This is a genomic window from Deltaproteobacteria bacterium (genome assembly GCA_022340465.1).
Classification (GTDB): domain Bacteria; phylum Desulfobacterota; class Desulfobacteria; order Desulfobacterales; family B30-G6; genus JAJDNW01.
The window spans coordinates 1-57,671 of record JAJDNW010000006.1 but is presented as its reverse complement, the minus strand read 5'-3'; the positions used below and the strand labels follow the sequence as shown (position 1 = coordinate 57,671).

General features: G+C 53.9%; 54 protein-coding genes, 1 pseudogene and 1 riboswitch. Of the genes and pseudogenes, 11 read left to right on the top strand and 44 right to left on the bottom strand.

Annotation, left to right across the window (positions count from 1 at the left end; all coding sequences use genetic code 11):
• Positions 1-26: 26 nt before the first annotated feature.
• From LJE94_01125 to LJE94_01070, 12 genes are all read right to left on the bottom strand, one after another.
• Positions 27-1,127 (bottom strand): hypothetical protein, encoded by a 1,101-nt coding sequence (locus LJE94_01125; protein MCG6908707.1) that lies wholly within the window; start codon positions 1,125-1,127, stop codon positions 27-29.
• Positions 1,096-1,485, bottom strand: a complete 390-nt coding sequence (locus LJE94_01120; GenBank protein ID MCG6908706.1) for a hypothetical protein — start codon at positions 1,483-1,485, stop codon at positions 1,096-1,098. The genes LJE94_01125 and LJE94_01120 overlap by 32 nt, the downstream gene beginning before the upstream one ends.
• On the bottom strand, positions 1,395-1,610 hold the full coding sequence (locus tag LJE94_01115; protein MCG6908705.1) for an FAD-binding protein: 216 nt from the start codon (positions 1,608-1,610) through the stop codon (positions 1,395-1,397). Before LJE94_01115 ends, LJE94_01120 begins: the two co-directional genes overlap by 91 nt.
• Before the next feature lie 13 nt (positions 1,611-1,623).
• Positions 1,624-3,084 carry a trimethylamine methyltransferase family protein gene (locus LJE94_01110; protein ID MCG6908704.1) on the bottom strand — a complete coding sequence of 487 codons (1,461 nt, stop codon included), beginning with the start codon at positions 3,082-3,084 and terminating at the stop codon, positions 1,624-1,626.
• A 17-nt stretch (positions 3,085-3,101) separates the two neighbouring features.
• Positions 3,102-4,382, bottom strand: coding sequence for an MFS transporter (locus LJE94_01105; protein MCG6908703.1), 1,281 nt, complete (start codon positions 4,380-4,382; stop codon positions 3,102-3,104).
• Positions 4,383-4,397: 15 nt separating this feature from the next.
• A complete protein-coding gene (locus LJE94_01100) occupies positions 4,398-5,993 on the bottom strand; it encodes an FGGY-family carbohydrate kinase (GenBank protein MCG6908702.1) in 1,596 nt (531 codons plus the stop codon).
• Positions 5,994-6,098: 105 nt separating this feature from the next.
• Positions 6,099-7,787 (bottom strand): FAD-binding oxidoreductase, encoded by a 1,689-nt coding sequence (locus LJE94_01095; protein ID MCG6908701.1) that lies wholly within the window; start codon positions 7,785-7,787, stop codon positions 6,099-6,101.
• A 69-nt stretch (positions 7,788-7,856) separates the two neighbouring features.
• The gene (locus LJE94_01090) at positions 7,857-9,077 is read right to left on the bottom strand and encodes a saccharopine dehydrogenase NADP-binding domain-containing protein (protein ID MCG6908700.1); all 1,221 of its coding nucleotides are present in this window, start codon (positions 9,075-9,077) and stop codon (positions 7,857-7,859) included.
• Positions 9,078-9,147: 70 nt separating this feature from the next.
• Positions 9,148-10,605 (bottom strand): trimethylamine methyltransferase family protein, encoded by a 1,458-nt coding sequence (locus LJE94_01085; protein ID MCG6908699.1) that lies wholly within the window; start codon positions 10,603-10,605, stop codon positions 9,148-9,150.
• Between the two features lie 85 nt (positions 10,606-10,690).
• Positions 10,691-11,272, bottom strand: a complete 582-nt coding sequence (locus LJE94_01080) for an XRE family transcriptional regulator (GenBank protein MCG6908698.1) — start codon at positions 11,270-11,272, stop codon at positions 10,691-10,693.
• Positions 11,273-11,771: 499 nt separating this feature from the next.
• Entirely contained in the window at positions 11,772-12,173 is a 402-nt protein-coding gene (locus LJE94_01075) for a putative toxin-antitoxin system toxin component, PIN family (protein ID MCG6908697.1), read from the bottom strand.
• Positions 12,170-12,433: an AbrB/MazE/SpoVT family DNA-binding domain-containing protein gene (locus tag LJE94_01070; protein MCG6908696.1), complete on the bottom strand. Its 264-nt coding sequence runs from the start codon at positions 12,431-12,433 to the stop codon at positions 12,170-12,172. The genes LJE94_01075 and LJE94_01070 overlap by 4 nt, the downstream gene beginning before the upstream one ends.
• 401 nt (positions 12,434-12,834) lie before the next feature.
• On the opposite strand from LJE94_01070, the gene LJE94_01065 reads away from it, so the two are divergent.
• Positions 12,835-13,488 (top strand): hemolysin III family protein, encoded by a 654-nt coding sequence (locus tag LJE94_01065; GenBank protein ID MCG6908695.1) that lies wholly within the window; start codon positions 12,835-12,837, stop codon positions 13,486-13,488.
• 346 nt (positions 13,489-13,834) lie between these two features.
• Here LJE94_01065 and LJE94_01060 read toward each other — a convergent pair whose 3' ends face one another.
• From LJE94_01060 to LJE94_01005, 12 genes are all read right to left on the bottom strand, one after another.
• Positions 13,835-15,007 (bottom strand): (Fe-S)-binding protein, encoded by a 1,173-nt coding sequence (locus tag LJE94_01060; GenBank protein MCG6908694.1) that lies wholly within the window; start codon positions 15,005-15,007, stop codon positions 13,835-13,837.
• Positions 15,004-16,386 carry an FAD-binding oxidoreductase gene (locus LJE94_01055; protein ID MCG6908693.1) on the bottom strand — a complete coding sequence of 461 codons (1,383 nt, stop codon included), beginning with the start codon at positions 16,384-16,386 and terminating at the stop codon, positions 15,004-15,006. Before LJE94_01055 ends, LJE94_01060 begins: the two co-directional genes overlap by 4 nt.
• Positions 16,387-16,412: 26 nt before the next feature.
• Complete coding sequence (locus LJE94_01050) at positions 16,413-17,435, bottom strand: (Fe-S)-binding protein (protein MCG6908692.1); 1,023 nt, start codon at positions 17,433-17,435, stop codon at positions 16,413-16,415.
• Between the two features lie 425 nt (positions 17,436-17,860).
• Positions 17,861-19,033 carry an FAD-dependent oxidoreductase gene (locus LJE94_01045; GenBank protein ID MCG6908691.1) on the bottom strand — a complete coding sequence of 391 codons (1,173 nt, stop codon included), beginning with the start codon at positions 19,031-19,033 and terminating at the stop codon, positions 17,861-17,863.
• Between the two features lie 315 nt (positions 19,034-19,348).
• The gene (locus tag LJE94_01040; protein ID MCG6908690.1) at positions 19,349-19,582 is read right to left on the bottom strand and encodes a DsrE family protein; all 234 of its coding nucleotides are present in this window, start codon (positions 19,580-19,582) and stop codon (positions 19,349-19,351) included.
• Positions 19,583-19,637: 55 nt separating this feature from the next.
• Positions 19,638-20,069 (bottom strand): iron-sulfur cluster assembly scaffold protein, encoded by a 432-nt coding sequence (locus LJE94_01035; GenBank protein MCG6908689.1) that lies wholly within the window; start codon positions 20,067-20,069, stop codon positions 19,638-19,640.
• Positions 20,070-20,482: 413 nt separating this feature from the next.
• Positions 20,483-20,842, bottom strand: coding sequence for a NifB/NifX family molybdenum-iron cluster-binding protein (locus LJE94_01030; GenBank protein ID MCG6908688.1), 360 nt, complete (start codon positions 20,840-20,842; stop codon positions 20,483-20,485).
• Positions 20,843-20,863: 21 nt separating this feature from the next.
• The gene (locus tag LJE94_01025) at positions 20,864-21,256 is read right to left on the bottom strand and encodes a NifB/NifX family molybdenum-iron cluster-binding protein (GenBank protein ID MCG6908687.1); all 393 of its coding nucleotides are present in this window, start codon (positions 21,254-21,256) and stop codon (positions 20,864-20,866) included.
• Between the two features lie 17 nt (positions 21,257-21,273).
• Complete coding sequence (locus LJE94_01020) at positions 21,274-22,143, bottom strand: ATP-binding protein (protein ID MCG6908686.1); 870 nt, start codon at positions 22,141-22,143, stop codon at positions 21,274-21,276.
• A 213-nt stretch (positions 22,144-22,356) separates the two neighbouring features.
• Positions 22,357-23,205, bottom strand: coding sequence for an ATP-binding protein (locus LJE94_01015; GenBank protein ID MCG6908685.1), 849 nt, complete (start codon positions 23,203-23,205; stop codon positions 22,357-22,359).
• Positions 23,202-23,582 (bottom strand): hypothetical protein, encoded by a 381-nt coding sequence (locus tag LJE94_01010; protein MCG6908684.1) that lies wholly within the window; start codon positions 23,580-23,582, stop codon positions 23,202-23,204. The genes LJE94_01015 and LJE94_01010 overlap by 4 nt, the downstream gene beginning before the upstream one ends.
• Positions 23,583-23,793: 211 nt before the next feature.
• Positions 23,794-24,393 carry a hypothetical protein gene (locus tag LJE94_01005; GenBank protein ID MCG6908683.1) on the bottom strand — a complete coding sequence of 200 codons (600 nt, stop codon included), beginning with the start codon at positions 24,391-24,393 and terminating at the stop codon, positions 23,794-23,796.
• Between the two features lie 297 nt (positions 24,394-24,690).
• Between LJE94_01005 and LJE94_01000 the strand changes: the two genes are divergently transcribed.
• From LJE94_01000 to LJE94_00980, 5 genes are all read left to right on the top strand, one after another.
• A complete protein-coding gene (locus LJE94_01000) occupies positions 24,691-26,037 on the top strand; it encodes a sigma 54-interacting transcriptional regulator (GenBank protein MCG6908682.1) in 1,347 nt (448 codons plus the stop codon).
• A gap of 18 nt (positions 26,038-26,055) precedes the next feature.
• On the top strand, positions 26,056-27,192 hold the full coding sequence (locus LJE94_00995; protein ID MCG6908681.1) for an NTP transferase domain-containing protein: 1,137 nt from the start codon (positions 26,056-26,058) through the stop codon (positions 27,190-27,192).
• 7 nt (positions 27,193-27,199) lie between these two features.
• Positions 27,200-27,826, top strand: a complete 627-nt coding sequence (locus tag LJE94_00990) for a histidine phosphatase family protein (GenBank protein ID MCG6908680.1) — start codon at positions 27,200-27,202, stop codon at positions 27,824-27,826.
• A 135-nt stretch (positions 27,827-27,961) separates the two neighbouring features.
• Positions 27,962-28,324 (top strand): PilZ domain-containing protein, encoded by a 363-nt coding sequence (locus LJE94_00985; GenBank protein MCG6908679.1) that lies wholly within the window; start codon positions 27,962-27,964, stop codon positions 28,322-28,324.
• Positions 28,325-28,490: 166 nt separating this feature from the next.
• Positions 28,491-29,876 (top strand): diguanylate cyclase, encoded by a 1,386-nt coding sequence (locus LJE94_00980; GenBank protein ID MCG6908678.1) that lies wholly within the window; start codon positions 28,491-28,493, stop codon positions 29,874-29,876.
• A 310-nt stretch (positions 29,877-30,186) separates the two neighbouring features.
• Here LJE94_00980 and LJE94_00975 read toward each other — a convergent pair whose 3' ends face one another.
• From LJE94_00975 to LJE94_00960, 4 genes are all read right to left on the bottom strand, one after another.
• Positions 30,187-31,182 (bottom strand): acetylserotonin O-methyltransferase, encoded by a 996-nt coding sequence (locus tag LJE94_00975; protein ID MCG6908677.1) that lies wholly within the window; start codon positions 31,180-31,182, stop codon positions 30,187-30,189.
• Between the two features lie 117 nt (positions 31,183-31,299).
• The gene (locus tag LJE94_00970; protein MCG6908676.1) at positions 31,300-31,719 is read right to left on the bottom strand and encodes a PaaI family thioesterase; all 420 of its coding nucleotides are present in this window, start codon (positions 31,717-31,719) and stop codon (positions 31,300-31,302) included.
• 69 nt (positions 31,720-31,788) lie between these two features.
• Positions 31,789-32,844 carry a response regulator gene (locus LJE94_00965; protein ID MCG6908675.1) on the bottom strand — a complete coding sequence of 352 codons (1,056 nt, stop codon included), beginning with the start codon at positions 32,842-32,844 and terminating at the stop codon, positions 31,789-31,791.
• Between the two features lie 86 nt (positions 32,845-32,930).
• Entirely contained in the window at positions 32,931-33,347 is a 417-nt protein-coding gene (locus tag LJE94_00960; protein MCG6908674.1) for a secondary thiamine-phosphate synthase enzyme YjbQ, read from the bottom strand.
• A 185-nt stretch (positions 33,348-33,532) separates the two neighbouring features.
• On the opposite strand from LJE94_00960, the gene hrpA reads away from it, so the two are divergent.
• From hrpA to LJE94_00945, 3 genes are all read left to right on the top strand, one after another.
• A complete protein-coding gene (gene hrpA, locus LJE94_00955) occupies positions 33,533-37,570 on the top strand; it encodes an ATP-dependent RNA helicase HrpA (protein MCG6908673.1) in 4,038 nt (1,345 codons plus the stop codon).
• A 415-nt stretch (positions 37,571-37,985) separates the two neighbouring features.
• Positions 37,986-39,449: an arylsulfatase gene (locus LJE94_00950; GenBank protein MCG6908672.1), complete on the top strand. Its 1,464-nt coding sequence runs from the start codon at positions 37,986-37,988 to the stop codon at positions 39,447-39,449.
• A 245-nt stretch (positions 39,450-39,694) separates the two neighbouring features.
• Positions 39,695-39,769, top strand: a riboswitch (cyclic di-GMP riboswitch).
• Between the two features lie 118 nt (positions 39,770-39,887).
• Positions 39,888-40,916, top strand: coding sequence for a carbon-nitrogen hydrolase family protein (locus tag LJE94_00945; protein ID MCG6908671.1), 1,029 nt, complete (start codon positions 39,888-39,890; stop codon positions 40,914-40,916).
• 246 nt (positions 40,917-41,162) lie between these two features.
• On the opposite strand, the gene LJE94_00940 is transcribed toward LJE94_00945, so the two are convergent.
• The 8 genes from LJE94_00940 to LJE94_00905 form a co-directional block, all read right to left on the bottom strand.
• Positions 41,163-43,070: a potassium transporter Kup gene (locus LJE94_00940; protein ID MCG6908670.1), complete on the bottom strand. Its 1,908-nt coding sequence runs from the start codon at positions 43,068-43,070 to the stop codon at positions 41,163-41,165.
• A 109-nt stretch (positions 43,071-43,179) separates the two neighbouring features.
• Entirely contained in the window at positions 43,180-45,108 is a 1,929-nt protein-coding gene (locus tag LJE94_00935) for a hypothetical protein (protein MCG6908669.1), read from the bottom strand.
• A 22-nt stretch (positions 45,109-45,130) separates the two neighbouring features.
• Positions 45,131-45,370 carry a hypothetical protein gene (locus tag LJE94_00930; GenBank protein MCG6908668.1) on the bottom strand — a complete coding sequence of 80 codons (240 nt, stop codon included), beginning with the start codon at positions 45,368-45,370 and terminating at the stop codon, positions 45,131-45,133.
• On the bottom strand, positions 45,367-46,206 hold the full coding sequence (locus LJE94_00925; GenBank protein ID MCG6908667.1) for a nitroreductase family protein: 840 nt from the start codon (positions 46,204-46,206) through the stop codon (positions 45,367-45,369). Before LJE94_00925 ends, LJE94_00930 begins: the two co-directional genes overlap by 4 nt.
• A gap of 255 nt (positions 46,207-46,461) precedes the next feature.
• Entirely contained in the window at positions 46,462-47,706 is a 1,245-nt protein-coding gene (locus LJE94_00920) for a D-alanyl-D-alanine carboxypeptidase (GenBank protein MCG6908666.1), read from the bottom strand.
• 29 nt (positions 47,707-47,735) lie between these two features.
• A complete protein-coding gene (dtd, locus tag LJE94_00915; protein ID MCG6908665.1) occupies positions 47,736-48,191 on the bottom strand; it encodes a D-tyrosyl-tRNA(Tyr) deacylase in 456 nt (151 codons plus the stop codon).
• A 9-nt stretch (positions 48,192-48,200) separates the two neighbouring features.
• Positions 48,201-48,719: a type 1 glutamine amidotransferase gene (locus LJE94_00910; protein MCG6908664.1), complete on the bottom strand. Its 519-nt coding sequence runs from the start codon at positions 48,717-48,719 to the stop codon at positions 48,201-48,203.
• Positions 48,720-48,893: 174 nt separating this feature from the next.
• Entirely contained in the window at positions 48,894-49,754 is an 861-nt protein-coding gene (locus LJE94_00905) for a hypothetical protein (protein MCG6908663.1), read from the bottom strand.
• A 212-nt stretch (positions 49,755-49,966) separates the two neighbouring features.
• Between LJE94_00905 and LJE94_00900 the strand changes: the two genes are divergently transcribed.
• Positions 49,967-50,773 (top strand): mechanosensitive ion channel, encoded by an 807-nt coding sequence (locus LJE94_00900; protein MCG6908662.1) that lies wholly within the window; start codon positions 49,967-49,969, stop codon positions 50,771-50,773.
• 356 nt (positions 50,774-51,129) lie between these two features.
• Complete coding sequence (locus tag LJE94_00895; protein MCG6908661.1) at positions 51,130-51,948, top strand: mechanosensitive ion channel; 819 nt, start codon at positions 51,130-51,132, stop codon at positions 51,946-51,948.
• A gap of 93 nt (positions 51,949-52,041) precedes the next feature.
• Here the strand turns inward: LJE94_00895 and LJE94_00890 are convergent, their stop codons facing one another.
• The 8 genes and pseudogenes from LJE94_00890 to LJE94_00855 form a co-directional block, all read right to left on the bottom strand.
• Positions 52,042-52,929 carry a crotonase/enoyl-CoA hydratase family protein gene (locus LJE94_00890; protein MCG6908660.1) on the bottom strand — a complete coding sequence of 296 codons (888 nt, stop codon included), beginning with the start codon at positions 52,927-52,929 and terminating at the stop codon, positions 52,042-52,044.
• Positions 52,930-53,119: 190 nt separating this feature from the next.
• Complete coding sequence (gene folE2, locus LJE94_00885; GenBank protein ID MCG6908659.1) at positions 53,120-53,890, bottom strand: GTP cyclohydrolase FolE2; 771 nt, start codon at positions 53,888-53,890, stop codon at positions 53,120-53,122.
• Between the two features lie 48 nt (positions 53,891-53,938).
• Complete coding sequence (locus tag LJE94_00880) at positions 53,939-54,688, bottom strand: tRNA 2-thiocytidine(32) synthetase TtcA (protein ID MCG6908658.1); 750 nt, start codon at positions 54,686-54,688, stop codon at positions 53,939-53,941.
• Positions 54,689-54,857: 169 nt separating this feature from the next.
• Positions 54,858-55,034 (bottom strand): annotated as a pseudogene (rpoZ, locus tag LJE94_00875) (DNA-directed RNA polymerase subunit omega).
• Between the two features lie 53 nt (positions 55,035-55,087).
• Positions 55,088-55,555, bottom strand: coding sequence for a transcription elongation factor GreA (greA, locus tag LJE94_00870; GenBank protein MCG6908657.1), 468 nt, complete (start codon positions 55,553-55,555; stop codon positions 55,088-55,090).
• Positions 55,556-55,723: 168 nt separating this feature from the next.
• A complete protein-coding gene (gene pssA / locus LJE94_00865) occupies positions 55,724-56,509 on the bottom strand; it encodes a CDP-diacylglycerol--serine O-phosphatidyltransferase (GenBank protein ID MCG6908656.1) in 786 nt (261 codons plus the stop codon).
• Positions 56,506-57,177: a phosphatidylserine decarboxylase family protein gene (locus tag LJE94_00860; GenBank protein MCG6908655.1), complete on the bottom strand. Its 672-nt coding sequence runs from the start codon at positions 57,175-57,177 to the stop codon at positions 56,506-56,508. Before LJE94_00860 ends, pssA begins: the two co-directional genes overlap by 4 nt.
• A 75-nt stretch (positions 57,178-57,252) precedes the next feature.
• Positions 57,253-57,671: hypothetical protein (locus LJE94_00855; protein ID MCG6908654.1), on the bottom strand; the 419-nt coding region annotated here is incomplete at its 5' end.

The following is a 57,671-nucleotide window of genomic DNA, read 5'->3' as shown; positions in this document are numbered from 1 at the left end:
AAAGACGCACATGTGTGAAATGCCCCTTACTCTTTTTCAGGAAACTGAGACATAATATGCTCTGATAGCGCAGTAATGGTCAGGCTTGGATTTACACCCAAATTGGCTGGTATCACCGAACCATCGACAACATAAAGATTTGGATAGTTAAACACTTCTCCATTATACCCAATTACGCCTTTGTCCGACGATTCTGCCATACAGCATCCGCCCAGGATATGCGCCGTAGTGGATGAATTGAATGCGGCTTCGGGCAAAAGGCTCAGTGGTATGCCATTCATCTTGCGAGACAAGCGTTCGGCAACCTCGTTGGCAACAGGTATATAGACGGGTGCTCGCTTTAAGCCATCCGGAACCTTACTATTCATGCTGTAGCCGCCAAGTCGCCACCACCGCGGTTTGTAGTCAAGCTTTAGGTAGTTTTTATCGGTCTGCATTACCAGGACAACCGTGGTTGTTGCCGCTTTCCCCAGTGGCCACAATAGCTTTACAAAACGTATGGGGTGCCTGAAAATATTTCCTAAAAACCGCATAGGACACGGGATTTTTCCGCCACCACCGGTCATAACGGTAAAAAGATCCAGCAGAACATCGGAACCCTTGTTATAACGAACCATTTCAATATGGGTCGTTTCATCCGCATAAATGCCCGAGGTAATGGCAATTTGATCATTCCAGTCTACATGCTTGTCTTTTGATTTCACACCCAGAAGGGCTTCGGAGTTGGTGCGTACATAATTGCCCAATTGATCCGATATTTTCGGCAGCAAACCTTTTTGTTTGCATTTCATTAAAAGTTTTACCGATCCCAAAACACCCCCGCTGAAGATCACCCCCCCGGCACGATAAGTTTTTTTAGGATGAAAGACACCCGTTGATCTGCGGGTCAAAACCTCGTATCCACCGTTGCGCGGTAAAACCCCAGTCACTTCAGTTTCCGGGATAATTCGAGCGCCTAATCCGTCAGCCAGATGCAGATGGTTTTTGTCCAGCGTATTTTTTGCACCGACTGGGCAGCCGACCATGCAAGACCCACAAAATGTGCAGCCGGTGCGATCTGGTCCCCTACCATCAAAATAGGGATCAGGAACCGTCTTATCCGGAGTTCCAAAAAAAAATTCCGACATCGTTTTTATGAAAAGTATCCTCACCGCGCATTTCTATGCCCACTTCGCGAAGGTATTTGTCGGCAATACCAATCTGTGGACTCGGATTGGCACCCAAAATCCTTTTGGCTTCATTATAATGCGGCATCAAGTTGGCTTTCCAATCACCCGGACCCCATTCCGGCTGATCAAAGACCTCATCCGGTGGAATCAACAGTTGATTGGCATAAACAAGACTACCACCGCCCACACCCCCGCCATGAAATATGAGAACGTGCTTCAATTGCGTCAGCATCTGGTAACCGTAGCAACCCAGTTGAGGCAACCACATGTATTTTTTCGTATTCCAATTGGTCTCGGGGAAATCTTTTTTTGCCATTGCTTCCCTTTTTCCAGGACCGCCACTTTGTACCCCTTTTCAGACAGGCGCAAAGCAGAAACACTTCCCCCAAAGCCTGAACCTATCACTATATAATCATAATCAAATTCATTTTTCGACGGCATTGAAACCCCCTGCTTAATTATCGGATAATTCCTTGTGGGCTGCATGGATGATGTTGTTAAGTTCCTTTTCTGTTCTCTCATCCAATTTTCCAGGTTGGTAATGTTTCAATATCTCCCGCGCCTTATCACCGGCCCTCTTGACGAGCGATGGAGAGCCCTGTTCAACCCACTGTTCCCTGGTTTTGGGTTTCAACAAGAATGAATTCAGACGATTGTCCCTGAGGTGTTTCAGCGTGTGTTCGTGGCCTAGATAATGTCCCCCGATGCCGACGTCCGCTATTGCATCGGCCCCAAGTGTATCCTCATTGATGATGATGCCATCAATGGACCTTTTCAAGACAGCAAAAAGTTCGTCAGCGATAACCAAATCTTCAAAACTGGCAATGATCCCCAGTTCCAAGGCCCCGGCCCCGCACAATAAGGCCGGCCTGCCTGCAAAAGATGTCACGAATGCAGCGATGCACTCCTGGAAAACAGATTCCGAGCCAGCGACGATGGCATTGGTTGCCGGACCATGAAAGTCACAGATCAGCCGATAGAACTCCTCCGCCATTTGTGCCGCCGCGGCTGAAATCAAGGCACCCTCCGTCAGCATGCCCGTAATGCCGGTGGACATATCCATTGCGGGGAACCTCGGTGCCCATATAAGGGGTGCACCAGGGTGGGCCAACTGTGAGATAACGATGGTGGCCAATTGTTCGACATTGGCCAGCAGCAGGGAGCCGGCCAGAGTTATGGGGCCGGTGGCCCCGATATTCGGTGTGGAGCATGCTTCCACCGGGATCCCGTATTCACCGCCTGTGTACAAGGCGTCTACGAAAATATCGGGAAAAGACAATGGGGATATGGGGGAGTCCAGTATACTGATAATCGGCCGCTTTCTTAATTTCTCACTACCACCGGCAACAGCTCCGGCCATCTCTACAATGAAAGGAAAGGTCCCCGGATTCAGTGCCCGCACGCTTATATGCTTGTCCGTGTGCTTGAACATGGCTTTCAGCGTATACAGCTCTAAAATTTCCAGCGGCATATCACTAGGGTATAGAGGGGCCACCACATTGATATGCTCTAACGCATCTGCAAGCCTTGTAAAATCTTCTGTATCGGAAAGCACCGCATCTCTTATCTCTCCGGATTCAATATCCACGATCTGGGTCATGCCCCCCGAATTCCTGGTATACATTTTTCCGCCGGGTTCCAGGACGATATCCCGCTCCTGACTTCTTGCAGCCATGGTTATTTCACGGGGTACTGTCTTGAGAGCCTGTTCAACAAGGCCAGCACTGATGGTGACGTTCTTGGTCTGAAAATTGACATTTGCACCGCAGTCCGCCAGGTTTTTTAGCGCAGATTCATGTGTAATCCCGACCCCTTTTTCCTGCAGCAGGCAAAGGGATTGTTCATGAATTTTCAAAAAGTCCGCATTCGTTAAAAACCGAACACTTTTGATGCCGCCATTGCGTGTCTTTAACATTCAGCTTCCCTTTCGGGTCAGGGTTTCGACCTGGCTTTTGCTCCCGTTTCCGTAAGCATCAGCGCCAGGAGGCCCGCCAGCACAAAACCAACACCACCGAACAATAGACCCGACCAGATGGGCTCGATGTTTAACATGGACATCCCGGCCAGGGGAAAGAGGAATCCGGTGATGTTGCTGCCCATGTTCATGAGCCCGACCGCCGTACCAGCCAGGCCGATACCGATGGCTTTCAATTCAACGGGTATCGCCAGAATGATGGGCATGGCACCGGCCATGAAACCCAAAACCGTCAGAGATACCCACAACATGGAATTGCCAGGTGTTTTAACAGCGAGAAACATCATCACGGTCGCCAATCCGCATAACATCATGGAAACTGAAAAAATCCATCGTCGCTTGCCGATCCAGTCCGACAGCGTGGGCAAAATCGCACAGCCGACAATCATGGCCACTGTCGCTACCGCCATGGAATTGTTGGCATCCGCCCGGGGCCACCCCAATTGCTCCATCATGCTGGGGAATAAGCCCGTGAGGCCTATCCAGCCACCCATCAACAGAGAAAAAATAGCGATCAGATACCATGAATCCCTGATTTTCAGAATATTGCCGACCATGCTCAAGGATCCGATACTGGCTTCGGCTGCTATGGCTTCCTGACTTTTCCCCATATCCGAAGCGGCATCCCGCTTTTCTTTGACCAGCACAAACCAGAGAATCGTACACAATCCCGTCAGGGCCGCCCAGAAGTGATAGGTGTTCTGCCAGCCGCCCACGGCTGTAGAAATCATCGTGCCGGATATGGACATGCCCACAGCGGCCCCGATGGAATAGGCAGCCATGACCAGTCCGTTGATCGCCGCCAGTTGGTTCGGCGGAAACCATTGACCGATGACTTTAGGGTAGTTGACCATGAATACATAAGATGATCCCCCCCATAGAAAAGTGGCGGCGGCAATACCGGCATAAGAGGAAAACGCCCCTCGCAGGGAGCCAAACACGGTACAGAGTATCAAAGATGTACCGATTACCCAGTAGACACCCAATTTGTCGGCCAACAGGCCGGCGGGCAGGCATATAAGAATACCGGCGAGCGGAATCAGTGCCCAGATGGTCTGAAATGCCGACAAGGCAATGCCGGTGGTTTCGGACATCTGCGTGAACAGTACCGGCATGACCATCCAGTTGGCTCCGAGGACGATCCCCATGATGGCAAACATGACCCCAAAAACTATCCATTTATAGCCTGATGATTTCGATTCATGCCCCCGGGTTTCGTCTTCAAGTTTCGTATTCATACGTCTCCCCTTTCCCTATTGACGGTTCAACCGTTTATACAATTTTTTATTGTTTTTATATATGGTCAGAAATGCGTCATACAATTCATCATAGATTTTTCGGTTATCGGAATTGGGGCTGTAGGTGGCGGTACACTTCACCAGTCGGGGAAGATCCGCAACCGTTTGATAACCCAGGGCGATGGCAGCTAAAAACGCAGCCCCCCGGCCATTGCACTGAATCGGATCCTCAATCTGCCTGATTTCTCTGTCTAGCACATCGGCGAAAATCTGGCACCAGACATCTGAATTACCGCCTCCCCCGACCAGCAACAAAGATTCCATTTTTCTTTTAATAAATTTCTCCACATAGTAAAGCATCCACCTGGTATTAAATGCCACGCCCTCGTACACGGCTCGGATCATGTGACTCATTGTGGCGGAAATGGACATGTTGTGAAAACCGCCGCGCAGGGAATTGATGTCCACCGGCGTTCTTTCCCCGTGCAGCCAGGGGGTGTAGATCAGTTTCCCGGCACCCGGCTCGACACCTTCGACAATCTTGTTGAAGGTGTCGTAGATGTTGTCTGGATAATCGGAGGGCCGTTGAATGTTCAATTCGTTCTGATAATAAATCAGGTTTGATTTCAAAAATGCCAGGTTTCCGCCGGCAATGTCCTGTGCATTGGCGGTGTAGTATTTACCTGGAACGGCGTGCGGAAAAGTGGCAATCTGATGGAAAACATCGGCTTTTTTGTAGGGCACCACGCAATGGATCCAGGACCCGGTACCGATATATATGTGTCCCTGGTAATCCTCCACCGTGCCCGCCCCGACACCGGCCGACTGCAGGTCCGGAGAACCGACCACGACCTTCACATCCCGCTTGATGCCAATTTCATCGGCTACCTCCGGCCGGACGTTCCCTAATATGTCGGTCGCCTGCTTCAGGGGGGGCAGTTTGCCAAGGTCGATATCAAGCTTGCGGATCAACCGGTCATCGTAATCCAGGTTGTCAATGTCCTTGATGTTCACCACCCAAAACAGGGTCATGGAGTCCGGGGAAGAGGCAAATTCACCTGACAATCTCAGGTTGAGGTAGTCCTTGCTGCCCAGAAACATGTGCGTGTTCGCATAGATTTCCGGGTGGGCATTTTTAATGTAGAGCACATGGGCGATGTCGTCTTTTCCAGACAGGGCCGGTGCACCGGCGGTCTTGGGAATCCAGGTTAGGAGATTTGTCAGGCTGTACCCTCCGATTTCAATGGCCCCACCCATGATCTTCCGAACATACTTCGCACCGCGGCTGTCCGCCCAGGTCAGCGCATTCATCAACGGCTTCCTGTTCCTGCCCACTGCGACGGTGCTGGAAAAAGTGCTGGACACACCGATGGCCACGATGTCCTCAGCCGGTACGCTCTTTTTTTCCACCAGCCGGCGGCACGTTTTGATGGTTGCCTGCCACCACTCTTCGGGATCCTGTTCAGCCCCGCCTTCCGGCAGTATGGTGATGGGCGTCGGCTCGAATTCGAAATCGATACTCTTTCCGGAAGTCGAGAAAAGGGACGTTTTCAAGCCCGTAGACCCGTGATCGACTGCGAGAATGTACTTTTCCTGAACCTTACTGTTCATGTACCCTCCTTTTCGCAAGAGTGATCAGCAGAAAGTTCATAGCTGATAGTAGACGATGAACTATACACTATCGGCTATGTGTTGTTCCCTCGAAACCTTGAATTTTCATAGCCCCAAGGTGCCCCCCGGATTCATGATGCCGTGAGGGTCGAAATGGTTTTTAACAGCCCTCAGAACATTCATCTGCTGATCCCCCAGGTGTTTTGTCATCCAGGGACCGATCATCTTGCCCACACCGTGATGGTGGCTCAGGGATCCGCCGTATGCCGCTATGCGTTCGATAATGCCGCTTTGGAACTGCCGGTAATCCTCTATGTCTTCCATGCGAGAAATGAAGATAAAATATAGGTTCGTCCCCTGGGGATAGAAATGGGAGGCATGGGTCATGCAAACCGTATGCTCCCTGGATTTAATATACTCCCTGACACCCTCATACAGGCGGTGGAGATTGTCCCAAGCGACACTCGACTCAAGTGTGTCGACCATAACGCCGTAGTCGTCCAGATCCTCGCGCATGTAAGGATCGGCATACCTGCCGTGTTCCCAGTTTTTCATGGGGTAACCGCCGATGTACATGGCCTTGTGGGCCCGGCACACCTTCTTGATGTTCTTTTTTACATTTTTCGCATAGGAAAGGGCCCCTTCGGCCTGACCCACCAGGATGCACCGTTTGCCCGGTTTGTATCCGCGTAGCACGATGCCCTTGTCTATGACCGTGCCCTCGATCCCGTACAAACGCAGGGCGATCTCCGTCTCTTCCGGGTCGGAAATCCTGAACACCGAGGGCATCCCAAATTCCCCCTGGCAGACTTCCCTTGTGCCGTCAACGGCCGCTTGCCAATCGGGAAACACAAAGGCGAAACGCTGCCGGTTTTCCGGCATGTACCTGAATATTTTCAGTGTCGCGCTCACCAGAACCCCGAAAGCCCCCTCGCTGCCCTTCATGATGTCGTTCACCTTGGGGCCGGTGGCTGTGGCCGGGAAATCCAGAGTTTTGAATTCACCCACCGGGGTGACATATTCCTGGCTGACGACAAGGTCATACATGTCGCCGTAATAAGTGGACTGCTGTCCGGAACCCAGGGCGGCAATCCAGCCCCCGACGGAGGAATACTCGAAGGACTGGGGGAAATGCCCGCAGGTATAGCGCCTTTTGGCCCTCATTTGGGCCGGCGCATGATTGAGCGCGTGTTCGTATTGGGGGCCAAGGATGCCCGATTCGACCGTGGCCGTGTGGTTGGTCTCGTTCAGTTCCAAAACCTTGTTCATGTACCTGCTCAAATCCAGGCAGATGCCGCCCCGGGTGCACTTGAACCCCATGGTGACCGAGGAGCCGCCCCCCCGGGCATACAGTGCTATTTTCTGAGCATGGCAATAAGAGATGATATCCCGGACATCCCTCTTGTTCCTGGGTTGCACCACCAGGTCGGCCAAATCGCCGACGATCTCCCGCCGCAGTTTCATGATCTCCTCGGCGGTTTTACCATGTGAGTATTTCACCCTGGAGTAGTCGTCCATGGCAACGTTGTCTTCGCCGACAATCTGTTTGAAGTGTTGAACCTGATCCGTGTTCAGGCTTATGGGGATGTCGCATTGCACCCGGCCATTTCCCTGGTTGCGCTTCTCTTGAAAGTCGGCATCCGTCAACCCGAGTTCGTCTTTTAAAAGACTGTAAAAACCTGCATTGGGGTGTTTGAAGCGATCAGGAGCACCCCATTTGAATATGGACCGGTAGGTGCCTTTTTCAGGGGCCCTGGTCGTCCAGTCCGGGTAAAAGTCATCTTGTTTGCCCACTTGGTACACTCCCTTACTCTCTACTGTGCCGGATTTCTGACCCCTGGCAATCTACTTTTATATCCCCCACTAAAAATCGAGTACTGTAACGTTGCCCGTCTCATCCACATGCTCGAAAATGATGCTGCTGTCGGCTACTTTGCCGTCGGCCTGCTCGGTCATGTCCATCAGTGGCTTGACCACCTCGATGAATTCCTTGGGATCGACACAGGCCTCCGGCGGTAGAACACCCTTGCCGGACAATTTCCCCTGACCCAGCAGGATGGCCCCCACGGCGGCCGGAATGCCGGTGCCCTCGCCCAGCGCCTTATCCGACGAAACTATATGCACTCTGTATTCCTGTGGTTTGTCACCTTTGCTTCCCTTGACGACCACGCTCATGGCGCCCCGCTGGGAACCGAACCCCGTCTCTTCGAGAATGCGCTTGCGTTCCCGAATGATATAGGCAACGGCAAAGTCGTAAGGTTTCACCGTATGCCCCTTGACCATCAGCGGTTCATCGTCCGCAAAACCCATGCGACATAATTCCGAGGTCAGCTCGTAATAAGGAATGGGCAGGACGGATCCTTTGTTGGTAACCTGTTTGAGCTTGATATACTCCGGCATGGTCAATTGCTCCGGGTGGGGATAGGGAAACACCGGTATATTTTTGCCGATCACCGGAAAGTCGAACAGCTGCCGCAGGGCCATGCCGTCCTTTTCGAAATACTTTACGTATTTCAGCTCCCCGTCCAGATACATGGGAATGTCGATGCTCATGCAGTGGAAACGGTGCCCGATGACGCCTTCCCCTTCGATGGACTCTCCGCCGTGGGTGTGAAAAATGTCGATAGAATTGGTTTCGTCCAGGAAATCTTCGGCGATCAGTTTGCCCAAAAGGTTGGTGATGCCGGGAGACGCCCCCATGCCGATCAAGGCCAGAATACCTGCGTCCTTGGCCTTCCTGTCTAGTTCCAGAATCTTGAGCGTCACATCGGGATCATCACACACATCCACATAATCGATGCCCGCTTCGATAACCGTCGCAAGAATATTTTCAACGGTGCTGTAAAATGGGCCGACACAATTCACAACCAAGTCACAACCATCGATAGCCGTTGCGATGCTGGCCCTGTCGGTGGCATCCATTTTGACGAAGGACAGTTTACCGCCTAACTGGGCGACCATTTCTGAGGCTTTTCCCTCGTTGAAATCTCCGATAACCACCTCCGCAAAGGTCTCCGTCTTCACCAGGGTTTTAACGGCATTGCTGCCGACGGCCCCGCAACCGCCAAGTACGATCGCTTTCATCTTGTTCTCTCCTTTATCTATTTTCGCCAATTCCTATCTGTGGAAAGAGTGCGTTTTACCTGTCTCTTGCTTAGCCGGTGAATTCATTTTGTGCCTTCTTGACAAGTGCTTTGAGGCTTGCCAGGGTGGCGTCGTCCAGGCGCGCCGGTTTGTGCTCCGCCAGGATGGCGCGTGCTTTTTCACGGGCCAGGTCAACCAGGCTTTTAGAGCCCTCTTCGAGCCACTTGGCCCTTGTTTTCGGTTTCAGCAGGTCGGAATTCAACCGTTCGCTGCGCAGGTGGTCGAGGGTGTGCTGTTCTCCCAGGTAATTGCCACCGATCCCCGCCTGAGCGATGGCATCCATGCCCAGCGTATCGTCATTGACAACAAATCCTTCCAGTACTCTGCGGAACACCGCATAAATCTCATTGGAGATGACCAGCTGCTCGAAGCTGGTGGCAATGCCCAGCTCCATCCCGCCTGCACCGCACAGAACGGCCGGGCGCCCAGCAAAGCCCGTCACGAACGCACCGATGCACTCTTCGAAGACGGACTCGCCTTCCGGGTTGACAGCATTGGTGGCCGGGCCGTGCAGGTCGCAGATTAGGTTGTAGTGTTCCGATGCCAACTGGGCGGCCGCCGCCGACACCAGGGCACCCTCCGTGAGCATGCCAGTGTTGCCGGTCTTCATGTCCAGGGCCGGGAAGCGCGATGCCCAGACTAGGGGCGCCCCCGGACAACCCGTCTGTGAAATGACAATGGTCGCCAGGTGTTCGACCGTCGATAGCAGCAGCGATCCCGCCAGGGTAATCGGTCCGGTTCCGCCCACGTTGGGCATAGAACAGATTTCGATTGGTATTCCGGCCTCCCCGCCTAAAAGGAGCGAATCAACAAAAACATCGGGGAATACCAGCGGGGAAATGGGTGCTTCGAGAATGCTGATGACCGGTCGCTTTTTCAAAGCTTCCTTACCGCCGGCCACGATCTCGCCCATCTTGATAAGATAGGGAAAGGTCCTTTTGTCTAGAGCCCGGATGTTGATATGCTTGTCCGTATTGCACATCATGGTTTCCAGCACCTGGAGCTCCAGGATTTCAAGGGGCACGTCGGCCGCATATAGAGGCGCAATGAAATCGATGTTGTCCAGTCCGTCCAAGAGCCTGGCAAAGTCGGCCGTGTCAGAAAGAACGGATTCTCTGATTTCCCCGGTTTCAAGGTCGTGTATCTGGGTCATCCCGCCGGTATTGCGGGTCCGAATGGTGCCGCCTGGTTCCAGGATCAGGTCTCGCTCCGGATTTCTGCCGGCCAGGGTGATTTTACGGGGTACGGATGCCAGGCACTTTTCCACCAGCGACGCTGAAAAGCGGGCTGTTTTCTTGTCGTAATCCACAACAGCGCCGGTATTTTCGAGCATCTCCATGCCTACCTGGTGCTCGATGCCGATGCCGGTATTCTCCAACAGGTATAGCGCCTGCTCATGAATCTTCTGCATGTCACTGTCCTTTAAAAACCGGACAGTGTCTATCCCACCGCTGCTTGATCTTATCATCTGCTTTTCTCCTTTGGTTGTTTATTGCCCTATCTTATTTTAAATTTTACATGAACTAACTAAAAAATATGATTTATGATGCCCTTTATGCCTTATTTTCTTTGGGCCCCATATGGTAGACTACCACAAGCACCCTGGCAGGCCCCGGCCCCATACTCCGTCCGGAATATGGAAGGTCGCAATCGATGTACACGGAATCACCCTCATCGAAAACAAACGTTTCCCCGTCATAGGTCATTTCAATACTGCCATCGAGCATGTAATAAAACTCCTGGCCTTCGAACTGATACAGATTAGTCGGCTCGACCGGCACTTCGATGATATATGGATGCATATGCCGGTCATATTTCTGACTTGCAAGCGGCCACCGTTTTCTAACGACGCTTTCCGGACTCTTGATGTTGATTTCCTTTCTTTCGTCACTGCGGACAATCACCATCTTCCGGTTCCGGCTGCTTGCCCCTTGCTGCATAAAAAAAAAGGTCACCTCCACTTCCAGGGCGGTGGCAATTCTGGCCATGGTGGTAATAGTGGGGACATTGATGCCGTTTTCGATTTTGGATAGATATCCTTTCGAGAGGCCGGACAGTGAGGCCAGCCTGTTGAGACTATAGCCCTTTTCCTTCCTGAGATTTTTAATCGCCTTGGCGACGCTGAACGGATCCATGGGTTGCTCCATTGCTCAGTCGCAGAGTTTCTTATAGTTTTATAGGGTTTCATATAGTTAACTTTATGAGAGCAAATGTGTCAAGAATAATTTTTTTGCCTATCCGGTCACCTTCAAACTGAACGTATCATTTTTCTCTTATTAATAGTCTGTTATGGTCATTATTCAGTATAGTTAGATAGGTAAAACAAAAATCCAAGCGATAGCGAGGTGCCAAAGTGCGAGGAATTTCGCTAAGAATCCAGAAGGAGTTTTTAGTCCGCCAAACAAACAGCGCATAAAGTTTTTGCCCAGGAGAAAAGAGCCTTCCACCCCGGGGCGAAAGAGCCGTGTTTATAACGTATACTATTGAAATATATAGGGAAAAAACTACATGTTGTGGTGGGGTAACTTTCGAATTTAGATGTTTTTCAGGAATGGATGCTCCTGCACCCTGAGATAGGATCATGTGGTTTTGCTGCTGTGCTATTGTGGCTATATCCTGATATTTTCTTGAGGATTATAGGTATTCGTCTAGAAACATTCGGGGTTTGATAATTTTGATACTCTGAAAATCATTTATATCTAATAAATGCCTGTCTCCACTGATAATCAATTCTGCATTACCTGCAACGGCACATGCAAGAAATTTATCATCATCAGGGTCCACACAAACCTGGTGAGGCAAACTAGGGGCTGAAATCAATATCGCATTTTTTGAAAAAGACTTGAGGATGGGTATTATTTTAATTTCAGGATATCGGTACTGGAGTTCTTCACCGACGCGCTGATATTCTTGTAAAATCTCAGATGATATTACTATCTGAATTCGTTCATCTATCCAGGCCTTTAGAATATCATAAGGAGGCCCACTGAAGAATACACCAGATATAAAAACATTGGTATCGAGAACGATTCTCAATTCTTTCCCCGAACCTTAGCAACAGCCTTTTTAATATCTGAGCGTTTCAGCCCCACTTTTCTTGCTTGCTGACGAGCATATTTCAATAAATACTCGAATTCGTCCACGGGTGGTGGTGAGATGGCCTTTAAAACCACCGTGTCTTTATCTCCAACAACGACAAATTGATCGCCAGTTTTGAGCTTCAATTGGTTCCTGATATCTTCTGGTATTACGACCTGCCCTTTTGAAGACATTTTGGTAGTTCCAATTCTTGGCATTATTCTACTCCAATATTATTACGTTTTTACTGGTAAGAATATAAGCCAGTATTTTAACTTTTGCAAGCGAATAAATATAAATTGATATTTAAAAGAAAAGACTACAAACGCTAATGATAATTGGATTATCGCTTTCATTTATGTAGATTACGCCAAATTAGGAGAATTCTAATGCGTTTGGACTTTATGATTTAGTGGCCTAACCCCCTTAAAATATTACATACACAACATATTGTATGCGGCTAAAAACCGATTTTCTCGTTATAATGGGAGCATTAAGTTTTTCACATTGTAAAACAATTGTAACCGAAACAATAATCTAACACTTTGATGCGATTCCAGGCTAAAAGTTACCTCTGTGATTATCTTTTTAACGGTAAATAGAATTAGCATCAAAGCATATGGAATCGACCACCAAGAGATATAGCATCAAAGAAGAGGTCGCTAACAGCATAACCCATGGCATAGGCATTGTTCTCGCGGTTGGTGCCTTAGGCATCCTCGCTACCTTTGCCGGCATCTATGGCAATCCCTGGCATGTTATCAGCGTCAGTGTGTACGGTTTTACATTGATTCTCCTTTACACGGCTTCAACCCTTTACCACAGCATTCAGGATCCCCGGACTAAAAATATTTTCCAGATCCTCGATCACTCTGCCATTTACATGCTTATTGCTGGCACATACACTCCCTTTACGCTCGTGAATCTTCGTGGTCCATGGGGATGGTCGCTTTTTGCTGTTGTATGGTGCCTTGCGTTTATCGGTACAGCTATTCAGATAGGCCGAATGGAGAGATGGCGGGTAGTGTCTCTGGTATTATATATTGGAATGGGCTGGACAGTCCTGGTGGCAATTAAACCGCTAATTTCATCTGTGGCTACAGGCGGACTCATTTTGCTCCTATTGGGCGGGCTCGCCTATACCTCCGGAATTATTTTCTATCGTTGGAAGAACCTCAAATTTAATCATGCGGTCTGGCACATATTTGTATTAGCTGGCAGCATCCTTCATTTCTTCGCCGTTCTGTATTACGTCATACCTATGCAAACTTGAACATATGCCCAATCCAATGCACCAGCCCTATCGGGCATCTGTCATTGACTTTGATCGGTTCCTGGTCAAAATGATAGCATTATTCTCGGCCTATGGTATGGGCTCTACCATTATACCCCAAATTAATGGATCACGTAACTGTCGGATAGTGCCGGTCGGAGGTGTTGATTACCATATCTTGTCAATGGTATCTTTCACTTAGGGGAGGCCAACATATTGACGATAAAACGAGTCGGTAGATATTTACATGCTGATCCAAATTTTGAACAAATTATGGGTTAGCACATACAAGATAATGTATGAGCTTATTATCGCCACCAGTCATTTTTTACATTGGTAGGGCCTCTCATGATACCTTGGAGTCAATCAATCTTTCGTGGGCGATTTCGGAAATCTCCCGCACCTGGAGCCGGTTTTCCAGGTTGGCCGCTTTGACGGCGTCCTCCAGCATGACGGCGCACGACGGACAGCTCACGGCCAGGATTTCTGCGCCGGTTTCGGCGGCCTCGGCCGCACGCCTGCGCGCCGGTGACTCCGGTCCGTTTCCGATGACATCGGTGAAAAGGTTGCCGCCGCCGCCACCGCAGCAAAAAGCATCCCTTCTTGCGCGGTCCATTTCGCAGAGTTTAACCCCGGGGAGAGTCGACAGAAATCTTCGGGGCGCCTCGTACTCCCGGTTGTGGCGGCCCAGATAGCAGGGGTCGTGGTATGTGACCTGGATCGGCGGCAGCCCCTCCTCGAACGTCAACCCATGGGCATGCTTCTCCAGGATCTGGGTGTAGTGATAAACCCGGTAAGTGCCTCCCAGCGCCGGGTACTCATTTTTCAAGGCATTGAACCCATGGGGGGAGAGGGCGATGATCTTTTTCACGCCGGCGGAATCGAAGCTGCGGATGTTATCTTCGGCCAGCATTTGGAACAAATCGTATTCACCCATTGCCCTGGCTTCATTCCCGTCGGAGACCTCTCCTTCTCCCAGGATGCCGAAAGACACGCCGGCCCGTTTCAGCAGCAAGGCCACCGAACGGGTGATCTCCTGCCCCCGGCTGTCAAAAGCTCCCACATCGCCGGGGAAAAACAGATACTCCTGGTTGGAAAACGACTCGACACCGCTGTCAGCAACCCAGCCGGTGCGTTTCTTTTTCGCCAACCCGTAAGGATTTCCATATTTTTGAAGTTTTGTCAGGCAGTCGCGAACGGGTGGAGGCACTTTGCCCTGACCGGCCAGTTCTTCCTTACCGGCAGTAAACGCGTCGAGAAGCTCATCTTTTATTTTTGTCATGGTGCACTGTTCCACACAGTTGCCACATGCCGTGCAGGAGAACAGTATTTCCTGAAACCGGTCCGAAGGCCCGATTTTATCTTCCAGCCAGGCCCGGAGAAGCCACATACGTCCGCCCGGGGAATAGGTCTCGAACCGGAACGCCGCATACGCCGGGCAGTTGAAGTCAATGTAGTTTCCCGGCAGCTTGCAGTAGCCGCACCGGAAACACCTGTGCAGAATTTCGGCATGTTTCATACGCCAGCCTCCCAGTTCCCGGGATTCATGATACCGTTGGGATCCAGTGTCTCCCGCACCCGGTTCATCATGGCGAACATGTTGGGATCCATCTTGCTGAGAATCTCCTTCTGGGCGGGTTCCTCGGCTTTCCAGGGAATACCGCCCATCGCCACGACCCGCTTGTTGGTTTCCCCCAGCGCTTCCTGGGCCCTGGCCACATCGGCGGCGTCCGCCCGGTTGAAGGCATAGGCATAGAAAAACATCATGCAGTGATTGACGCCGACCACACGGCAGCCCATGGAGTAGCTCACGCCCGTTTGGCGGGCGACTTCCAGGCCTAAGGCATAGGCATCGGGGAAAAATTCCACCGGCATGATGGCGCCCACATATTCGAACCCCCCGCCTTTGCGGACGTCCGCAAACCGGGAAAGCTGCGTGGCGGGAACCTCCAGGAATCTCTTCTTCATCATCGCCGGCAGCGGCAGAAAGCCCCCGGTCTTGTCATCGATATAGCCGGCCACCGCCGATCGAATCAAGTTGCGTTTCCAGACGAGCTCCTCCTTGGACCCGGCGCCGTAATTGACATTACAATGCAGGAAGCCCTCGGCCCAGTCCGGTTTGGGCGTCATCCAGGTGGTGATGTCCTCCGCGAGCTGCGCACCCGTCAATCGGTTCAAAATATCCGGCATAAGATCGGCATCCTCGCAGACGAACACGCCCACATCGTTGATGGGATGGTTGGGATACAGCTTTATGGACAGCTTGGTTATGATGCCCGTCGTTCCGGCCCATCCCAGAAAAAGCCCTGCCAGGTCCGGCAGCGGGGCCCTGGCAAACCAGTACGGGGAGGTGGCGCAGGAACCGATGTTGACAATTTCACCGGTGGGCAGCACCACTTCCAAACCGTTGAGCATCTCGGAATGAAATCCACCCACGTGCGAGAGGTGACCGGACCCGTGTATGCATATATTCCCTGCGATGGTCGCAGCCGGAGGGGCATCCGGCATCGAATGCTTGAGGCCCGGATAGTGCTTTTGCAGGTGGGCCTTGAGCATCCCCTGGGATGTTCCTGCTTCCACCAGTGCATAACGGCTCACGGCATTGACTTCCAGAATGCGGTTCATCCTTTTCATGTCCACGATGACGCCGCCTTTCAAGGCCCGGGACAATCCTGAAAGCACCAGTCCCGCTCCCAGCGGAATCAGAGGCACATGGAATTCATTGGCGGCCAGCACGATCTTCCGGACCTCGGCCGTACTCCCCGGCATGACCACCATGTCCGGTTCGCAGGCCGGCATGGTTCCGGGATCCATGGCATAGATATACTTTTCCTCCGGAGCATCGGACACGAATCCCGAGCCGACGATCTCCACGAGTCTAGCGTACATTTCGGTCATAGGCCTCCCCTCCTGTTGCGTCCCGGTCATGACGACGTCAGTGCGTGTTGGCAGAGGTCACTCAGGTGAATGGGAAACAACCCCTGTTCAGCGGCGGGTTCCGCGAGGGTCATCATGCAGGCGGGGCAGTTGAAGACGCAGTAAGCCGCCCCCGTCGCCTTCATATCGCCCAGGTTGCGGGCCTGCAGGTCGTCGGCCGTGTCATCCCTTTGATGGGCCCTCAGAACCTGACCGCAGCACAGCGCATTTTCCCGGTCGTACCTGCGCGCCACCCTTTCAGCCCCTATTTTTTCAAAAATGTCATCCACCCAGTGCTGCGTTTCCGGTATCAGCCGGTTCGAGCAGGGGCGCTGGTAGGCCACCTTTGCATTGAGCGGCGTAATCCTGTCTTTCAGCGTTTCCAGCCTGCCGGCTATATACTCGAACACATGCACAGGCCGAAAAGGCACATCGATATTAAATGCCGGCGCCAGGTGGCTGAAGGTTGCATAGCATTCGTCGTGAAAGCAGATCAGCTCCTCGACACCGCTGTCCCGCAAATAATACTGCCATATATTGTCTATGACCCTGGGAAGCCGCTCTCTGATAACGGAGTTGCGGGCAAAATGCAGCCACATGATGTTGCAGAAGATATCACTCCCCACGATGACGGATGGATTTTCATAAAGCGGTTCCTTTATGCCTGCGGTCAGCGGGGGGAAATAGCACATGTCGATCACCGGGGGGCTGACCTTCTCCGGAATAATGGTTCCCCTGGGCTTCATCATCAGAATCTGCTGGCGGGTGATGGGCGCAGGCGAAGGCAGGATGCCCAACGCTTCCTGGCGCTCGACGATCAGGTAAAAAGGATGGTTGTCGTTGGGGCAGTACTCTTCACAGGCATAGCAAGTGGCGCATTCGGTCAACACCCGCGATGGCCCGCCGTTGTTGATGTTGGCCTTCTCCTGCCTGGCCTCCGCAAGGTCAAAGTGCATGTACTGGCACTTCATCAGGCAGTCGCAGGTGTCGCACGATTCACAGATGGCGGGGTCGAAATTCAATGCATACACGCCGGCCTCCTTAATCGATTCCTATTATTTGAAACGCTCAGCCCAAGGGTGAATTACAATATACGCTTGCCAGACTGTTTATGCAACCATAAGGTTCACGTAGATACCCCCGCTCGCAGGGCTCGGCACAGGTTTCACCCTGTAAGCGTGTTGTTCATTGCGTTTGTTGTGTTCGTTGAGTTTTTTTGTGTCCGCGATTGTCTGCGGTTAAAAAAAACGAACGGTTGGGGTCGTTAAACCGCTAACCCAATGAGCCCAATAAACCCAAGAAACACGTTAACCCAAATATGAGATTTCGGATTTGGTGTTTGGAATTTTATTACCCCTATTACCGTCACAGCCAACTATCTCTACCCTGGCCCAAAGGACCAGGGTAGAGATACGTCATTAAATAAGCCAGGGGTCCGATCTGAGATATGGCGAGGTTACGGTCTCAGTCTTCCCAGGGCTTGTTCCGCCGCAATGGTAATCGGTTCGGCACTCGGTTCCGACGAGATGTCCGGATTGCAGGCGGACGTAAACGTGGTCAGGTCCGCAATGGTCTTCCTGCCCAGGATAAAGGCGGTAACGGCATCGATTTCCCTTGCCGGTCCCACATCGCGGCTGACGATCTGTCCACCGATCAGCTCCTGGTTGTGCTTGTTGAACACCAATTTGATCTTCCATGGTTGCGTGCCCGGTATCATGTTGTGCTTGCTGCGGGAATCGACCACGGAGCAAATGGTTTCGATGCCCTCCTGGGCGGCGCGTTCTTCGGTAAGGCCGGTGGCCGTAATGGTGAGATCGAACATTTTGCAGCCGCCCGCGTCCACGACGCCCGGAAAGGGAATGTCGAACCCGGCCAGCCGTTTGGCTGCCAGGCGTCCCTGGAGCACCGCCGGCCCGCGAAGCTGCCCCGGCGTTGGCTTCTGGGTAATGAAATTGATCTTTTCGACGCAGTCGCCTCCTGCCAGGATGTGGGGGTCCGACGTTTCCTGATAGGCGTTCACCTTGATGCCGAACTGGCCCATTTCAAGGCCCATGTCCATGGCGAGCTTACCGTTGGGCCGTACGCCCACGTTCATAAACACCAGGTCCGCAGCGAATTTTTCACCGGAAGCCAGTTCCACGGCAGCGATTTTCCCATTCTGCCCGGTCAGTTTTTCCACCTTCTTCCCGGTCAGGACACCGATCCCCTTTTTCTCAAGATAGGACTGGACCAGTTCCGCCATCTCTTTATCCAGCATCAGTGGAAGCGGCCGGTCCATGAGTTCGATCACCTTGATGTTGTAGTTATAGGGCATGTGTTGCGCTATCAGCGAGGCAATTTCCATGCTGATAAAGCCCGCACCGATGAAAATAATATTTCTGGGTTTTTCTTCGGCCATGTATGCTCTGATGTTTTCAGCATCGGATAGGCCGCGCAATGCCACGACCCCCTTCAGGTCCTTTCCCTCGATGGGCGGAATAAAGGGGCTGGCCCCCATGGCCAGGTACAATTTGTCATATGCAAACGTTTTACCACCGGTCGTCATCACGCGTCGACTCTTGGGATCCACCTGGTCCACCTCGTCTCTGACAACGTTGATTCCGGCGTTTTCAAGCATTTTGTCGGGCATAATCACCGATTCCCCGGCAGCCAGACCGGCCACCACATGCGGAAGCGCTCACCTGACGATGAAACACTTTTCCTTGCGGATGACCGTTATGTCGATATCGGGCATCAATTGGCGCGCGCGCATGGCAGCCGGCCCCCCTGAGCCACTGCACCCTACGATGACAAGCTTTTCTCCTTTTTTCATGATCTCTCCTTATCAGTCAAAGTTGAACACCCTTGCTTCCGCAGCAAGGTCGATGAGACGGGGGGCGCCATCCAGTGCCATGTTGCTGAAAAAATTGCTCTCGTCAACCTGACGAGCCTTGGCACAGGGGATTCAGACGCCGATGGGGATTTCATTCTCCACAATATACGGCAGGTAATCATTGGGGCAGTCCCCGGTGGTGGTCGCTGTGTTGAAATCCCTGGTGGAGTCGGCCCACATAACCCCGCCGTCTACGAAAAACAAATTTACGTCATGCCCCTTCTCGGCGGCAATTTTGGCGAACTGAAAACAACGCGTCGCCTTTTGGTTGTCATCCTTACTCAGCACAAACAAAAAATTCGCCATGCTCCCCTCCTTGATTGATTTACAGCCGTGGTCGACGCATCGCTCCCGATGCAGGTCACCGGTGAACGCTGTATGCCTTTTTCCAGGGATGGCGGCCGAGTTCCCTGCAGTTGGCAAGCGCGAGGTACAACGCCCCTACAGCCAGTTCGGCGCAGTGGGCATTCTCCGGCGGGAGTGTCCCCAGAAAATCGATCACTTTTTCCGGCGTAATGCCCCAGGCGCTGTCGATGCTCTTCCCTTCGGCCATCACGGCGACGGTGTTGCAGCAGGCATTCGTGTTGATGCACCCGTCCAACTGGTAGGAAACGCTCTCCACACGGCCTTGCCCGACCTTTAAGAATATTTCCACGGTGTCCCCGCAGACGCCGGTTCGTCGACCGTAGCCGTCAGGGTTGGCCATCGATTCCTGCCGATCCCTGGTGAGGGCCATCTCGAGATAGTTTCTCGAATGGTCCCGAAAGAAATCAAAATCCCTGTCGTTCATCATCCCTCCCTGCACCACATTTTTCCTGATGCATTTTGAACCACAAGGATGCAAAATAACAAATCAATTTTAATAACCTATAGTCCAAACGAAGGTTGATCGACAACCGGGGGGAAGATACCGTCCCGACCGAAAAACGACTCGAGGACTTCAACACCACCGGCAGCGAGGGAATCTGGCTTTGGTTTCCAGAGAGGGAAGATTTCTGCCGGTGGTGTCGAAAACGGTTCACCTCAAGGTTGAGGTTCATAACGTTTTATAATCAAAGTCAATCACCTTCCGCTAAAGCCGAAGGCATGGGGGCCCAGGGGCGAGGAGGAAAAAGCGCATAACGCATAGCTGATAGCGTGCCATGAACGATGACCTGGCAGCTATGAGCTCATCTACTCCCCCTATGGGACATTACTGCCCGTCTGTTACCAATGGCCATCCACATTGGCCCCGTCGGCGATGGTCAACCGGCCCTCCTCGAAAGCCGCCACCGCCTCCCTGACCGTTCCGGAAGCGTCATTGGCCACTTTGACCCCGGCCGCGGCCAGGGTCTTGAACGCGTTGGGACCGCAGTAACCTGTCAGCAACACGTCAGCCCCCCTGTCGCCCACGCTAGCTGCCGCCTGAATGCCCGCCCCCTTGAAGGCGTTCACATTTTCGGCGTTGTCCAGAACTTCCAGATTGCCATCGTCCATGTCGATAATCAGAATATACTTGGCGCGGCCGAACCTGGGGTCAACCTGTGCATCTAAATCCGTTCCCTGAGATGTAACGGCAATTTTCATTTCCTGCTCCCCTCTTCCATATTAAGACGCCATACGACCGCCACCGCCGCCGCACACCTGATCGCTGCGAATCTCCGGCAGATTGCCGGCGATCAGATCTTCCACCACCGGCCGTATCTCCGGTCTTACGGCATCGTGGTACACGTCGATGCCCACCTGTTTGAAACCCATCAGCGGCCGCATGCCGATGCCCCCCACAATCAGGGCATTGACCTTGTGGCCTGCCAGAAGATTCACCGGCACCATGCAACCGCCCTGAACATGCTCCTCGTTCTGAATAATGGAAACATTCTTTATCTCACCGTCCTCGACGTCGATGCAGGTAAAGACATCACAATGTCCGAAGTGTCCTGCCCGCATACCGTCCAAGCCGCCTGCCCCGTTCGAGGGGACTGCTATCCTTCCGTTTTGCATAGATCCAATTCTCCCTGTCAGTTAATGTTCATTTCTCCCTGGACACTCGCCCAAACTTGCTTGACAATAGCGCCCAATTCACCATCCGGTCGATGCTCCAGAACCGTTTTGCCCGCAACCATGGATTCGACAAACTGGGGATCGAAGGGGATGTTACCGACATACGGTATGCCCTTTTCGTCCGCCAGCTCCTTGATGGCCGCACTCTGCTCCGGATTCAAGTCGTATTTGTTCACACAAACCATGCTGGGAACCTTGAAATAAGCGGCGAGGTCCAGCAGGCGCTGCATGTCATGCACTCCCGATACCGTCGGCTCCGTGACCACCAGGAGGGCCGTGGCCCCTCCCACCGAAGCAATTACCGGGCAACCCACACCCGGGGGGCCGTCCGTAATAATCAACTCCCGCTTTGTGGATTCAGCCAGTTTGCCGGCCTCCTGCCGAACGAGGGTCACGAGCTTTCCGGAATTCTCCTCGGCAATGCCCAGCCTCGCATGCACCATGGGACCGAAGCGGGTCTCGGAAATATACCACTCGCCGCATTTGTTGATTGGAAAATCGATGGCCTGCTCGGGGCAGAAATCGACACAGACGCCGCAGCCTTCACAGTCGATTTCATCGACCACGAAATCGCTGGAAATGGCGTCGAAGCGGCAGAGATCGATGCACTGGCCGCACTGAGAGCATCTGCCGGGGTCGATGGCGGCCAGGTTGCCCCCCATAAATTCCATGCGTTCCCGCACGACCGGGTTCATCAGGAGGTGCAGGTCGGCGGCATCCACATCCGCATCGCAAAGCACGCTGTTTTCGGCAATCGAGGCAAAAGCTGCCGTCAGACTCGTCTTTCCGGTTCCACCCTTGCCGCTTAGAATGACCAACTCTTTCATGCGCTTAACTCCCTTCACAAGCCACCGGCTCAGCCGGTGAGGTTTCCATATAGCAACAAAGTTTCCATAACAGCCGCCGGTGGAAGATGAAGGGAGTTAAAGCAAGAATTTTTTCTTTCTTTGTATTCATCAATGCGGATATCCAATGGAAAGGTGTTTTGACAACGTTCAGCGTCAGTAAGTTAAGCCGGTTAACATTTTCAATGTGTGGTATCATGTCTTCTCAACAGAACTATAAAAAGTGATGCTCTCAAACAGCCCTTTAAACTTTTCCCGCCACTCCGGCAGAGCATCCACCATCAGGATGCCCCTGGAATAAGCCTCCGCGATCTTTCTATCAAAGGGTATCTCCATCAGAATCGGAAGATTTTCCGCCTGCGCATACGCCCTCACCATGTCATTGCCCATATCGGAGCGGTTAATCACCAGGCCGTGGGGTATCTTCAACAGTTTCACCGCTTCGACAGCCAGTTTTAAATCGTGGAGGCCGAAAGGGGTTGGCTCCGTGACCATGACCACAAAATCCGTATCCTTCATGGCCGCTATCACCGGACAGGAGGTCCCGGGAGGGGCATCGATGATATTGACCATGTCCGGTCTGGCCTGTGATCTGACTTCCCTGATCAGCGGGGGCGACATGGCCTCACCGACCCGCAGGCGACCGTGGGCGAAATACCCGGCCCGGAACGATCCCTGCTCCAGTTCCCCGAGTTCACGTCGGCCCTCGGCAACGGCCCCCTCGGGGCACACGGCCGTACAGCCGCCGCAGCTGTGGCAAAGCTCCGGGAACGTCAGGATGGTTTTGCCGGCAATGGCGATCACCTTGAAACGGCAGATCTCCACACACTTGCGGCACAGAGTGCATTTTTGCTCGTCGATTTCGGGCACCATGGTAAAAACGGTTCGCGATCGGTCCATGGACGGCGCAACGAACAAGTGGGCATTGGGCTCTTCGACGTCGCAATCCATAAGCTGCACGCCCTCGCCGATGGCAACCGCAAGATTGGTGGCCACGGTCGTTTTGCCGGTTCCGCCTTTACCGCTTGCTACGCTGATAATCATGGCCCCACCCCGAACGATCGAATCTTTTTCAGATGGTTGACCAGTGCCACGGCTTCCTCCGGTCCGGGGTCGGGGGGCAGCTGCATCAATATCCCCAACCCCTCGCTGGCCTCATGATAGTCTTCGGGCGAAAGCGAGCTCACCACGGCGCAGTTGAGCATGGGGCTCGATTTGACCACGGCTTCGATCAGTTCGAGCCCCGACATGTCCCCCAAATCTTCCGCCGCCACCAGCAGGTCGAACCCCCCTGCTGACAGCGCTGCAATCGCTTCCCCGGCAGTGTCCAGGCTCAGCACCCTGACGCTGTTTGCTTTAATTGTTTCTATGAAGGCCGACGCGGCAGCCAACGCCGTGCCGGCAACGATTGTTCGCATCATCTCTGCATCCCATTTCGATCCCCTCCGGCAGGCACGCCCCGAGGGTCGTGACCTGCACTTTGCTACGGCAAGCCGCAGGGGATGTTCCGCCTCACGGTGCGCTACACACCCCCGTCAGGCATTCGTCTGTTTTTCCTCGCGCACCATCCCGGCTCGCCGCGAGCCAATCTCTCCGGCCAGCCCGATGCGGGCGCTTTATTCCAACACGTGCTTACCGTCTTCCCTTCTCTCCTCCGGACTTGGGCCCTTGGCCCGTGTCAGCGCCCTGCCCGCGTCCCTGCCCTCTACCCTGGCCGCGGCCGCCTTTACCGCCCTTGCATCCGCCGCGACCTCTTCCGGACTGGGGTCCCTGGCTGCGCGGTCCTGTTCCATCGCCTTTCGGCATCGTCTTCACCTCCTCAACAGCATGGTAAAAACCGGTCTGAAACATGTTGCACACGTGATTCCTACCCTTGCAAAACTGCCACCGCCCCGTCATCTTGCCCTGCGCTCCCAAAATGATGCCGGGCTTCATGCGGTCGTCCAGGAAACAGGTTACGGCATCTTCGATCTCACCCGTCACCCAGGAAAAGACATGAACGCCATTGAAACTCAAATACTGCAAAGAAGAGCGGTCGATGCCGCCACAAATCAGCGTCTCGACACCGAGATTCAGCAATTGCTTTATCTTTTCGATTTCCGACCATCCCCTCGTCGACAGCTCCTCTCTGGAAACGACGTTGCCGCCCTCTGTCTCCAGAAGAACAAATCCCTGCGTCTCGTCGAACCTGGGGGAAATTTTTGTATGAAAAACCGGAATGGCCAGCTTCATGTTGCCCCTCATTGCAATCGATACCCAATTGCCGTCATGCAGCCATTAAGAACAGCATCTTCCGTGCCAGTAATGGGAACATCAACGATATTTTATTTTTTAATTTTATTTCAGTTAGATATAAAAATTGACGGCACAGAGGCGGGCGCAATTAATTGCATTATTGCAATTTTATTGTTGCAATTATTTGCAGTATTGCAATATATTGTGATTTACATTGAGCGTTTCAAATACAGCGAAATGACCTTTTCCTTGCATCTGCGGCAAACCCGCAAATCGCTCGAGTTAGGTATAAGAATGAAAACAGACACCAAAGCCCACTACGAAACGATTTTGGACTCCATTGCCGACGGCGTGTTCACCATCGATCTCGATTTCAACATCACCTATTTCAACCGCGCCGCGGAAATCATCACCGGCGTGTCCAAAAAACAGGCGCTGGGGAAAAAGTGTTTCGATGTATTCCGGGCCAATATATGCCAGACATCCTGCGCGCTGGGACAAACCATGGCATCGGGAAAACAGGGCATCAACATATCGGTCAATATTCTGAACAGCGAGGGGGAACGCATCGACGCCAGCGTGAGCACCTCGGTGCTCGTGGACGACAGGGAGCACACCATCGGCGGGGTTGAAATTTTCAGGGATCTGACCACCGTGGAAACCCTGCGAAAGAAGATAGACAACCAATATCGTTTCGAGGATATCGTCAGTAAAAACTATGAGATGCAGCAGATTTTCGACATCCTGCCGGACATCGCAGTCAGTGGAAGCACCATCCTCATCGAGGGGCCCAGCGGGTCCGGCAAGGAACTGTTTGCCAGGGCAATTCACAATGTCAGCGGCCAGGCTGGCGAGTTCGTGGCCGTCAACTGCGCGGCACTTCCGGACACGCTGCTCGAGTCGGAACTCTTCGGCTACCGCAAAGGTGCTTTCAGCGAAGCAAAAAAAGACAAGCCCGGCCGCTTTGCCCGGGCGGCCGGGGGCACCCTTTTTCTGGATGAAATCGGCGACATTTCCACCGCCCTGCAGGTAAAACTGCTGCGGGTGCTGCAGGAAAAGGAGTACGAACCGCTGGGGGCCACCGCCACCCAAAAGACCGATGCCCGCATTATCGCCTCGACCAACCGGACCCTCTCGACACTCATGGCGCGGGGAACCTTCCGGGAAGATCTGTTCTACCGTCTCAATGTCATCCGGCTCGAGCTCCCTCCCCTTGCAGACCGCCGGGAGGACATCCCCCTCCTGGTCCGCAACTTCATCCGAAAATTCAATGCGCTTAAAGCCAAAAACATAAGGGGGATATCGAACGAAGCCTTGAAAATCCTGATGCGCTACCCTTTTCCGGGAAACATCCGCGAACTGGAGAACATCATCGAATACGCCTTCGTGCTGTGCCGGGGCGACACGATCGAAGCAGACCATCTCGCCCCCGATATCAGGCAGATCGAATGGCAGAAAACAGTTGCGGCCCGGGGTGAAAGCGAAACACCACCCGCGGCGCTGCGCCTGCACCAGGCGGAGAAGGAAGCCATCGTGGCGGCCTTGAAACGCCACCAGGGGCACCGCGGAAAAACCGCCGCATTTCTGGACATCGACAAGTCCACCCTGTGGCGCAAGATGAAAAAGTACGGCATCGGCTGAAGCCGGCGAAAGGACCCGATGACATCGTTTAAGCTAACCGCCGTCGTACTGGCGGCAGGCCTGTCTTCGCGCATAGGCAGGCAGAAGGCGTTGCTGCCGCTGGGCGACCTGCCGGCGGCCCAATGCATTATCCGTCTTCTCCGGCAGTGCGGCATCGACAGCATTCGCTTCGTAACCGGTCACAATCGGGAAAAACTGGCCCCGCTGCTGCAGGCGGCAGGGGTTGAAACCGTGGAAAACCGGCACTACCTGGCAGGCATGTTTTCCTCGGTGAAAACCGGTCTGACCGGACTCGGCTCGCCGTGTGCCGGGGTCCTGGTCCTTCCGGTCGACATTCCGCTGGTGCGCCCCCGGACCCTGCGTGAACTGATCCGCCGCTTTGCGGACGCACCGGACCATATAATCTACCCGACCTTCCAGGCTAAACGCGGCCATCCGCCGCTCATTCCCGTTTCGACCGTACCGGATATTCTCGAATGGCAGGGTGGCGGGGGATTGAAAGCCTGCCTCGCCGAAAACGGGGCTCTCGCCATCGACGTGGCCGTGCCGGATGCCAACATCCTGTTCGACATCGATACGCCGGACGAATATGAAGAGGCCCTGAGGCGCTGGGAGCACATGGAGGTGCCGAGTGCGGTCGAGTGCAACGTGATCCTGCGGGAATTCCATCCGGTTTCGGAGGAAGTCTTCGGCCACTGCCGCAAGGTGGCGCAGGTAGCCGGCGCCGTCGCATCGGCGTTCGTAAGGGCCGGTAGCGGGGTCGATGTCGGGTTGGTGCATGCGGCGGCCATGCTCCACGACATCGCCAAAGGCCGCCCCCGCCACGCCGAGGTCGGCGCCAGGTGGCTTGCCGCATTGGGATTTGACCGCACAGGGGATGTCATCGCCTCACACACCGATATCGCTGTCAGGAAAGACGGCCGGATCGGCGAAGCGGAAATCCTCTACCTGGCGGATAAGTATGTGTCGGGCACCCGGGTGATTCCCATGGAAAACAGGTTCGAGGCCGCCCTTGCGCGGTACGGCGACCGGACCGACATCCGGGAAAAAATCCAAAAACGAAAGCGGGCGGCATTATGGTTCGACCGGTGCGTAGAAACGATTGTTCACCGGCCAGTTATGGAAATCATCCTGAAGGCAGGCATCACGACCTGAGCGTCACATGAACGGAATTCGACTTGAAAATGTCACCGTCTTCCTGCTGCGCCACGGGCACACACCCGAGACATCCGCCGGGCGCTACATCGGTCAAACCGACGCGGCATTGAGTGCGAAGGGCATCCGGCAGGCGGAGCGGTGGGCCGAATGGTTTTCCTCTGTCCCGTTAAAGCGAATCGCCTGCAGCGGCCTGAAGCGGTCCGCGGACACCGCCGCCATCATCGGCCGGCGAAACGGCGTTCGGCCGGTGATGTTTCCCGACCTGAAAGAGATTGACCTGGGTGATTGGGAAGGACTCGAATTCGACTATGTTAGAAAAAGCTTTCCGGAAGCATACAAACGCCGTGGTGAAGATATGGCACATTTCCGGCCGCCGGGCGGTGAGTCCTTTCTCGATCTTCAGAAGCGAGTCGTTTTTCGGTTCCAGGAGCTCATGCAACCGCCCGCGAACGACATGCTAATCGTGGGCCATGCCGGTACAAACAGGGTATTGTTGTGCCACCTTCTGGGCATGCCCTTACATAATCTTTTCCGGTTGAAGCAGGATGTGGCGGCATTGAACATCATTGCCGTTCGGTCTTCAGGCTGGCACCTCGAAGCCATGAATCTCCAGTGGCCCCTTGCAACGTAATGCGCCCGTTTACCCCATAGTTGAGGTTTAGGCGATCCATTCTTGACACCATTACCAACATTTGCCATGTAGGTATATGCTGACGTACGGTGGTCATCCATAAGACGCAAAATATGCAAGGAGTACCGTAAGGGCATGGCTGATATTAGAAGCGAGCAGAAAAAAGTTAGCGTTGAGAGAAGAGAGCACCCACGGCTCGAACTTCATTGCACCGCAAGCGTACTCGGCCTGACGGGCGTTCAGAAAATTACGGATATCAGCTTGGGCGGCATTTTTATCGAGGCGGAAATTCCGGGGAAGCTAAAACTCGGTCAAACCATTGTCGTCAACACGAAGCTTCCGACCGAAAGGAGCGCGATAAAATTCAAAGCCAAAATCGTCAGCCAGACAAAGCGGGGTATTGGCTGCCGATTCATCGCATTGAAGGACCATGAAAGGGATGCAATCTGCCTTTGCTTCGAGATGTATAAAGACACGCTGCCTGCAGGATGCGATTAAATTCAAGCCCTCTCGGGGTAAGCAATGAAACGCAATCGTATCTGCTTAGGTCTATAAACCCTCCACCTTCCAATCCAATTTTGAAACGGAACATATATATGGCAAATGCGCTAGCCGCCCGCCTCCGGCAGGGTGTAACGATCAAGACCAACGAGGATTTTGCAAAATGATAGAAGCTTTACCTAATTCAGCGGCCACAATCTCCATTAAAAATGTCCTCGCTGTCGATAATGATCCGATTATGCTTAAATTTTTGGTTAGAATCCATGAAAAGCACGGATTGAACATTGTGACAGCCAACGATGCCGTTGCCGCAATTGACATTCTCGAATCGTACACACCGGATCTGTTCTTTATTGATCTGGTGATGCCCAACATAGACGGAAAAGCCTTGTGCCAAATTATTAGACGCAAAACGAAGTTCAAGACAACACCCATTGTAATCCTCTCCGCCATTGCGGCTGAAGAATCGATCAATACAAAAAAATTCGGAGCCAATATCTGCGTCGCTAAGGTTGTCTATTCCAAAATGGAAGCCATGATCAATCAGTTATTAGCTGAACCGCTGCTGTTATGGGATCCGGTATTAAGCAATAGGGTTTTAGGCGTGGACGACCTGGCACCACGAAACATTACCAGTGAGCTTCTCATCATCAATCGCCATTTTCGTGTTATGCTGGACAGCATAATCAGCGGAATTATCGAGTTTGATCAAAACCATCGTATTATATACGCCAATCCAATGGCTTTAGATTTTTTTGATCTATCATCCGAGGAAATGCTGGGGCGCCATGTGAATCAGCTGTTTAAGGAAGAGAGCGGCAATAACATTCTATCATTGCTTGATGTTCCCAAATCAAAAAGCGACAGAGAAGACAACCCCCTCAAAATATCCATCGGCGAGCGTATATTGGATGTACGAGTCGTTTTATCGGATCACATTCAAAATACCCAGGTAATAATTTTGGATGATATCACGGCAAGTGAAGCGGCACAGAAGAAACTTCTCATGGCTAACGAAAAACTCAAAACGCTGTCTCGCATCGACGGTTTAACTCAGGTTTTCAATCGTCGCTATTTTGACGAAATTTTCCATAAAGAATGGGCTCGCCTCAAACGTGAAAAAGGTGAACTGTCATTGATTATCTTTGACGTTGATTATTTCAAAAGCTACAACGATTCATACGGGCACCTCCACGGTGACCAATGCCTCCGCGACATAGCCCAAGCGATTGATACCACCGTCCACAGAACCGCCGATATTGTCGCACGATACGGTGGTGACGAGTTTGTGCTTTCCTTGCCGAATACGCCACTCGATGGTGCATTGCATTTGGCTGAGCAAATACGGACCGGCATCGAGCGGCTACGGATAATACACCAAAAATCTCCGGTGGCGCGCCACGTTACCGTAACAATTGGAGCCGGCAACGGCATCCCGAGTGACTCGCTGACGGAAAACAAGCTTATCCGGCTGGCAGACAGAGCCCTTTACAAGGCCAAACTGAAAGGGCGCAACTGCGTTGTAGGTGAAACGTGGCCAGATCACTAAACCCACTTTGTCAGTGATAAAAGGATTACACGCAGGAGGTGAAATGGATACCGTACGGCTTGCAGCTTATGTAGTTCTTGTTGTAGGCGGTCTCTTGCTACGGTATTATACCCTGAAAACAATCTGGAAAAGGCAATCATCGACAGCTTTGTCGAAAAATGGTTGGTGACCTCGATGCCGGCGGCATTCGGGATCATAATTCTCTTATTAAGGATTTTGATCCCGCTGCTGTTCAGAACCGCGTAGCTTTGAGATATTTTCCGACGCCGGCGGTCAGGGCATTTTTTCGATCTGCCTCTATAGGGGCGCTTCAGTCGGGTCTGTAACCCTCCACGAGGGACAGCATCCCCCTGGTTTGGATCAAGTTCACACGTTCAAACCCGGCCTCGACCAGGCCAGCGCTTATCTCCTGGAATGCATAGGTGCGACCCCCCGTCGTTCCCGCCAGCATATTGACGGCAAACAGCGCGCCGTCAGGCGGATCGGTCCGGTCTTCAGACATCACATGGTCTCGAACGACAATTCTTCCACCCGGTTTCAGCGCATGATACGCTTTGCGGTAAAGCGACAGGTTTTGATCCAAACTGTTTTGGTGAATAATGGCGGACAATAAAGCGATGTCGTGTCCGGCCGGCAGGTCATCTTGGTAAAAATCTCCCGCAACCATGGTAATACGGTCGAGCATACCGGCGCGCCGGGCATGCGCCTGCGCAATTTCGATCACCCGGGGCAAATCGAACAGGGTCGCTCTCATTTCCGGACATGCCCGGAGAAATGCCTGCGTGTAAGCGCCCGATCCACCACCGATATCTATCAACGCCTGAACGCCCTGTGGATCGATGGCTGCCACGACGTCAGGCGCAAAACGGGAACCGACGACGTGCATCGCGCCTATAAAGGCCTTGTAGTTATCCTTCCCCAGGGCGCCCGTTTCCTCCATACCGGGTTTCACCTCGCCGCGCACGATCCCCGTCAGCTGAGACCACGTTTTCCACAGTGTCGCCGAATGCAGGACCATGGGAAGCACCGATTCCGGGGCGTCGGCCGAAAGCAGAGCGCCTACCGCGGGTTCCGGCCGGTATCGACTGTTTTCCTTGACCAGAAATCCGAGCGCAGTCAGTGCATCGAGGAGGATGGTCGTGCCCCGGGAATCGGTCCCCTTCGCGGCCGTCACCGCTTCGGCCGTCATGGGTTTCGACCCGAGGAGTGTAAACAGATCCAGTTCGGCGGCAGTTAAAAGTATCCTGCTCGCCATGAACCCGCGCGCTGATCTCATGATGGTTTCCGCAGAATGTGACTCGCTCATGGTGCCCTCCTGATGCTTGCTGGTGAAAATACCCGATGGCTGAATTCTATATCACGGCCGGGCGGGATTGTGTAAAATAATGGATTTCGAGTGTCGCCGACGGTGATAGACCACTGGCTACCAATGGGGTTTCACTTTAATTATCCGAAACGTCCCCTGGCCCATGGCGACCAGCCGCCCCTCCTCGTCGCGGCTTTCCCCCCTCACAAAGCAGGTACGGCCGGTACGGTGCGCCACCGTTGCCTCACAGGTAAAGATCGGTCCCTGGGCCGGTGACGGGTACTGAATTTCCAGGTTGACGGTGGTGCAGCTGCTCTCTTCCCCGTAAGCCGTCAGCACGGCCCAGGCCATGGTGGAATCCATCTGGGTAAACAGAATGCCGCCGTGGGGTTGCCCCGGGAATGGCCAGCAGACGTTGTCGTGGGGCAGCAGCTCCGAAACCACCCTTCCCTCCGTAGCGGAAACCGCCCGCAGGCCGATGGTCCGATAGAGGGGATTGTCATTGATTTGCGCCATCTGTTCGGTGGAAATGTGCATCTGTCCATCCCTCGATCGTTTCACAGTTTTAAACTACGTGATAAAAGATCGTTACAAACGTCCTGTATGTCAAGGGCCCGAAAAAAGACGGCGGGTGTCGTTACCGCTCTCCTCGATGAGTTCGAGGCAGGCTTCCACACAATCCGGGCAATAGCGTCTGCCTTTTTGGGAAATGATTTCCCGTTTTGTCGTTTCCATGTCCGTGGCCGGACGATAGGGCCGGTGGGAAGACATGGCCTCGATGACATCCGACACGCACAATATTTTCGACTCCCGCTCGATTTGATCCCCCGTGAGACCGCGCGGGTACCCGCTGCCGTCGAGCCGTTCATGATGGGTCAGGACCAGCTCGGAAACGTCCTTGCCCAGCGACTCGACAAAAGGAATGTCCCTTATGATGTCGTAACTTGCCTGCGGATGCATGCGCATCAAATCCATCTCCAGCGCCGTCAATTTAGCGGGTTTTACCAGCAATTCGACGGGCACGGCGATTTTCCCGATATCATGCAGCAGCCCGGCCACATTTATTATTTCGAGGGTGTTTGCGGAAAGCCCCAGTTTTCGGCCGATGGCCGTGGCCAAAAGGGCCACACGCTGCTGGTGCCCCGCCGTATAGGGGTCTCTTTTTTCGGTCAGACGCCCCAGCACCTTGACGGTTTCGTAAAAAATGCGTCTGAGCCCGGCCGTCCGCTCGCGAACCTCACGTTCGAGAATGGCCTTGCGCTCCATACGCTCACGGATAAGTTCGATGCGTTCCAGGCATCGTTTGACCGTGTGAATGAGAAGCCCCGCGTTGACAGGCTTGACCAGGTAGTCGCTGGCCCCCATGCGGAGTGCTTCAATGACATCGCTGGTCGTGCCCACGCCGGAAAAAATGATGACCTGGGTGGCCGGAGACGCGCGTTTGACCCGCTTCAATATATCCATCCCGGACGCACCCGGCAGGTTGATGTCCGTGAGAACAATGGCCGGGATCTCTTTCTCGAAAATCCCGATGCCGTCATCGCCGTTGGTGGCTGTCAGCAAATCGAAATCGAATCGCTTCAAGATGGTGACAACCAAATCGAGAACCAATGGCTCATCTTCAATGATTAGAATTTTTATCTTATCCCGGTCGGTTGCCATGGAGACACCTCCAGACATTATTGGGTCGACCGCCTCGGCTACAGCCGGTGGATTTTTCAGCACACCACGAACGAAGCGTTACGCCGTTATTCGCCGATGACTTTGACCAGCACCCGCTTACGGCGCCGGCCGTCGAATTCACCGTAGAAGATCTGCTCCCACGTCCCGAAATCGAGCCGTCCGGCCGTAATGGCCACGACGACCTCCCGGCCCATGATCTGCCGCTTCATGTGGGCGTCGGCATTGTCCTCGCCCACGTTGTGACGGTAGCGTTGCACCGGCTCGTGGGGGGCGAGCTTCTCCAGCCAGACGTCATAGTCGTGGTGCAGGCCGGATTCGTCGTCGTTGATAAAAACCGAGGCGGTGATGTGCATGGCGTTGCAGAGCACCAGGCCCTCCTCGATGCCGCTTTCGCCGATGCACTGCTGCACGTCGGGGGTGATGTTGATGAAGGCCCGCCGCGTGGGCACCTCGAACCACAATTCCTTTCGATAACTTTTCATGGCGCCGCTCCTTTCCCGAAAATCGGCGATCGCCGGCCGATCCGGTGGCTTATGAAGGGAGTCAGACTTGATTTATATCGGCGATAGCCATAAAAGGGGTCAAACACAATTATACCTAATTTGAACTGGGCGTTTCGGTTGTTGGAAATCGATCATGATGCGCCCGCTGTCGTGATTCAACCCGCATGTCTGACATTTTATTACATCATAAAAGAATCGACCGTCTTCTGCAAGGTGCCATGCATGCCGACCGCATCGAAGCCCTCAAAAAAGTTCGAAGGGTCCGTCAGCTTCAGCGCAAAGGCGGGAACCACGGGCGGGTGCGCGACCTCCTGAGGGGGATCGAGAAACGCCTCGGGCAATCGGCGGAAAGGCGGACATGGCGCAAGAACCACGTGCCCGCGGTTTCGTATGACCCGGACCTGCCGATCACGGCCGCAAAAGACGAGATCATCACAGCCGTCCGTGAACATCCGGTGGTGATTGTCGCCGGAGAAACAGGATCCGGCAAAACCACCCAGCTCCCCAAGTTCTGCCTGGCGGCCGGAAGGGGTATTGCCGGTATGATCGGCTGTACCCAGCCCCGCCGAATCGCAGCCACCACCGTCTCCCAGCGCATTGCCGATGAACTGGCCGTCAACCTGGGGGATGCGGTCGGCTACAAGATCCGCTTCAAGGAGAAAACCGGCGGCAACACGTTCGTCAAAATCATGACCGACGGCATCCTGCTGGCCGAAGCCCAGACAGACCCTTATCTGAACGCCTATGACACCATCATCGTGGATGAAGCCCACGAAAGAAGCCTGAACATCGATTTCGTGCTCGGCATCCTGAAAGACCTTTTGAACCGGCGCAGAGACCTGAAGCTGATTATCACCTCGGCAACCATCGACACGGAAAAATTTTCAAAGGCCTTTGGCGAAGCGCCCATCATCGAGGTGTCCGGACGTATGTACCCTGTGGAAACACGCCATGCTGCCGAAACCGGCGGCAAAGACGGCGACGGCGACACCACCCATGTCGAAGCGGCCGCCATGGCCGTGGAACGGCTCAAGAGGCAAAGCCGCTTCGGCGACATACTGGTATTCATGCCCACCGAACAGGACATCCGCGAGTGCTGCAGCCTGATCGAAGGCAAAAACGATCCCCATACGACCGTTTTGCCTCTCTATGCCCGGCTTTCCTCCGGCGAGCAGAAAAAGGTGTTCAAACGCATATCCGGACGCAAGATCATCGTGGCCACCAACGTGGCCGAGACGTCCATCACCATACCCGGAATAAAATACGTGGTGGACACCGGCCTGGCCCGCATTTCCCGCTATAACCCCCGCTACAGGATCACGGCCCTGCCCGTCGCACCCGTGTCCCGCAGCAGCGCAGACCAGCGCAAGGGCCGCTGCGGCCGGGTGGAGAACGGCGTCTGCATCCGCCTGTACACGGAAGAAGACTACCTCAGCCGCCCCCTGTACACCAAACCGGAAATTCTACGTTCGAACCTGGCCGAAGTCATCCTGCGCATGATCCACCTGAAACTGGGGGCGGTCGAAACATTTCCATTCATCGACCGGCCCGACGACAAAAGCATCAAGGACGGGATCAACCTGCTCCTGGAATTGGGCGCCATCGAGCCGGCGGCAACATCCGGCCCGCGCCTGAAAAAGGCAACGCCTAAAAAAGGGCGGCAGCCGCAAAGCGGTGCCTATCGGCTGACGGCGACAGGGCGCCTGATGGCCAAACTGCCCTTAGATCCCAGACTTTCCAAGATGATCATCGAGGCCCGCCAAAAAGGCTGCCTGGAGGAAATCACCGTCATTGCAGCCGCCCTGAGCATCCAGGATCCGCGGGAACGCCCAGCCGAAAAAAAGCAGGCCGCCGACGAGGCCCAGGCCGTGTTTCGGGACCCGCAATCCGATTTCATCGCCCTGCTCAATATATGGAAACGCTACAACGCGTCGGCAGGGGCGCAGGGAAGCGCCTCCAAACTGAAAAAATTCTGCAAAACGCATTTTCTTTCCTTCCGGCGCATGCGCGAGTGGCTCGACATCCACAACCAGATCTCGATGATTCTGGCGGAAAACGACATAAAAGCCCACAGAAAGAAAATTGCGGGGAATGGCAAGCCCCATAAAGGCCGTTCCGGCACCGGATTTTCCGAACGTTATGCGGCCGTGCACAAATCCATCCTGAGCGGCTTTTTATCCAACATCGCCCGCCAGCAGGAAAAACAGTATTACAAAGGGGCGCGTGACAGGGAGGTGATGATCTTCCCGGGGTCCGGCCTGTTCAAGAGCCCGGGTCCCTGGATCGTGGCCGCGGAGTTCGTGGAAACGTCCAGGCTGTTTGCCAGAATCGTGGCCAACATCGACGTCGAATGGCTGGAAGCCCTCGGTGGGAACCAGTGCCGGCGCACGTACAGTGACCCGCACTGGGAAAAAAACCGGGAAGAAGTGGTGGCAACCGAACAGGTCAGCCTTTACGGGTTGATCATCGTACCCGGGCGACCGGTTTCCTTCGGCCCCATCGACCCGGCGGAAGCGACCCGGATATTCATCCAGCAGGCGCTCGTGACCGGAGAGGTTAAAACCCCCTTCGGATTTTTGAGACACAACCTTGAACTGATAGAAGAGATTCGCTCCGTGGAAGACAAATTCCGTCGCCGCGACATCCTGGTGCACGATGCGGAAATGGCTGCCTACTACGAAGACAGGCTGCCCGTGCGGGTCTACGACACACGGACCCTCAGGCGGATGATCCGGGAAAAAGGGTCGGATGACTTTCTGAAGCTGACGAAGGAGGACCTGCTGCGCTACACACCCGATCAGAACGAGATCGATCGCTTTCCCGACAAAGTCAGACTGGGCAACAAGGCTTTCGAGGCCCTGTACCAGTTCGAGCCCGGAAGACAAGACGACGGACTGACCGTCAAGATCCCCGCCGCCGATGCCTCCTCCATCGACAAAGCGAGGCTGGACTGGCTGGTGCCCGGCATGCTCGGGGAAAAGATCACCGCCCTGATCAAAAGCCTGCCCAAGGAATATCGCAAGCGGCTCGTGCCGGTCAATGCCACCGTCGAAACCGCCGTGCGGGAGATGCCCGCTAGCGACACCCCCCTGGTCGTTGCCCTGGGAAACTTCATCCACCGGCGCTTCAATGTCGACATTCCCGCCAACGCCTGGCCCCTTGAAGCGTTGCCGGACCACCTCAAAATGAGAATAGAACTCGTCGACGCCGGGAAAAGGGTCATCCGGCAGGGCCGAAGCACGACGATACTGGACAAGGCGCCCCCCCCGCAAACGGCGTCGCATCTCCTGGCAAGGCTCAGGGAAAAGTGGGAAAAACCCGAAATCCGGTCCTGGAATTTCGGCGATCTTCCCGAAACGGTTACCCTGAAAGGTGACCGGGGATCGACATGCACCGCCTATCCGGGATTGAAAACCGAGGGTGACACCATCAGCCTGCGGCTGTTCCCGGACGCCGCCCGGGCCCGGGAATCGCACCGTAAAGGCGTGGCGGCTCTTTTTACCCGCACGTTTTCCCAGGACCTGAAATTCCTGCGGCAAAACCTGAAACTGCCAGGGCAGCTGGACAAGGCGGCCCGGTATTTCGGCGGCCGCGGGAAGGTGGAAAAGTGCCTGTTCGACGACACTGTCCGGCGCCTGTTCGAACGCGACATCCGCGCGGAATCGGAATACCTGCGCCTGGAGGAGCGCTTCGCCGTGGAAGGCATCCACACCCGCGGCAATGAAAAATTCGAAAAAACCGTGGAGACCCTGAAAGCCTACTTCGAAACGCGCATGGTGATCCACCGCCTGGAAAGCGCCAACGCGGGCAAGGAACAAATCCTGACGTTTCTGGAAGCCCTGCGCGGTGATTTGGCCGATCTGGTTCCGGAAAGTTTCGTATCGCTGTATGACATCGCGCGTCTCGGACACCTGCCCCGCTACATCAATGCGGTCGCCATCAGGGCGGAGAGGGGCGTCGCAAACCTGGAAAAAGACAGGCAACGCTGCAGGGACCTCGATATGCCCATCGATTCCCTGAACAGGTTAATAGGAGATCTCGGCGATTCGGCTTCCCCGGAAAAACGCGCCGCCGTGGAGGAACTGTTCTGGCACATCCAGGAGTACAAGGTCTCCCTGTTCGCCCAGGAGCTGAAGACCGCCGTACCCGTCTCGCTGAAAAAGCTGAAAAAGAGGATTATGGAGATCGAAAGGATGATTTGACAACATCCATATTGAAACACCTGCTTCTGTGCTATGAGGTTATAGCGTTTGACAAAATGCCGTTCCGAATCTATATTTTCCAATCGGCATCTTTTACAACGATTGACCTCAAATTAATTCGTCTATTAAACCTTCGGCTAAGCTGAAGGCCCAAGCTGTGCTTTGCGTGTGGGTAAAAGAACCATTTTCTTTCGCCCGCTTGCGCTCGAGTACGCTGAGAACGCAGAGAGTTATTTTTATTTTCCTGATTTTTGAGAAGGAAAATCAGGAAAAATTACTCGGTTTTAACCGGCCTTCAAAAATTTATTGATCCATCCCTAACCACAAAAAAAGGAGACTCATGATGATTAAAGGAAAACTATTATTTTTGATGCTCATAGCTGCCGCAGCTATCTTGCTGACCTTCACCAACGGCATGGCGGCGGCAACAGACACACCCAACATTCTGGTAATCTGGGGCGATGATGTCGGCGTAATGAACATCAGCGCCTACCACAACGGCTTGATGGGGGGGAGAACTCCAAATATTGATCGAATCGCAAATGAAGGGGCTATCTTCACCGATGCTTATGCACAGCAAAGCTGTACCGCCGGGCGTGCTTCCTTCATTCTTGGCCAGCATCCGTTCCGCACAGGTTTGTTAACCATCGGTATGCCGGGTGCCAAGCAAGGTATTCAGGATAAGGACCCGACCATAGCGGAACTGTTAAAAAACCATGGTTATATGAGCGGGCAATTCGGAAAGAACCACCTTGGCGACCGGGATGAGCACCTGCCCACCAAACATGGTTTCGACGAATTTTTTGGCAATCTTTACCACCTCAATGCTGAAGAAGAACCGGAGAGTCAGTTTTACCCTAACGATCCAGCGTTCCATAAAAAGTTTGGCCCCAGGGGTGTGATACACGCCACTGCTGATGGTAAGATCGAAGATACCGGCCCTTTGACTTCAAAAAGGATGGAAACAGCTGATACCGAGTTTCTCAATGCCAGCCTTGATTTCATTGAGAGAGCCCATAAGGCCGGCAAACCCTTCTTTGTCTGGCATAACACAACGCGTATGCACGTCTGGACTCATTTGAGTGACAAATACAAAAATAAGTCCGGTTATGGTCTCTATGCCGACGGTATGATGGAGCTTGACGACAGTGTCGGCGCACTTCTGGACAAGTTGGAGGAACTGGGCATTGCCGACAACACCATCGTTATATTCAGCACCGACAATGGCGCGGAGAAGTTTACCTGGCCTGATGGAGGCACGACACCGTTTCGCGGTGAGAAAGGTACGACCTGGGAAGGCGGCTTTCGCGTACCAGAGATGGTCAGGTGGCCCGGTCACATAAAACCAGGTACCGTTATCAATGACATTTTTTCCCATGAAGACTGGATGCCCACCCTTTTGGCTGCTGCCGGCGAACCGGATATCAAAGAAAAGTTGCTTAAGGGACATCAGGCTGCCGGCAAGAATTTCAAGGTGCATCTTGATGGGTACAATCAGATGGACCTTCTCACTGGTAAAGGTTCTGGAAAAAGAAAAGAAATTTTCTACTTTGATGCAGGGGGCCATCTGAATGCAGTACGCTACAATGACTGGAAGGCACACTTCACCATCATGGAAGGATCCATTAATGAAGCATATCGCAAAACACCAAGTTGGCCGATTATCGTTAATTTGAGGATGGATCCTTACGAGGTGGGAATGGATTCATCCATGTACCTTCGTAATTTTTATGCTGAAACCATGTTTTTGTTTGTTCCCGCCCAGGCGTATGTGGCGAAATTTCTTGAGAGTTTCAAGGAGTTTCCGCCAACGAAAGGAAGCTCTCTGAGTATAGACAACGTTTTGATGGAGATGCAATCAAACGCGAGCCGCCAGTAAGGACAAACAGGTTGAGAGTTTCTTTTTGAAGTAATGAAAAATGCAGGGCTGTCAATCCGGCCCTGCATTTTTTATTTTCCAACTTTTCATATCTGCAATTGGCTTAGAAAATAAAATTGCCCAAATGACTAAACTGCCTACACCGCAAGATGATAAACATATCACTATTAGCTGCTTGAGAGTCGAAATTAGATTTGACAAATACCACATTGTGTCAAAAATTAAGATATATATTGATAAGAATGAAATGAAAAAACCAAACCTGCTGTGAAACAGGGACGGAAAGCCACGGTTCTTAAATAGAAAGCCGGGTTGCCATTCGTTAGGCAAGCCGGCCTTTTTATTTGTTGGTTGCCCATGGAACCGGGATTGATATATACAATATCGTTAAATACAACCGTACAGTGCGTCATGCGCTGATCTTCAAAGGACAATGACATGGAAAAAAAATCATTTAGGATTGCAGCCGTGCAAGCATCTCCAGTATTCATGGATCGCGATGCAACCGTTGCCAAGGCGTGTTCTCTGATTAAGGAAATCGGTGATAATGGTGCCAAGTTAGCTGTTTTCCCCGAAGTTTTCATCCCAACCTACCCTGACTGGATATGGCTTGTTCCAGCCGGCCAGATCGTATTAAATCAGCAGCTTTATGGAGAGCTTGTAGATCAGGCCGTCACCATACCGGGCCCGACAACAGACAGGTTGGGCCAGGCCGCGAAAGAGGCAGGGATATACTTGTCCATCGGTGTTAATGAACGAAATGAGAGTGCGAGCAGAGGAAGTTTGTTCAATACGAATATCCTAATTGGACCGGATGGAAATATTATAGGTTACCATCAGAAACTCGTACCTACGGTGTCCGAGCGAACCGTTTGGGCATATGGAGATCCAAGTACTCTCGATGTATATGATACAAATATTGGCAAAATAGGAGGGCTGATTTGCCACGAGAACTACATGCCTTTAGTCCGATACAGCCTCTACGGTAGGGGTATTGAACTCTACGTGGCACCAACATACGATGAAGGGGAGGCTTGGCAATCCACGCTTCGCCACATTGGAAGGGAAGGCCGGGTTTATGTTGTCGGATGTTGTATGGTTCTAAAAAAAAGAGATATCCTCGAGCGCATGCCACAACTCGAGCCATACTACAAAGAAGCCGGTGACTGGATAAACACGGGCAACAGCATGATTGCCGATCCTGAAGGAAATATTCTGGCCGGCCCATTGAGCAAAGAGGAAGGAATTTTATATGCCGATGTGGATTTAAACAATATCCGGGGCACGAAGTGGAATTTGGATGTAGCCGGCCATTATGCCAGGCCCGATGCATTTCAACTGACCATTCGGACTGCTCCGAACCCAATCGTTCGCGTTGACAGCGAATTTTCAGGTTTACCAGTAGACCGTGTGGAAGAGAACAAGCCGATCAATGTGGGCTCGGGTGAGGGAGGCTCTTCAAGTTGATATGTTTAGTGCAACACAATCCAGATTCTAACGGGCTCGAGCAGGGTCCGAGTGCTGCAAAACATCACGGACCTGGTGGCCGCTGGGGGTGAAATCCTCGTTTCGTGCCGCAGCAGAAACGCAGTAGAGGAGCTAGACACATTCCCCCTGGGGAAAGTATCATTTCGTTTATGACTCTTGGTGGGAGGTTTAAGAATAAGATATCGCAAATAGAGGACTGCCGCCATTGATGATAACAGGCATGTGTCATATCTCCAGCTGAGCGCCAACCTCAATCACGTGGTCTTCTGGAATACTGAAAAATGAGGTGGCATCAGCGGCATTGCGGGACATAAAAATAAAAAGAGATGCACGCCAGTGAGCCATGGCGGATGTATCCGCAATGATCAGTTTTTCACGGCCGATGTAAAAACTCGTGGTTTCCAGATTTAGATCTAAACCCTGCTCTCGTGCCAAGCTAAGCACACTGTCCAAATTCGGATCTTCCATGAATCCATAACGGGCCACAATGCGATGAAATCCTACGCTCAATTTTTCAGTCTGGATTTTTTCAAAACTAGGAACCCGTGGAACATTTTCCACCCGAAAATGAAGTAAAATCGTTCGACTGTGCACGACCTTGTTGTGCTTGACGTTCTTTGCCAGGGCAACAGGTGTGGCACTGGGACTGCCGGCTAAAAAGACGGCATCCCCAACAATTTTTTTTGGTGGAAGGCTTGCCAGATCGACGATGAATTGATGAATCGGTGGCATGATCTCGCGCAACTTTCTTGCCAGGATGCGACGTCCTTTAGACCAAGTGAGCATCAGTGTGAAAAAGGCCGCGCCGATAACTAACGGAAACCAGGCTCCGTGAAGGATTTTGCTGAGATTAGCGACAAAAAACGGGACATCCACTATGAAAAAGAGAGCAGTCAGCGGAACCGTCCAAACCAGAGGCCACTTCCATTGTCTGTAAGCCACAATAAAAAAAAGCGTCGTGGTAATGAGCATAGTGGATGTGACTGCCACCCCGTAGGCGGCGGCGAGTTTGCTAGAGGATTGAAAGCCTGTGACCAACGCGACGGTAGAGATCATGAGCATCCAATTTACAGGGGCCACGTATATCTGTCCAATTTGAGTTGCTGAGGTATGTCTGATGTTCAAGCGCGGCAGGTATCCCAGTTGGATCGCTTGGCGGGTTAGGGAAAAGGCACCGCTGATAACAGCTTGAGATGCAATTATGGTGGCCAGCGTGGCTAATAACACCGTTGGAATCATGGCCCATGAAGGAATCATAGCGTAAAACGGATGAGCCGCTACTTCGGGATGACCCAGCAACAGCGCCCCCTGCCCGAAATAATTCAAAACCAGAGCGGGAAAAACAAGAACAAACCATGTCAGCCGAATTGGCCGAGTGCCAAAGTGGCCCATATCCGCATATAGCGCTTCGGTTCCGGTTACGACCAAAAAAACCGCCCCCAACACCACAAACCCGTGCAGTTTGTTGAATACCAGAAATCGAACAGCATGCCAGGGGAAAATAGCCAATAATACTTGTGGTGCTTTCCCGATCTGAAACACCCCGGTCAGGGCCAGAAAGCACAGCCAAATCAGAATTACTGGACCGAAAAGACCGCCTACCCGCGCAGTCCCGTGGCGTTGGATCAGAAACAGGCCGCAGAGAATGACAATTGTCAACGGGATCACATAGGGGTCAAACACAGAAGTAATAATTCCGATGCCTTCAACGGCGCTTAATACGGAGATAGCCGGAGTGATCATTCCATCCCCGTACAGCAGGCAGGCGGCAAAAAGTCCCAAAGCCACTGCACCCAAAGGATGCCGACTTCGAGAAGCTGCTCTTTGTCCGTGGATCAGGGCAGTCAGAGCGATGATACCGCCTTCACCTTGGTTGTTCGCACGAAAAACAAATACCATGTACTTGAAACCCACGATCATGACGAGGGCCCAGAACATCAAAGAGAGGATTCCAAGAACATTCGCATTGCTCACGGATATACCGTATTCACCATGAAAACACTCTCTGATGGCATATATCGGGCTGGTGGCGATATCTCCGAAGACCACGCCCAACGCAGCTAATGACAGTCGGGCCATTCGGCGGTCGATTTTGGAGTGAGCTTCTTCATTTTTAGATTCTTCTTGTTCCATATTTTCGGTTCAACTCCAGATATCAAACCGGGACCAAAGACTGCTGGCCGCAGTCCTCCGGCATAAAAAAAGAATACGTTGACCTCATCGCTGCAACCTTGGGGAAACCTCAACCGGCCAGCAGACACCGGTTGTCTAGATGCTCGGCCACGGACGACAAGTCCAGCGACTCCAACCGGCTCCTTTTCTGGAGGCCCGTGGATTCGTCCCAGCCCCTGAGCCCGTAAAACGTTTTGCGCATCGCTTCGAACTCTGCCCGATCCAGCGTGTTGCCTTTCACGGACACCGGCTCTTCCGTCGGTCCGGGAACGATCAGTTTCGGGTTTAGCGGATCCCAGGCAAGCGGCTCCGTAAAATTGAAGTCCTTGGGGCGATCATCCTCCAGCGCCTTCCAGCCTTCGCGCAGCAGGACGGCCCGCTGAAGGTTGAAAATCCGTTCACCGTAACGATCGAGCGTCTCCTGATCCGTGGCGATGCCGGTAACCGCCGAAAAAAGCCGCCTTTCGAGCGTCGGGTCGCCGGTCTTGTCCCCGGTATTGAAGGAATCCATGATGGGCCATCCGAAATCACACAGGCCCAGGCTGTCCTTCACATAGGTATGATCCTGTATCCTGACCGTTGCCACGGCCTTCCCCTCCAGCGTGGTCATGTCCCAGGCCTTTGCATGCCCCCAAAATTTCTCGGCCGCCGCACGGAAAACCTGCGCCGAGGTAGGCGACAGGTCGGGCCTGATCAGGTGCAGCAGCCAGCGTGCGATCAGGTGGCTGACATCGTGCAGCATGGCTATGGGCTGCCTGGGTTCCAGTCCGTAAAGCAGCGTCGTGATCGAATACTCGCGGGGCGCGTAGACGCCGTCGAGACCCACGGCATTGTTGAATCCGCTGAAATAGGTTTTGGCCTGTTCCCCGAGGGCTTCTCCGGCGCGCAGAATCCCCTCGGCCAGGATATCGCCGAACCCTTGACGCCGGGAGATCATGGTCACCAGTCGTTCGAAAAACGAGGCCGAGCCCAAGGATGCGAATTCCAGCCCGGTGTCCTTGTCCGAAATGAATCCGTCCTGATAGGCGGCGCCCATCCAGAGAAGGATGTTCTGAACTTCCATAGAGCAGATGGAATAGTCGTTGCACAGCCGGGTTGCATCCAGGGCCGTGTCGATACCTTCTTCGGATCGCATGGCCGCATACGGCATGTATACGGTCATGGCCTGGCACTTCCTGACCTCTTCCCTCCCGGCCGGCGTTCGGTAAAGCCCCCGCCCGCACTCCATGGCACACTGGTAGCAGGACGCTGTTTTTACGAACTGCATCTGCTTTTTGGGAACCGGCATGCGCAGGGTTCCGCGTTTGCTGATATGGATGATATGCCTGTTGAGCCCGTTCAAAGCTTCCCTGTCGGCTACCAGCGGTTTTCCCGTGCCGCTGACCGCAATGGCCTTCAGGTTTTTCGATCCCATAACCGCGCCGAAACCGCCTGTGGCGCTGCCTTCGTGATCGGTGATGATGGTCGCATTGCGGCACCTGTTTTCACCTGCGGGCCCGGTGGCAATAAAACGAACGTTTTTTCCATGGGTGTCCTTGAGGCGCTTCTGAACCGCATAGGTTCCCTTACCCCACAAAGAAGCGGCCTCCAGCAGATCCACGCCGCCGTCATGGACAAAAATGTAGGTGGGTGTTGCGGCCCGCCCGGTGACAACAATACCGTCATACCCGGCCCGCTTGAGGTAGGCCGGGAAAAAACCGCCTACGTTACCGTAGCAGAACCCCTCGGGCATCAGCATGGGGGACTTGCCGACCACGCTCATGCGCGTCGCGCCCTGTGCGCCGGTGGCGACCAGGGCACCTGCCACCAGGATCAAGGGATTGTCAGGGTCGAAGGCGTCCACTTCCGAGGCGTTGCTTTCCCAGTACAGCTGCGTGGCGATGCCCCGCCCGCCTAGAAACCGCTCGGCATAGTCCTTCGTCTCGATTTCCGTGACCGCCGAACGGCCGAGGTCGATCCTCGCAATCTTTCCCATCCATCCATATGTCTTCGCGTTCATGTGTCCTTTTCTCCATTCATTCTTAACCGTTGCAATGCTCAACATAGGAATATCTCTGCAGTGCGGCGGCCTTACGGTTTGAAAATGGGTTTCCTTTTTTCTCCTGCCCGGCCAGAAAAGCGCGAACAACGCCCATGCCCCGCTCTATATTGGCGGCGGTCGTGTCCACCATGATGGTATCGAATCCGCCTCCGGCGCAGGTAATCCCAATCTGGCTACCCATGGTGCCCATACCGATTACGGCGACCTGTTTTATCATCATGCCGGCTTGCCTCCTTTGAAATAAATTTTTGGCGGCTTCCTTTCAGGCAGACGATAGTATTTCGGTTTGGCATACCCGATCATCATGGGGTAGTGGTGCCCGTGGCCTTCGGGCAGGCCGACAGCCTCCTTGAGCGGGTCCCATGAAAGCATGGCCCCCTGGAGCAGCCCGGCCCAGCAGGTGCCCAGCCCCAGGGGCATGGCGGCTAATTCAAGGTAGGCCAGGGCGATGCTGATGTCCACCATGCCGTTCTTGTATTCCCTGGGGGCGGAAGCCACGATCAAGCCCGGGGCGCTCCGCAGGACCGAATCGAACCCCATCTTCCAGGCGGCTATGATCATGGGCATATAGGCGGCAGTGGGCTCCCCCGGATATTTTTTCTGCATGTACTTCATCCAGTCGACGGTCAGCCCGGCCAGCTGGTTAATCTTTTCCTTGTCCGTAAATACCGTGTATTCCACCAATTGGCTGTTGCTGCCGGTGGGTGCATAGCGGGCGGCCTCGATCACCTGCCGCAGGATTTCCGGCTCCACCGCACGGTCCTTGAAAAAACGCACGGAGCGCCGCGACCGCAGAAACGGCACCACCTGTTCCGGAGTGAGGGGCGCTGCCTTTTCGATAGAGGGGCAGGCTGCCAGAGGAACGTCGACGTGATCGAGCGCACCATGGGGGCAAACCGCCACACAGTGCCCGCAGCGCAGGCAGAAATCCTCTCCCCCTTTCACCACTTGAGGCAGGCTCTCTTTGTCCTTGAGCTTGATGATCGCCGTAGGACACTCGCGCACGCACAGCGCGTCCCGTTTACACTTTTCCGCATCGATGGTAATTAATCTCAATTGAACCTCCTTTTAAAATAAAACCATTTTATGATATTGCCCTCCCATATCATAAAACGACCCAATTGCGTACCGACCGTGTACCCATACTCGCGAATTTCACCTCTACGTCGGGGGTTACTCCTCGATGACCCGTTCCAACGCCCATATAAGCGATTCGATCTCAAGCCGGTCCTTATCACCTGCCAGGGCCAGGCGGCCTGGGCATGATCGAGGCCCCGCTGGTACTGTTTCAGGGCCTTATGCAGCAGAACATCAAGGGTTGCTCTCGAGGATCTTCAGGAGACGCCGTTCAATTGGAAGCATCGACTTCCCCGGCGTGTTCAGGAAAACGACATACCGGTAGCGGCCCCTTGCCGGAATTTCATAGTAGCCGACCTGGGTGCGGATGCCCCTGAGGTGGCCGGTTTTGAAAAAATGCCGGCCCTCGTTTCTCATGAGGCCGTGATAGGGCTCGAAGGCCTTCAAAACCGTCATCATCTCTCCGGCGGTCAGCCGATTCAGGCGCGAAATCCCCGACCCTTCCCTCACGGTGAAGCGTTCCAGGCCAAGTTCGTTGCGGGCATAGGCGACAACCGCCATGGCCCCTTTTTCCAGCGTTCCGGGAGCACCGTATTCCGCCGCCCCCAGGTAGAGAAACACCTGGTTGGCCATGAAGTTGTTGGAGTAGGCGAGCATCTTGGCAACAAGCTGTTCCAGCGAAAACCGGGAGCGATAAGAGAGCAGGAGACGATCCGGTGACGTTACTTTGCCGATGGTTGTGCCGCCGGCAATGGGAAGGCCCTCCGCCTTAAAAAAATAGTTGAACAGGTGGCCGGCGTAACGCGTGATTTCGTCCTGATTGTGGGAAAGGGTGATGCGCCCCTGCCGGAGGCCGGAGGCTTTTACCCTGGGCAGCACTGACGGCAGAAGCGGCGTCTGCGGTTCGGCGCTCACAAAAGCGCCCCGCTCCTTTTTGAAGTTGATGGTGTTGAAGTTGACGCACAGTGCCCCGTTAGGGGCGTCATACGGTTCGGACGACCCGGAAACGCCGGGAATGATGACGGGGGTCCGGAAAAAGGTGTTGTCCAAAACGAGACGCCTCGGCCGCGCCCCGGAGGCTGCCAGCTCTTTTGCCAGTAAGGCCGCAATCTCCCGCACCACTTCGGAAATCAGCAGGGGGTCGCCGCGCCCCTCGATCTTCAGGCCGTCGTCTTTCCCCAGGTAGAAAGCGGTCGTAAACCTGAAATCCGGTGTCAGATAATGCAACGCCGCCAGGGAGGTAAGGAGTTTCAGGGTCGATGCCGGTATCAACTCGAGGTCGGGATTGTGGGCCAGCAAAACCCTCCCGTCCGGCGCCGCCACCATGACGGCATCCCTGGCGCCGAGCATGGTCGCCAGACTCGAAAAGTCGAATGCAGACGGATCGGAGCCCGCCATGCAGACGGCTGCGGGCGCCCATGCCAGACAATTGCAGATAAAGAAAAAAAAGACCGCCCCCAGCCTTAAACGGCACCCCATACGCCTATCCGTGTACGAAAAGGCCCGGCTCACGCGGCCGTCCCGGCGGGGGACTCGAGGACCAGGGTCACCGGGCCGTCGTTGACCAGGGACACGGCCATCATGGCCTGGAACCGGCCGGTTGCCACCCGCACTCCCTTGCCGCGGACCCGTTCGACAAAATACCGGTAGAGGTGCTCCGCCGTCTCCGGTGCCGCCGCCCGGATAAAAGAGGGCCGCCGGCCCTTGCGGCAGTCTCCCAGCAGGGTAAATTGGGACACCACCAGCATTTCCCCCCGGATGTCCAGCAGGGAACGGTTCATTTTACGGTCAACGTCCTCGAAAATCCGCAGGTTGACGATCTTTTCGGCCAGGTAATCGGCAGCGGATACCTCGTCGTCCCGGGCCACCCCCAGAAACACCAGAAGGCCCGCCCCAATTTCCCCGATCACACGGCCTTCAACCGTCACCGAGCTCGCGCTCACCCGCTGTACGACCGCACGCATGTCAGCGCCCTACCCTAAGAATGCGATGATGGCCTGCATGAAGCCCGGCAAATCGTCCGGTTTCCGGCTGGTAATCAGGTTGCCGTCCACCACAACCTCCCGGTCGACCCAGTCCGCCCCGGCATTGACCATGTCATCCTTGATAGCAAAAAACGAGGTCATCTTCTTTCCCGGGAGAACACCGGCAGAGGCCAGGACCCAACCGGCATGGCAGATGGCCGCCACCAGTTTTCCGCTGTCGAACATCTGTTTCACCAGCCCGACCATGGCCGGATAGCGCCGCATCATGTCCGGTGCGTACCCACCGGGGATCACCACACCGTCGAAACCGTCAACCGACACCTGGTCGGCAGCCATGTCCGCCTTGACCTCGGTTCCAGGCTTGCCGTTGAACACATCCGTTCGCCCGGACCCCACGACAGTCACCTCGGCTCCGGCTTCCTTGAGGCGATAGTAGGGATACCAGAATTCGAAAACGTTGAACATCTCCTCGATCAGGATAATCACTTTTTTCCCGCTTAAAGGCATGGTTGCCCTCCTTTCCGGTATGTTATTGCGTGCCCTGAATGATTCTGAAGCCGCCTATAGTCTTTGTCAGAACAGTTCCGTATGCCTTAAGAAAGTGGCGGGTTTATTTTTCAATCCAATGTTGAAACGGAACATATATATGGCAAATGCTTTAACGCGTCCAGGTATGAAAATTCAGGCGTTGTATTTCTTCCAGCGCTTGAGCGTCTTCTGTCTGGCTTCGGCGATATCCTGGTTGCGGACCTCGGCGGCCCGCGATGCCCAGTACAGCGCTTCTTCCTTGTGCTTCATGAAAATGCCGCACCACATAAGCCCCGACATGGCCCCTGTTCCGGCGGCGTTCACCAGGACCGCCCTCAAAAATGCCGTTCTGGCCGGCTGATAATCCTTGTTGCGGTAGTGGGCCCACCCCAGCAGGTCCTGGACCATGTAGGCCTGCGGCGACAGCGCCGCGGCCCGTTCAAAAGGGCGCACATCGATACGGTCTTTGCGGTCCGTGTAGGCGGAATAATAGTAGAAAGCCTCCAAGGCGCGCCCCAGCGCATCCAGGCCCTGCAGGGATATCGCTTCATGCCACAGGGCCTTGGGCTGCATTTCCTGCGGAAAGGCAATGCCGTAACCTCCCAACTGCTGTATGAACGTTTCCCGGAATCCCACCAACCCGTCGTCGACGGAAAACGGGATGGTGCTGTCCGCATGGCTGTCCGTGTCACTGTCGTATATGGACAGCACCGCCTTGCTCCCATCGATCCTGCCGTAAAGCCAGAAGCGGATCTTCTGCTCCTCACTCAGCCGTTTGAAGGCCAACGGCCGGTTGCTGCCGGTCAAATAGGCCCGGAAATCCGCCTTGACCGGAAAAAGTTTCCTGGTTCGCCAGCCGAACCAGAACTCTCTCAGGTTGGTGTTCAGCACAACCGTATTGCCCAACAAAAAATGCAGCGACAGTCCGACACCGTTGAATTGCTCCGCCGACGCGGGCTGCAGCGGCATGACGATAAAGCGCAGCTTGCCTGTTTCGCTTCCGATTCTGTCCATGGTGTCCTCCCCATCATACTCGTTGAGGAACGATTCTACGCAAACGGGCCAGTAACTGCAAGTTCAAAGTGAATCCCAACACTGGGGGAATCTGCCAGGTTGTTCGTTTTAGAATTTATTTGTGCGTATCGATTAATATGTGATAGAGAATCTCTTTCGGTGGACAAAAACAACAGCCATAAACGCAAACGTTCATCAATAAGGAGAAAAAAATGGAAGCATACGTAGACAAAATATGGGAACTGGTCAGCCTGTACGGCGTCAGCATCGTTACCGCTCTGGTCGTGTTCGTTGTCGGTCGCTGGGTGGCCAAGGGTGTACGTAAACTGATCACACGCTTGATGAAAAAGGCCCAAGTCGATCCCACCCTCGTGGGTTTCACCAGCAACATCGCCTACATCGGCCTGCTGGCCTTTGTGGTCGTGGCCGCTCTTGGCCAGCTGGGCATCCAAACGACCTCCTTCATCGCCATTCTGGGCGCCGCCGGCCTGGCCGTCGGCCTGGCCCTGCAGGGCAGTCTTTCCAACTTCGCCGCCGGGTTCCTCATGATCATTTTCAAGCCCTTCAAGGTGGGTGACTACATTCAGGGTGCCGGCCAGGAAGGCACGGTGGAAAAAATTCAGATATTCACCACCTCCCTGGTGACCCTCGACAACAAAACCGTGATCGTTCCCAACGCCAAGCTCACCGAGGACAACATTGTCAACTGGACGGCCAAGGGCACCCGGCGGGTGGACCTGGTCTTCGGCATCGGTTACGGCGATGATATCGACAAAGCCCGCAAGATCATCGAGGATGTCCTGGGCAGGGACAGCCGCATCCTGGCGGACCCGGCCGCCCAGATCTCCGTGTCGGAACTGGGCGACAGCAGCGTCAACTTCGTGGTGCGTCCCTGGGTCAAATGCGACGACTATTGGGGCGTCTACATGGACACCACCGAAAACATCAAGAAAGCCTTTGACGACGGCGGCGTGAACATCCCCTTCCCCCAGCGCGACGTGCACCTGTACCAGCACTAATACATTGAGCCCGGCCTCTGCGGTCGGGCTCAATCTATTAGATAACGCGGCTTCGCCGCTGTCAAACCTTCTGCAATGCTCTATGCCAAGCGGCCACCATAACGGCACGAGTGGCGCATTGCTTTTACCGACCTGTGTTATACCTGTTATGAAATACTTCTGATTGATATAGCCCTTTGAAAAAAAGGACCCCACCGGCACTTTCACCCCGCCGCTGCCGGCCGCAATGTCCCCACCTGTTGCAATTCCCGTAATACACCTTATATTTGTTACCATCTCCACTATATACCAGCTCATCACAACCAATGAAAATTTTAGCCGTTCAGCAAATTTTCTAAAGAAAGGGAGGAACAAACATGGGAACTGAACCTTACATGGACAAAATCTGGGAAATGGTCAGCCTGTACGGCGTCAACATCATCGCCGCCCTGGTCATTTTCATCGCGGGCCGCTGGGTGGCCAAAGCCGTTCGCAGCCTCGCCAGGCGGGTAATGGAAAAGAGGGGCGTGGATCCCATCATTGTCGGGTTTACCTGCAACATGGCCTACATCACCCTGCTGGCTTTCATCATCATCGCGGCTCTCGGTCAACTGGGCATCCAGACCACCTCGTTTATCGCCATTCTGGGCGCCGCCGGCCTGGCCATCGGCCTGGCCCTGCAGGGCAGTCTTTCCAATTTCGCCGCCGGCTTCCTGATGGTCATTTTCAGACCCTTCAATGTGGGTGACTACATCGAGGGGGCGGGCGTGGCCGGCACCGTGGAGGAGATTCAGATCTTCACCACCACGCTCCAGACGCCGGACAACAAAACCGTCATCATCCCCAATGCCAAGCTCACCGGCGACAACATCGTCAACTGGACGGTCAAAGGCACCCGGCGGGTGGACATGGTCTTCGGCATCGGCTACGGCGACGACATCGACAAGGCCCGCACGGTCATGCAAGATGTACTGGCCGGGGACGACCGCATCCTCAAGGACAAACCCACTCAGATAGCCGTTGTCGAACTTGCCGACAGCAGCGTCAACTTCGTGGTGCGGCCCTGGACCAAGGTCGGAGATTACTGGGGTGTTTACATGGATGCCACGGAAAATATCAAGAAAGCCTTTGACAGGGAAGGCATCAGCATTCCCTATCCGCAGCAGGACGTGCACCTGCACACCGTTGCCGAGTAACATGGCTTGCCACGATGCGCTATTCGCAACACGGAATGGTTTACGGCCAAACGCTGTCCTGATTTGAAACGCTCGACTTGGGGCTGTATATGATCACAAGCCTGACTTACTTTTCAGTCGCGGCTGGTCTTCCAAAGGCCCCTGACTGTAATCGTTGAAGGGGCCGTCTCGCTTGACCACGGCCGACTTGACCCCTCCCTGCAGGGCGTCGCGGACGAACTGCCGGCCCTCGGGGGTGTTACGCATGGCGCCGTCCAATATCGGCCCCAGCGTCTGCGTACTTTGCAGGCCCATGTTGTCGTAAGCCTGGTTGACGATGAGTTTCATCGAAATCAGCTGGGTCAGTGGAATGTTGCTCAGTTTGCGGGCCAGTGCGTCCACCCTCTGATCCAGCTCCTCCAGGGGATAGGAGAAATTGATCAGTTCGATTTCCGCCGCCTCCTTGCCGCTGATCCATTCACCGGTGAGGGCATAGTACTTGGCCTTGGCCAGGCCCAGACGGTAGACCCACATGCCGGTCAGGTGGCACCCCCAAACGCGGGAATAAGGCGTCCCGAAGCGTGCGTCGTCCGAAGCGATGACCAGATCGGCGCACAGGGCCAGCTCCGACCCGCCGCCCACACAGTAGCCGTGCACCTTGGCGATGGTGGGCTTCAGACCGCGCCAGAGCCCCATGAACACGGGGACATAACTGAGATAGTGGTTGGTCACGAAGTTGATGTCCATCCCGGGGTCATACCCCTCCTCCTGGATGTGGTCATAGTGCTCCAACCCTCCGGAAAAATCGAAACCGCCGCAGAAACTGTCGCCGGCACCCTCCAGGACGATTACCTTGACCCCGTCATCCTGATTGGCCTCCCGGAACGCGCTTTCCATCTCACCGATCATCTCCATCCTGAGGGTGTTGTATTTTTCGGGGCGGTTGAGGGTCACGGTGGCGACGGCCTCATTTTTAGCATACCTGATCATTTTGTAAGACATGTTGACCTCCATTTATACCGGTTGTCGTATATATGTTCCGATACAACCTTTGTCCAACACAAGAAACAATAGGCAGTTGATCCCGCCTGTTTTCATCACAGCCAACGGGCTGCAATCGAATAGCGTTTGGAGTAGAATTACCTTGCAGAATCTATCGAAAATATGTTGGTGCGCCTGTCAGCTATTGATTTCAATCACTTACAATCTGGGCATAGGCGCTGTGGTTGTGGATGGATTCGAAGTTCTCGGCGCTTACCGAAAACCAGGTTATGTTGTCGTCCTTTTTCAGTTGCTGGGCGATGTCCCGGACAATGTCCTCCACAAATTTGGGGTTGCTGTAGGCTTTTTCGGTAACGTGTTTTTCATCGACACGCTTCAGGATGGAATAGACCTCACATGACGCCGTGCTTTCCACCAGCTCGATCATGTCCTCCATCCAGATGAACTTGTTGAAACGGGTGCTCAATCGGACCTCCCCCCGCTGATTGTGGGCGCCGAATTCACTGATCTCCTTGGAACAGGGGCACACCGAGGTGATGGGCACCACCACCTCGGACACCAGGTCGATTTCCCCCGCCTGGTTGCTGTTGCCGATAATCCTGCACGTGTAGTCCATCAAACCGGTGGACCGGCTCTCGGGCGCTTTCTTTTCGATGAAATAGGGAAAGGTGACGTCGATGTGCGCCGAAGCGGCATTGAGATGCCTTTTCATCCCCTCCAGGATCTCGGAAAACTTTTTGAGGGACACCTCGGGCCGGAACAGGTTCAGCATCTCCACAAAACGACTCATGTGGGTGCCCCTGTCCTTGTGCGGCAGGCTCACATACATATTGATGGTGGCAACCGTAGGTTGAAACCCGTCCCGCTTGTCACGCACGGTAATGGGGTATCTTAGATTCTTGATGCCCACCTTGTCTATGGGCAAATTGCGGTGGTCCCGCTGTTTCTGTACATCCTGCATAGTGTTCTATTACCTAATTTGTCAAAATACCTCCGCAGAGGTAAATCCCTACTTCAAGAGATAGTCATCCCGCACGTGGCTCATGGACCTGAACAGGTTGCCCCGGATCTTCTTGTTGCTGCGATACAATTTTTTTAGCATCATTTTGACTTCCCGCCGCCTGGAACGTTCCGACGAGGGACAGGGGTTTACAAACTCGGGAAAGTTCATGGAACGGGCAAAGCGGCTGATAGAATCCTCATCGGTGTAAGCCAACGGTCTTATGATTCTAAACCGACCCTGAAAAAAAGACTGGGACGGTTGCATGGTGCTGATCTCACCAGCGTAGCACATGTTCATCAATAGCGTTTCGATGATGTCGTCTTTGTGGTGCCCCAGGGCCAGTTTGCTGCAATGCAGTTCGTCGGCGATCTCAAACAGCCGTTTGCGCCTCAGGCGTGAGCAGAGAAAGCAGGGATTTTCACGGTTTTTACTGCTGTGCGCCACAAGGCCGTAATCCGTGTACGCCACCCTGAGGTCAAGGTCCTGTTCGCGGGCAAACCGCCGGAGACCTTCTGCGCATCCGCCCTCGAAGCCAGGGTCCACATAAACCGGGTAGAGTTCGTACGCGACCGGGACTCTTGCCAGGCGTTCCTTGAGGAACCACATCAAGGTCATGCTGTCCTTGCCACCGGAAAGCCCCACGACGATGCGGTCGCCGTCGGTAATCATGTCATAGCTGTGAAGTGCCTTTCCCAGCGTCCGGTTAATCGCTTTGTAAACGTATGATTTCGTCGGCCGCCGGGCATCGGTCAGCATCGGCGAAACCTCAAGCGTCCTTTTCGGCTTCCTGTTCCACGGCGGATGCTTCCTCGCCCGGGTCCTCCGTCCCGGCAGCCTCCTGTTCCCCGGGCGACTGCGCTTCCACCGGTGCTTCCAGGGCTTCGGCGGCCTCCGGTGCCTGCGGTGCGTCACCGTCTTTTCTGACGACAACCTTGCCGGCGGCAATCTCCCTCAGGGCGACCACGATGTCCTCATTTTTCGGGGAACTCACCAGATATTCAGATCCTTCCCTGATCTGCCGCACCCTTTTGGCCGCCATGTGGACCAACTGAAAACGGTTGTCCACCTTGTCCAGGCAATCTTCAATGGTAATCCGTGCCACTATTTTCCTCCTCTATGCTGCAAGAAACAAAAAATGTTTTCCCTTTTTTCCTATCATAGAATATCGACGATTTCGTACACGCGTCTGCCGGCAGGAGCCGCCACGACCACCTCTTCCCCGATCTCTTTTCCAATCATGGCCCTGCCCAGGGGCGACGTGACCGAGATGCGCCCTGCGGCGACATCGGATTCATCCGGCCCCACAAGCTGATACGCCACACTTTCCCCGGTGTCGACATTTTCCAGGACGGCATTGCACCCGAACACGAGGCGGTCTTTGGAAACGTTGTCGGTGTCGATGATATCCGCGTTACCCAATTTGTAGCCCAGTTCGCTTAGGCGCCCCTCGATAAAACTCTGCCTTTCCTTGGCGGCATGAAATTCGGCATTTTCGCTCAAATCCCCGTGCGCCCGGGCTTCTTCGATCGCTTTAATGTTGTTGGGCCTTTCTACTGTTTTCAGATGCTCCAGCTCCCGCTTCAGCGCATCGTAGCCGGCCCTGGTAATCGGTATTCTCTCCAATGCAACTCTCCTGATAAAATTCTGTGCGCGGACAATGGGCCTGCCCGCTTTCAACACTTTTTTTCAACAATCGCGTTCTTTATTCATCCAACCAATGCTGGAACATGCATAGCAATCACTCCGGCGACGCCCACAATGCCTGCTTCAGATATTATGAGTACCCGGGGATTAAATCAGATGCGTACGCTGCTCGCTCACCTCTGGATTTTCAGCCTCTTTCCGTTTTGTTTTTTTGTGATGTCGCCATGTAGTAATGGGACCCGAAAGGACATAGGCAGCCCCGCTGAGGAACAGGGCAATGGAAGGTTGGGATGCGACGAATATGATAATCAATACCGCCGCCACAAGGGCGTTGAAATTCATCTTGTGAAACAGCTCCATTTTCTTGAAGCTGTAGTACTTGATCGAACTGACCATCAAAAACGACAGGATGTACAGCATGGCGAGAATCAGAACGGGATATGCATTTCCGGTGATGTTGAACTTGTAGAAAATCATTACCGTGGCCGCATTCATGCCGGCCCCCGCCGGAATGGGCAGACCGACGAAATAGTCGCTGTCCACCGTCCCCACCTGGGTGTTGAAACGTGCCAGGCGCAGCGCGCCGCAAGCCATGAACAGAAAAGCGGCCAACCAACCGATCCTGCCGAATGGTTTCAGCGCCCAGAGGTACATCATCACCCCCGGCGCGACGCCAAAGGATATCACGTCCGCCAGCGAGTCATATTCCACGCCGAATCTGCTGGTGGTGCCGGTTGCCCGTGCGATTTTTCCATCCATATTGTCGAACACGCAAGCGATGATAATCGATGTGGCCGCCGCCAGAAACTTTCCGTCCATAGCGGCAATCACCGCGTAAAACCCGCAAAACAGGTTCATTGACGTGAACAGATTCGGCAGTAGAAAGATGCCCCTGCGCAGATTCCCGCCCTTGAGTCCTTTTCTTGTTTTCATGATGGCAATTCTCCCAGAACAGTCGTTCCAGCACTTACACGGTCTCCTACCTTAACCGACATGGTGGTCTGCAGCGGCAGGTACACGTCCAGGCGCGACCCGAAACAGATCATCCCGAAACGCTGTCCCCGCACCACCGCTTCCCCTCCCTGAACATGGCAGATAATGCGCCGGGCAACCAGACCGGCAATCTGCACGAAACAAATCTCTATTCCCTCGCCGGTTTTCAGAAAAAGGGCGTTGTGCTCATTTTCAGCGGAAGCCTTGTCCAGGTTTGCGGAAACAAATTTTCCCGGGAAATAGGCCACCTTGACAATCTCACCGCTGTACGGAATCCGATTCACATGCACGTTGAAAATCGACATGAAAATACTGATCTTCATGCATTTTCCCGCGCAAAACCGCTCGTTCTCGACGGTTTCCACTTTGACCACCTTACCGTCCGCCGGCGAAACGACAGCCCCTTTCCCATCCGGAACAACCCGATCGGGGTCCCTGAAAAAGTAGCCGATGAACAATGTCGCTATCAGTCCCACCAGCGCCGGTACGGTGATCCCCAACAGGGCGAACACCGCCGTTGCAAAGGCCGCTATCCCCATAAACGGCAATCCCGCTCTGGCTATGGGGAAAGCATACGGGCTCGACGGTTCTACCTTTCTATAATCCACGGCGTGCTTCTTTAATTACAAGTGATTTATTAAATATTTTAAAACTATCTTTTTTAACACGATTATTCAAGGATGTCAATCTTTCCTGTAAACGTGCCGCCCCGCCGGTTTGCCGGCGGTCTTTGGGCTGGCATTGATCTCTGCATCGGATTTCCGGATGTAAAGAGGCTGCAGCACCCCGCCGGGAGACATATTATTTTCCGCAAATGCCGCCTGAGCCAGCCTGGCGACGGTTTCTCCCCGAATCGTGTGGGCGCTTGCAGGCGCCTTGACCATATGTTCACCCAGCTTTTCCATGAGAACCGCTTCGTACTGCAGGACACCGTTGCCGACCATGGTGCAGGGCTCCTTAATCTCCTCAGCCAATGCAGCCGGCACCCCTACCCTGTGGTCGGACATGGGGACCGCTTCCCGACCATGCGAACGGTAAAAACGATAGTACACCTCTTTTCTGCGGGCATCCAGCAGGGCGCAAACCAGTGATCCGTGCCCGG

What these genes read in the sequence shown, in the direction of transcription:
- LJE94_00980 (MCG6908678.1), top strand. Translation starts at nt 28,491, where the DNA reads ATGATAGAAGCTTTACCTAATTCAGCGGCCACAATCTCCATTAAAAAT.
- LJE94_01015 (MCG6908685.1), bottom strand. Translation starts at nt 23,205, where the DNA reads ATGATTATCAGCGTAGCAAGCGGTAAAGGCGGAACCGGCAAAACGACC.
- LJE94_01000 (MCG6908682.1), top strand. Translation starts at nt 24,691, where the DNA reads ATGAAAACAGACACCAAAGCCCACTACGAAACGATTTTGGACTCCATT.
- LJE94_00975 (MCG6908677.1), bottom strand. Translation starts at nt 31,182, where the DNA reads ATGAGCGAGTCACATTCTGCGGAAACCATCATGAGATCAGCGCGCGGG.
- LJE94_00985 (MCG6908679.1), top strand. Translation starts at nt 27,962, where the DNA reads ATGGCTGATATTAGAAGCGAGCAGAAAAAAGTTAGCGTTGAGAGAAGA.
- LJE94_01090 (MCG6908700.1), bottom strand. Translation starts at nt 9,077, where the DNA reads ATGAAAGCGATCGTACTTGGCGGTTGCGGGGCCGTCGGCAGCAATGCC.
- LJE94_01065 (MCG6908695.1), top strand. Translation starts at nt 12,835, where the DNA reads ATGGAATCGACCACCAAGAGATATAGCATCAAAGAAGAGGTCGCTAAC.
- LJE94_00960 (MCG6908674.1), bottom strand. Translation starts at nt 33,347, where the DNA reads ATGAAAAGTTATCGAAAGGAATTGTGGTTCGAGGTGCCCACGCGGCGG.
- LJE94_01030 (MCG6908688.1), bottom strand. Translation starts at nt 20,842, where the DNA reads ATGAAAATTGCCGTTACATCTCAGGGAACGGATTTAGATGCACAGGTT.
- LJE94_01040 (MCG6908690.1), bottom strand. Translation starts at nt 19,582, where the DNA reads ATGGCGAATTTTTTGTTTGTGCTGAGTAAGGATGACAACCAAAAGGCG.
- LJE94_01005 (MCG6908683.1), bottom strand. Translation starts at nt 24,393, where the DNA reads ATGAAGCTGGCCATTCCGGTTTTTCATACAAAAATTTCCCCCAGGTTC.
- LJE94_01105 (MCG6908703.1), bottom strand. Translation starts at nt 4,382, where the DNA reads ATGAATACGAAACTTGAAGACGAAACCCGGGGGCATGAATCGAAATCA.
- LJE94_01070 (MCG6908696.1), bottom strand. Translation starts at nt 12,433, where the DNA reads ATGCCAAGAATTGGAACTACCAAAATGTCTTCAAAAGGGCAGGTCGTA.
- LJE94_00990 (MCG6908680.1), top strand. Translation starts at nt 27,200, where the DNA reads ATGAACGGAATTCGACTTGAAAATGTCACCGTCTTCCTGCTGCGCCAC.
- LJE94_00940 (MCG6908670.1), bottom strand. Translation starts at nt 43,070, where the DNA reads ATGGAACAAGAAGAATCTAAAAATGAAGAAGCTCACTCCAAAATCGAC.
- LJE94_01110 (MCG6908704.1), bottom strand. Translation starts at nt 3,084, where the DNA reads ATGTTAAAGACACGCAATGGCGGCATCAAAAGTGTTCGGTTTTTAACG.
- LJE94_00935 (MCG6908669.1), bottom strand. Translation starts at nt 45,108, where the DNA reads ATGAACGCGAAGACATATGGATGGATGGGAAAGATTGCGAGGATCGAC.
- LJE94_00970 (MCG6908676.1), bottom strand. Translation starts at nt 31,719, where the DNA reads ATGCACATTTCCACCGAACAGATGGCGCAAATCAATGACAATCCCCTC.
- folE2 (MCG6908659.1), bottom strand. Translation starts at nt 53,890, where the DNA reads ATGCAGGATGTACAGAAACAGCGGGACCACCGCAATTTGCCCATAGAC.
- LJE94_00920 (MCG6908666.1), bottom strand. Translation starts at nt 47,706, where the DNA reads ATGGGGTGCCGTTTAAGGCTGGGGGCGGTCTTTTTTTTCTTTATCTGC.
- LJE94_00900 (MCG6908662.1), top strand. Translation starts at nt 49,967, where the DNA reads ATGGAAGCATACGTAGACAAAATATGGGAACTGGTCAGCCTGTACGGC.
- LJE94_01045 (MCG6908691.1), bottom strand. Translation starts at nt 19,033, where the DNA reads ATGCCCGACAAAATGCTTGAAAACGCCGGAATCAACGTTGTCAGAGAC.
- dtd (MCG6908665.1), bottom strand. Translation starts at nt 48,191, where the DNA reads ATGCGTGCGGTCGTACAGCGGGTGAGCGCGAGCTCGGTGACGGTTGAA.
- LJE94_00945 (MCG6908671.1), top strand. Translation starts at nt 39,888, where the DNA reads ATGGAAAAAAAATCATTTAGGATTGCAGCCGTGCAAGCATCTCCAGTA.
- LJE94_00905 (MCG6908663.1), bottom strand. Translation starts at nt 49,754, where the DNA reads ATGGACAGAATCGGAAGCGAAACAGGCAAGCTGCGCTTTATCGTCATG.
- LJE94_00895 (MCG6908661.1), top strand. Translation starts at nt 51,130, where the DNA reads ATGGGAACTGAACCTTACATGGACAAAATCTGGGAAATGGTCAGCCTG.
- LJE94_00950 (MCG6908672.1), top strand. Translation starts at nt 37,986, where the DNA reads ATGGCGGCGGCAACAGACACACCCAACATTCTGGTAATCTGGGGCGAT.
- LJE94_01085 (MCG6908699.1), bottom strand. Translation starts at nt 10,605, where the DNA reads ATGATAAGATCAAGCAGCGGTGGGATAGACACTGTCCGGTTTTTAAAG.
- LJE94_01035 (MCG6908689.1), bottom strand. Translation starts at nt 20,069, where the DNA reads ATGATGAACGACAGGGATTTTGATTTCTTTCGGGACCATTCGAGAAAC.
- LJE94_01060 (MCG6908694.1), bottom strand. Translation starts at nt 15,007, where the DNA reads ATGAAACATGCCGAAATTCTGCACAGGTGTTTCCGGTGCGGCTACTGC.
- LJE94_01120 (MCG6908706.1), bottom strand. Translation starts at nt 1,485, where the DNA reads ATGGCAAAAAAAGATTTCCCCGAGACCAATTGGAATACGAAAAAATAC.
- LJE94_00880 (MCG6908658.1), bottom strand. Translation starts at nt 54,688, where the DNA reads ATGCTGACCGATGCCCGGCGGCCGACGAAATCATACGTTTACAAAGCG.
- LJE94_01055 (MCG6908693.1), bottom strand. Translation starts at nt 16,386, where the DNA reads ATGACCGAAATGTACGCTAGACTCGTGGAGATCGTCGGCTCGGGATTC.
- LJE94_00890 (MCG6908660.1), bottom strand. Translation starts at nt 52,929, where the DNA reads ATGTCTTACAAAATGATCAGGTATGCTAAAAATGAGGCCGTCGCCACC.
- LJE94_01010 (MCG6908684.1), bottom strand. Translation starts at nt 23,582, where the DNA reads ATGATGCGAACAATCGTTGCCGGCACGGCGTTGGCTGCCGCGTCGGCC.
- LJE94_01080 (MCG6908698.1), bottom strand. Translation starts at nt 11,272, where the DNA reads ATGGATCCGTTCAGCGTCGCCAAGGCGATTAAAAATCTCAGGAAGGAA.
- LJE94_00995 (MCG6908681.1), top strand. Translation starts at nt 26,056, where the DNA reads ATGACATCGTTTAAGCTAACCGCCGTCGTACTGGCGGCAGGCCTGTCT.
- LJE94_00910 (MCG6908664.1), bottom strand. Translation starts at nt 48,719, where the DNA reads ATGCCTTTAAGCGGGAAAAAAGTGATTATCCTGATCGAGGAGATGTTC.
- LJE94_01020 (MCG6908686.1), bottom strand. Translation starts at nt 22,143, where the DNA reads ATGAAAGAGTTGGTCATTCTAAGCGGCAAGGGTGGAACCGGAAAGACG.
- LJE94_01115 (MCG6908705.1), bottom strand. Translation starts at nt 1,610, where the DNA reads ATGCCGTCGAAAAATGAATTTGATTATGATTATATAGTGATAGGTTCA.
- LJE94_01100 (MCG6908702.1), bottom strand. Translation starts at nt 5,993, where the DNA reads ATGAACAGTAAGGTTCAGGAAAAGTACATTCTCGCAGTCGATCACGGG.
- LJE94_01125 (MCG6908707.1), bottom strand. Translation starts at nt 1,127, where the DNA reads ATGTCGGAATTTTTTTTTGGAACTCCGGATAAGACGGTTCCTGATCCC.
- pssA (MCG6908656.1), bottom strand. Translation starts at nt 56,509, where the DNA reads ATGAAAACAAGAAAAGGACTCAAGGGCGGGAATCTGCGCAGGGGCATC.
- LJE94_01025 (MCG6908687.1), bottom strand. Translation starts at nt 21,256, where the DNA reads ATGCAAAACGGAAGGATAGCAGTCCCCTCGAACGGGGCAGGCGGCTTG.
- LJE94_00930 (MCG6908668.1), bottom strand. Translation starts at nt 45,370, where the DNA reads ATGATGATAAAACAGGTCGCCGTAATCGGTATGGGCACCATGGGTAGC.
- hrpA (MCG6908673.1), top strand. Translation starts at nt 33,533, where the DNA reads ATGTCTGACATTTTATTACATCATAAAAGAATCGACCGTCTTCTGCAA.
- LJE94_00965 (MCG6908675.1), bottom strand. Translation starts at nt 32,844, where the DNA reads ATGGCAACCGACCGGGATAAGATAAAAATTCTAATCATTGAAGATGAG.